This is a genomic window from Pseudomonas sp. R28(2017), from assembly GCF_002112505.1.
In the GTDB taxonomy this organism is placed as follows: Bacteria; Pseudomonadota; Gammaproteobacteria; order Pseudomonadales; family Pseudomonadaceae; genus Aquipseudomonas.
In genome coordinates this window covers 115017-169723 of sequence record NZ_NEHW01000001.1, presented here as the reverse complement: position 1 = coordinate 169723, position 54707 = coordinate 115017, and the positions used below count along the sequence as shown (strand labels likewise).

Annotated in this window: 60 protein-coding genes and 2 pseudogenes (2 of these 62 cut by a window edge); 47 read left to right on the top strand and 15 right to left on the bottom strand. The window is 61.3% G+C overall.

The annotated features are described in order from the left end of the window. The 13 genes from flhF to CAF78_RS00730 form a co-directional block, all read left to right on the top strand. A protein-coding gene (gene flhF / locus CAF78_RS00790) for a flagellar biosynthesis protein FlhF (RefSeq protein ID WP_085677789.1) crosses the window boundary here: on the top strand, positions 1–851 show its 3' portion. It extends 457 nt beyond the left edge of the window; 851 of the gene's 1308 nt are visible here — the last part of the coding sequence; its start codon lies beyond the left edge, outside the window; its stop codon occupies positions 849–851. Positions 852–944: 93 nt separating this feature from the next. Next, positions 945–1778 (top strand): flagellar synthesis regulator FleN, encoded by an 834-nt coding sequence (fleN, locus tag CAF78_RS00785; RefSeq protein WP_054884183.1) that lies wholly within the window; start codon positions 945–947, stop codon positions 1776–1778. Next, the gene (fliA, locus tag CAF78_RS00780; RefSeq protein ID WP_027921199.1) at positions 1775–2515 is read left to right on the top strand and encodes an RNA polymerase sigma factor FliA; all 741 of its coding nucleotides are present in this window, start codon (positions 1775–1777) and stop codon (positions 2513–2515) included. The genes fleN and fliA overlap by 4 nt, the downstream gene beginning before the upstream one ends. 119 nt (positions 2516–2634) lie before the next feature. Continuing rightward, positions 2635–3009, top strand: a complete 375-nt coding sequence (locus CAF78_RS00775) for a chemotaxis response regulator CheY (protein WP_103446503.1) — start codon at positions 2635–2637, stop codon at positions 3007–3009. 18 nt (positions 3010–3027) lie between these two features. Continuing rightward, complete coding sequence (locus CAF78_RS00770) at positions 3028–3816, top strand: protein phosphatase CheZ (RefSeq protein WP_085677790.1); 789 nt, start codon at positions 3028–3030, stop codon at positions 3814–3816. A 12-nt stretch (positions 3817–3828) separates the two neighbouring features. Further along, positions 3829–6054, top strand: coding sequence for a chemotaxis protein CheA (locus CAF78_RS00765; RefSeq protein ID WP_085677791.1), 2226 nt, complete (start codon positions 3829–3831; stop codon positions 6052–6054). Between the two features lie 47 nt (positions 6055–6101). After that, positions 6102–7232: a chemotaxis response regulator protein-glutamate methylesterase gene (locus CAF78_RS00760; RefSeq protein WP_085677792.1), complete on the top strand. Its 1131-nt coding sequence runs from the start codon at positions 6102–6104 to the stop codon at positions 7230–7232. After that, entirely contained in the window at positions 7232–7972 is a 741-nt protein-coding gene (locus tag CAF78_RS00755) for a flagellar motor protein (protein WP_085677793.1), read from the top strand. Before CAF78_RS00760 ends, CAF78_RS00755 begins: the two co-directional genes overlap by 1 nt. Positions 7973–7975: 3 nt before the next feature. Continuing rightward, a complete protein-coding gene (gene motD / locus CAF78_RS00750; RefSeq protein WP_085677794.1) occupies positions 7976–8833 on the top strand; it encodes a flagellar motor protein MotD in 858 nt (285 codons plus the stop codon). Positions 8834–8900: 67 nt separating this feature from the next. Further along, a complete protein-coding gene (locus CAF78_RS00745; protein WP_085677795.1) occupies positions 8901–9692 on the top strand; it encodes a ParA family protein in 792 nt (263 codons plus the stop codon). Beyond that, a complete protein-coding gene (locus CAF78_RS00740; protein ID WP_085677796.1) occupies positions 9689–10573 on the top strand; it encodes a CheW domain-containing protein in 885 nt (294 codons plus the stop codon). The genes CAF78_RS00745 and CAF78_RS00740 overlap by 4 nt, the downstream gene beginning before the upstream one ends. Before the next feature lie 43 nt (positions 10574–10616). Beyond that, positions 10617–11096 carry a chemotaxis protein CheW gene (locus tag CAF78_RS00735; protein ID WP_016393802.1) on the top strand — a complete coding sequence of 160 codons (480 nt, stop codon included), beginning with the start codon at positions 10617–10619 and terminating at the stop codon, positions 11094–11096. Between the two features lies 1 nt (position 11097). Continuing rightward, on the top strand, positions 11098–11493 hold the full coding sequence (locus CAF78_RS00730) for a DUF2802 domain-containing protein (RefSeq protein ID WP_085677797.1): 396 nt from the start codon (positions 11098–11100) through the stop codon (positions 11491–11493). Between the two features lie 36 nt (positions 11494–11529). On the opposite strand, the gene CAF78_RS00725 is transcribed toward CAF78_RS00730, so the two are convergent. The 3 genes from CAF78_RS00725 to CAF78_RS00715 all read right to left on the bottom strand — a co-directional run bounded on the left by CAF78_RS00725 (position 11530) and on the right by CAF78_RS00715 (position 16199). Beyond that, positions 11530–14238 carry a dermonecrotic toxin domain-containing protein gene (locus CAF78_RS00725; protein WP_085677798.1) on the bottom strand — a complete coding sequence of 903 codons (2709 nt, stop codon included), beginning with the start codon at positions 14236–14238 and terminating at the stop codon, positions 11530–11532. A 66-nt stretch (positions 14239–14304) separates the two neighbouring features. Continuing rightward, entirely contained in the window at positions 14305–14646 is a 342-nt protein-coding gene (locus tag CAF78_RS00720; protein WP_085677799.1) for an EscU/YscU/HrcU family type III secretion system export apparatus switch protein, read from the bottom strand. Beyond that, positions 14643–16199: a flagellar hook-length control protein FliK gene (locus CAF78_RS00715; protein WP_085677800.1), complete on the bottom strand. Its 1557-nt coding sequence runs from the start codon at positions 16197–16199 to the stop codon at positions 14643–14645. The genes CAF78_RS00720 and CAF78_RS00715 overlap by 4 nt, the downstream gene beginning before the upstream one ends. A 132-nt stretch (positions 16200–16331) precedes the next feature. On the opposite strand from CAF78_RS00715, the gene ccmA reads away from it, so the two are divergent. From ccmA to CAF78_RS00610, 23 genes and pseudogenes are all read left to right on the top strand, one after another. Then, a complete protein-coding gene (gene ccmA, locus CAF78_RS00710) occupies positions 16332–16964 on the top strand; it encodes a cytochrome c biogenesis heme-transporting ATPase CcmA (protein WP_085677801.1) in 633 nt (210 codons plus the stop codon). Continuing rightward, positions 16952–17629 carry a heme exporter protein CcmB gene (gene ccmB, locus CAF78_RS00705; RefSeq protein WP_371856918.1) on the top strand — a complete coding sequence of 226 codons (678 nt, stop codon included), beginning with the start codon at positions 16952–16954 and terminating at the stop codon, positions 17627–17629. The genes ccmA and ccmB overlap by 13 nt, the downstream gene beginning before the upstream one ends. 43 nt (positions 17630–17672) lie before the next feature. Then, positions 17673–18440, top strand: coding sequence for a heme ABC transporter permease (locus CAF78_RS00700; protein ID WP_060508368.1), 768 nt, complete (start codon positions 17673–17675; stop codon positions 18438–18440). Continuing rightward, positions 18437–18613 (top strand): heme exporter protein CcmD, encoded by a 177-nt coding sequence (gene ccmD / locus CAF78_RS00695; RefSeq protein WP_079229104.1) that lies wholly within the window; start codon positions 18437–18439, stop codon positions 18611–18613. The genes CAF78_RS00700 and ccmD overlap by 4 nt, the downstream gene beginning before the upstream one ends. Beyond that, the gene (gene ccmE / locus CAF78_RS00690; RefSeq protein ID WP_085677802.1) at positions 18610–19065 is read left to right on the top strand and encodes a cytochrome c maturation protein CcmE; all 456 of its coding nucleotides are present in this window, start codon (positions 18610–18612) and stop codon (positions 19063–19065) included. Before ccmD ends, ccmE begins: the two co-directional genes overlap by 4 nt. A gap of 11 nt (positions 19066–19076) precedes the next feature. Continuing rightward, on the top strand, positions 19077–21050 hold the full coding sequence (locus CAF78_RS00685; protein WP_177408487.1) for a heme lyase CcmF/NrfE family subunit: 1974 nt from the start codon (positions 19077–19079) through the stop codon (positions 21048–21050). Then, complete coding sequence (locus CAF78_RS00680; RefSeq protein ID WP_085677804.1) at positions 21047–21583, top strand: DsbE family thiol:disulfide interchange protein; 537 nt, start codon at positions 21047–21049, stop codon at positions 21581–21583. Before CAF78_RS00685 ends, CAF78_RS00680 begins: the two co-directional genes overlap by 4 nt. Continuing rightward, positions 21580–22056, top strand: a complete 477-nt coding sequence (locus tag CAF78_RS00675; RefSeq protein ID WP_085677805.1) for a cytochrome c-type biogenesis protein — start codon at positions 21580–21582, stop codon at positions 22054–22056. Before CAF78_RS00680 ends, CAF78_RS00675 begins: the two co-directional genes overlap by 4 nt. Continuing rightward, complete coding sequence (ccmI, locus tag CAF78_RS00670; RefSeq protein ID WP_085677806.1) at positions 22049–23239, top strand: c-type cytochrome biogenesis protein CcmI; 1191 nt, start codon at positions 22049–22051, stop codon at positions 23237–23239. Before CAF78_RS00675 ends, ccmI begins: the two co-directional genes overlap by 8 nt. A gap of 12 nt (positions 23240–23251) precedes the next feature. Continuing rightward, complete coding sequence (locus CAF78_RS00665; protein ID WP_085677807.1) at positions 23252–23671, top strand: hypothetical protein; 420 nt, start codon at positions 23252–23254, stop codon at positions 23669–23671. Positions 23672–23892: 221 nt separating this feature from the next. Then, complete coding sequence (locus CAF78_RS00655) at positions 23893–24831, top strand: 2-hydroxyacid dehydrogenase (protein WP_085677809.1); 939 nt, start codon at positions 23893–23895, stop codon at positions 24829–24831. A 45-nt stretch (positions 24832–24876) separates the two neighbouring features. Next, positions 24877–25665: a PhzF family phenazine biosynthesis protein gene (locus CAF78_RS00650; protein WP_085677810.1), complete on the top strand. Its 789-nt coding sequence runs from the start codon at positions 24877–24879 to the stop codon at positions 25663–25665. Positions 25666–25743: 78 nt separating this feature from the next. Continuing rightward, positions 25744–26151 (top strand): GFA family protein, encoded by a 408-nt coding sequence (locus CAF78_RS00645; protein ID WP_085677811.1) that lies wholly within the window; start codon positions 25744–25746, stop codon positions 26149–26151. Positions 26152–26248: 97 nt separating this feature from the next. Continuing rightward, the gene (locus tag CAF78_RS00640; protein WP_085677812.1) at positions 26249–27190 is read left to right on the top strand and encodes a DMT family transporter; all 942 of its coding nucleotides are present in this window, start codon (positions 26249–26251) and stop codon (positions 27188–27190) included. A gap of 39 nt (positions 27191–27229) precedes the next feature. Beyond that, positions 27230–27418: pseudogene (locus CAF78_RS00635) on the top strand (FKBP-type peptidyl-prolyl cis-trans isomerase); the annotation flags it as partial. A gap of 412 nt (positions 27419–27830) precedes the next feature. Continuing rightward, entirely contained in the window at positions 27831–28151 is a 321-nt protein-coding gene (locus CAF78_RS27560; RefSeq protein WP_143514994.1) for a hypothetical protein, read from the top strand. A gap of 58 nt (positions 28152–28209) precedes the next feature. Next, a complete protein-coding gene (locus CAF78_RS00630) occupies positions 28210–28437 on the top strand; it encodes a hypothetical protein (protein ID WP_085677813.1) in 228 nt (75 codons plus the stop codon). Between the two features lie 195 nt (positions 28438–28632). Beyond that, on the top strand, positions 28633–29160 hold the full coding sequence (locus tag CAF78_RS00625; RefSeq protein ID WP_085677814.1) for a hypothetical protein: 528 nt from the start codon (positions 28633–28635) through the stop codon (positions 29158–29160). Next, positions 29157–29417: a hypothetical protein gene (locus CAF78_RS27555; RefSeq protein WP_143515291.1), complete on the top strand. Its 261-nt coding sequence runs from the start codon at positions 29157–29159 to the stop codon at positions 29415–29417. The genes CAF78_RS00625 and CAF78_RS27555 overlap by 4 nt, the downstream gene beginning before the upstream one ends. Next, entirely contained in the window at positions 29401–29766 is a 366-nt protein-coding gene (locus tag CAF78_RS27550) for a hypothetical protein (RefSeq protein ID WP_143514993.1), read from the top strand. The genes CAF78_RS27555 and CAF78_RS27550 overlap by 17 nt, the downstream gene beginning before the upstream one ends. Further along, positions 29763–31967, top strand: a complete 2205-nt coding sequence (locus tag CAF78_RS00620) for a tape measure protein (RefSeq protein ID WP_085677816.1) — start codon at positions 29763–29765, stop codon at positions 31965–31967. Before CAF78_RS27550 ends, CAF78_RS00620 begins: the two co-directional genes overlap by 4 nt. A 44-nt stretch (positions 31968–32011) precedes the next feature. Beyond that, positions 32012–32224, top strand: a complete 213-nt coding sequence (locus CAF78_RS00615) for a hypothetical protein (protein ID WP_085691002.1) — start codon at positions 32012–32014, stop codon at positions 32222–32224. Between the two features lie 261 nt (positions 32225–32485). Continuing rightward, the gene (locus CAF78_RS00610) at positions 32486–33601 is read left to right on the top strand and encodes a hypothetical protein (RefSeq protein WP_085677817.1); all 1116 of its coding nucleotides are present in this window, start codon (positions 32486–32488) and stop codon (positions 33599–33601) included. A 179-nt stretch (positions 33602–33780) separates the two neighbouring features. On the opposite strand, the gene CAF78_RS00605 is transcribed toward CAF78_RS00610, so the two are convergent. Beyond that, a complete protein-coding gene (locus tag CAF78_RS00605; RefSeq protein ID WP_085677818.1) occupies positions 33781–34443 on the bottom strand; it encodes a hypothetical protein in 663 nt (220 codons plus the stop codon). Positions 34444–34759: 316 nt separating this feature from the next. Between CAF78_RS00605 and CAF78_RS00600 the strand changes: the two genes are divergently transcribed. Next, the gene (locus tag CAF78_RS00600; protein ID WP_085677819.1) at positions 34760–34966 is read left to right on the top strand and encodes a hypothetical protein; all 207 of its coding nucleotides are present in this window, start codon (positions 34760–34762) and stop codon (positions 34964–34966) included. Positions 34967–35099: 133 nt separating this feature from the next. Beyond that, positions 35100–35738, top strand: a complete 639-nt coding sequence (locus CAF78_RS00595; RefSeq protein ID WP_085677820.1) for a recombinase family protein — start codon at positions 35100–35102, stop codon at positions 35736–35738. A gap of 494 nt (positions 35739–36232) precedes the next feature. Here the strand turns inward: CAF78_RS00595 and CAF78_RS00585 are convergent, their stop codons facing one another. The 4 genes from CAF78_RS00585 to CAF78_RS00570 form a co-directional block, all read right to left on the bottom strand. Beyond that, positions 36233–36607 carry a hypothetical protein gene (locus tag CAF78_RS00585; RefSeq protein ID WP_085677822.1) on the bottom strand — a complete coding sequence of 125 codons (375 nt, stop codon included), beginning with the start codon at positions 36605–36607 and terminating at the stop codon, positions 36233–36235. 18 nt (positions 36608–36625) lie between these two features. Continuing rightward, a complete protein-coding gene (locus CAF78_RS00580) occupies positions 36626–37126 on the bottom strand; it encodes a hypothetical protein (protein WP_256573951.1) in 501 nt (166 codons plus the stop codon). Positions 37127–37137: 11 nt separating this feature from the next. Continuing rightward, a complete protein-coding gene (locus CAF78_RS00575) occupies positions 37138–37332 on the bottom strand; it encodes a hypothetical protein (protein ID WP_085677824.1) in 195 nt (64 codons plus the stop codon). Between the two features lie 653 nt (positions 37333–37985). Beyond that, positions 37986–39566 (bottom strand): recombinase family protein, encoded by a 1581-nt coding sequence (locus tag CAF78_RS00570; RefSeq protein WP_085677825.1) that lies wholly within the window; start codon positions 39564–39566, stop codon positions 37986–37988. A 64-nt stretch (positions 39567–39630) separates the two neighbouring features. On the opposite strand from CAF78_RS00570, the pseudogene CAF78_RS00565 reads away from it, so the two are divergent. The 5 genes and pseudogenes from CAF78_RS00565 to CAF78_RS00545 form a co-directional block, all read left to right on the top strand. Beyond that, positions 39631–39789: pseudogene (locus CAF78_RS00565) on the top strand (FKBP-type peptidyl-prolyl cis-trans isomerase); the annotation flags it as partial. Positions 39790–39906: 117 nt separating this feature from the next. Further along, entirely contained in the window at positions 39907–40095 is a 189-nt protein-coding gene (locus tag CAF78_RS00560; RefSeq protein ID WP_085677826.1) for a hypothetical protein, read from the top strand. 24 nt (positions 40096–40119) lie between these two features. Beyond that, positions 40120–40584 carry a hypothetical protein gene (locus CAF78_RS00555; RefSeq protein ID WP_085677827.1) on the top strand — a complete coding sequence of 155 codons (465 nt, stop codon included), beginning with the start codon at positions 40120–40122 and terminating at the stop codon, positions 40582–40584. A gap of 237 nt (positions 40585–40821) precedes the next feature. Then, positions 40822–41484 (top strand): histidine phosphatase family protein, encoded by a 663-nt coding sequence (locus CAF78_RS00550; RefSeq protein ID WP_085677828.1) that lies wholly within the window; start codon positions 40822–40824, stop codon positions 41482–41484. A 44-nt stretch (positions 41485–41528) separates the two neighbouring features. Further along, positions 41529–42722, top strand: a complete 1194-nt coding sequence (locus CAF78_RS00545; RefSeq protein ID WP_085677829.1) for a D-amino acid dehydrogenase — start codon at positions 41529–41531, stop codon at positions 42720–42722. Between the two features lie 119 nt (positions 42723–42841). On the opposite strand, the gene CAF78_RS00540 is transcribed toward CAF78_RS00545, so the two are convergent. The 3 genes from CAF78_RS00540 to CAF78_RS00530 form a co-directional block, all read right to left on the bottom strand. Beyond that, positions 42842–43570: an aspartate/glutamate racemase family protein gene (locus tag CAF78_RS00540; protein ID WP_085677830.1), complete on the bottom strand. Its 729-nt coding sequence runs from the start codon at positions 43568–43570 to the stop codon at positions 42842–42844. Between the two features lie 16 nt (positions 43571–43586). After that, positions 43587–45119 carry an NCS1 family nucleobase:cation symporter-1 gene (locus tag CAF78_RS00535; protein ID WP_085677831.1) on the bottom strand — a complete coding sequence of 511 codons (1533 nt, stop codon included), beginning with the start codon at positions 45117–45119 and terminating at the stop codon, positions 43587–43589. Positions 45120–45626: 507 nt separating this feature from the next. Continuing rightward, positions 45627–46064, bottom strand: coding sequence for an Lrp/AsnC family transcriptional regulator (locus CAF78_RS00530; protein ID WP_085677832.1), 438 nt, complete (start codon positions 46062–46064; stop codon positions 45627–45629). Positions 46065–46197: 133 nt separating this feature from the next. On the opposite strand from CAF78_RS00530, the gene CAF78_RS00525 reads away from it, so the two are divergent. Both CAF78_RS00525 and CAF78_RS00520 read left to right on the top strand, forming a co-directional pair. Continuing rightward, the gene (locus tag CAF78_RS00525; RefSeq protein WP_085677833.1) at positions 46198–47094 is read left to right on the top strand and encodes a DMT family transporter; all 897 of its coding nucleotides are present in this window, start codon (positions 46198–46200) and stop codon (positions 47092–47094) included. 33 nt (positions 47095–47127) lie between these two features. Continuing rightward, a complete protein-coding gene (locus CAF78_RS00520; protein ID WP_085677834.1) occupies positions 47128–48054 on the top strand; it encodes a class I SAM-dependent methyltransferase in 927 nt (308 codons plus the stop codon). A 103-nt stretch (positions 48055–48157) separates the two neighbouring features. On the opposite strand, the gene CAF78_RS00515 is transcribed toward CAF78_RS00520, so the two are convergent. Together CAF78_RS00515 and CAF78_RS00510 are read right to left on the bottom strand one after the other, a co-directional pair. Continuing rightward, positions 48158–50182 carry a mechanosensitive ion channel family protein gene (locus CAF78_RS00515; RefSeq protein ID WP_085677835.1) on the bottom strand — a complete coding sequence of 675 codons (2025 nt, stop codon included), beginning with the start codon at positions 50180–50182 and terminating at the stop codon, positions 48158–48160. A 168-nt stretch (positions 50183–50350) separates the two neighbouring features. Beyond that, positions 50351–51352 (bottom strand): sulfate ABC transporter substrate-binding protein, encoded by a 1002-nt coding sequence (locus CAF78_RS00510; RefSeq protein ID WP_085677836.1) that lies wholly within the window; start codon positions 51350–51352, stop codon positions 50351–50353. 188 nt (positions 51353–51540) lie between these two features. Between CAF78_RS00510 and CAF78_RS28930 the strand changes: the two genes are divergently transcribed. Then, entirely contained in the window at positions 51541–52254 is a 714-nt protein-coding gene (locus tag CAF78_RS28930; RefSeq protein ID WP_085677837.1) for an RHS repeat-associated core domain-containing protein, read from the top strand. Here the strand turns inward: CAF78_RS28930 and CAF78_RS00500 are convergent. Beyond that, on the bottom strand, positions 52216–53040 hold the full coding sequence (locus CAF78_RS00500; protein ID WP_085677838.1) for an ion transporter: 825 nt from the start codon (positions 53038–53040) through the stop codon (positions 52216–52218). The genes CAF78_RS28930 and CAF78_RS00500 overlap by 39 nt on opposite strands. A 144-nt stretch (positions 53041–53184) precedes the next feature. Here CAF78_RS00500 and CAF78_RS28925 point away from each other — a divergent pair, with 144 nt between their 5' ends. Further along, positions 53185–53889 (top strand): RHS repeat-associated core domain-containing protein, encoded by a 705-nt coding sequence (locus CAF78_RS28925; protein ID WP_085677839.1) that lies wholly within the window; start codon positions 53185–53187, stop codon positions 53887–53889. Between the two features lie 67 nt (positions 53890–53956). Here the strand turns inward: CAF78_RS28925 and CAF78_RS00490 are convergent, their stop codons facing one another. Beyond that, positions 53957–54707: the 3' portion of an urea transporter gene (locus CAF78_RS00490; RefSeq protein WP_085677882.1), read on the bottom strand. The gene runs 125 nt beyond the window's last position; only the last 751 of its 876 coding nucleotides appear in the window; its start codon lies off the right edge, out of view; the stop codon is at positions 53957–53959.

Below are 54707 nucleotides of genomic sequence, written 5' to 3'. Positions count from 1 at the left end.
TGCAGGGCAGCAAGCCGGCCCAGGCCAACCTTTGGCGCCGCCTGCAGCGCATCGGCCTGTCCGGCCCGATCGCCCGCGAGCTGCTCGACCTCACCTGCGAGATCGAGGAGCCGCGCCAGGCCTGGCGGATGCTGCTGGCGCACCTGGCGCGGATGATCGAAGTGCCGCAGGTCGAACCGATCGAAGAGGGTGGCGTGATCGCCATGGTCGGCCCGGCCGGCATGGGCAAGACCACCACCCTGGCCAAGCTGGCGGCGCGCTATGTGCTCAAGTACGGCCCGCAGAACCTGGCCCTGGTGAGCATGGACAGCTTCCGCATCGGCGCCCAGGAGCAGCTCAAGACGTTGGGTCGCATCCTCAACGTGCCTGTGACCTATGTCGACCCGGGGCAGTCGCTGGCTGCGGCGCTGGAGCCGTTGCTGCGCAAGCGCGTGGTGCTGATCGATACCGCCGGCCTGCAGGCCAGCGACCCGGCCCTGCGCATGCAACTGGAAACCCTGGCCGGGCGTGGCATTGCCGCGAAGAACTACCTGGTGCTGGCCACCACCAGCCAGAAGCAGGTGCTGACCGCCGCCTACCACAGCTACAAGCGCTGCGGCCTGGCCGGCTGCATCCTGACCAAACTCGATGAAACGGCGAGCCTCGGCGACGTGCTGAGCCTGGCCATCAGTCATGAACTGCCCGTGGCCTACCTCACCGATGGCCCGCGCATTCCTGACGACCTGCACCTGCCGCGCCCGCACCAGCTGGTGACCCGTGCGGTGAACGTGCAGTTGCAGGACGAGCCCAGCGAGGAGGCGATGGCCGACATGTTCGCTGATCTCTACCACAACCCGCGGCGCGCAGGTTGAGGATGAAGCGTATGCAAAGTACCTACATTCCGGGGCTGGCAGTGTCGCCCCGCGTGTGGCTTGGGTCCAAGCGAGACAAGGTAAACAACGAACATGGGTAGCATGCATCCCGTACAGGTGATCGCCGTCACCGGTGGCAAAGGTGGCGTCGGCAAGACTAACGTTTCAGTGAACCTGTCCCTGGCGCTGGCCGAACTCGGCCGCCGGGTGATGTTGCTGGACGCCGACCTTGGCCTGGCCAATGTCGACGTGTTGCTGGGCCTTACCCCGAAACGCACCCTGGCCGATGTCATCGAGGGCCGCTGCGAGCTGCGCGATGTGCTGTTGCAGGGCCCGGGCGGTGTGCGCATCGTGCCGGCTGCCTCTGGTACCCAGAGCATGGTGCACCTGGCCCCGGCCCAGCATGCCGGGCTGATCCAGGCCTTCAGTGAGATCGGCGACAACCTTGACGTGCTGGTCATCGACACCGCTGCGGGTATTGGTGACTCGGTAGTCAGCTTCGTGCGCGCGGCCCAGGAAGTGCTGCTGGTGGTGTGCGACGAGCCGACCTCGATCACCGACGCCTACGCGCTGATCAAGCTGCTCAACCGCGACTACGGCATGAACCGTTTCCGCGTGCTGGCCAACATGGCCCAGAGCCCGCAGGAAGGGCGCAACCTGTTCGCCAAGCTGACCAAGGTCACCGACCGCTTCCTTGACGTGGCCCTGCAATATGTCGGCGCCGTGCCCTACGACGAGAGCGTGCGCAAGGCCGTGCAGAAGCAGCGCGCGGTGTATGAGGCCTTCCCGCGCTCCAAGTGCGCCCTGGCCTTCAAGGCCATTGCGCAGAAGGTCGACAGCTGGCCGCTGCCTGCCAACCCGCGCGGCCATCTTGAGTTCTTCGTCGAGCGCCTGGTGCAACCCACCAGCGCAGGGCCCGTGCTATGAACGCGAGCGGCTTCAAGATGTACAGCAAGGCGTCGAAGGACGCCCAGTTCGAGCTGGTGGAACGCTACGCGCCGCTGGTCAAGCGCATCGCCTACCACCTGCTGGCACGCCTGCCCGCCAACGTCCAGGTCGAGGACCTGATCCAGGCCGGCATGATCGGGCTGCTGGAAGTGGCCAACAAGTACGACGCCAGCAAGGGCGCCAGCTTTGAAACCTACGCCGGCATCCGCATCCGCGGGGCGATGCTCGACGAGGTCCGCAAGGGCGATTGGGCACCGCGTTCGGTGCACCGCAATACGCGCATGGTCAGTGACGCGATGCGCGCCGTGGAAGCAAGAACCGGCCGCGACGCTAAAGATCATGAAGTTGCTGCCGAACTCCAGTTGAGTCTCGATGATTACTACGGGATCTTGAACGATACCTTGGGGAGCCGCCTGTTCAGTTTCGACGACCTGTTGCAGGACGGCGAGCACGAAGGGCTGCACGAGGACGGCGCCAGTGGCCAGATCGAGCCGTCGCGCGATCTGGAGGACGAGCGCTTCCAGGCTGCCCTGACCGATGCGATCGCCAACCTGCCGGAGCGTGAGCGGCTGGTGTTGGCGCTGTACTACGACGAAGAGCTGAACCTCAAGGAAATCGGTGAGGTACTGGGGGTCAGCGAATCGCGTGTCAGCCAGTTGCACAGCCAGTGTGCCGCGCGCCTGCGCAGCCGCCTGGGGGAATGGCGGGCCCGTTGAGCCCGAGGGTCGTTGCAGTCGTTTTCCACGTGTTTTCCCTGTTGCACCGAATTGAATGAATACGCGTGCTCGCAGCCGAGCGCGTTTGAGACTGCTTGGAGGTCTACTTGAACAAAGACATGAAAATCCTCATCGTTGACGACTTTTCGACGATGCGGCGGATCATCAAGAACCTGTTGCGTGACCTGGGCTTCACCAACACCGATGAAGCCGATGACGGCACCACCGCGCTGCCGATGCTCGAAAGCGGCCATTACGACTTCCTGGTGACCGACTGGAACATGCCTGGCATGTCCGGTATCGACCTGCTGCGCAAGGTGCGTGCCCACGATCGCCTGAAAACCATGCCGGTGCTGATGGTGACCGCCGAAGCCAAGCGCGACCAGATCATCGAAGCGGCCCAGGCCGGGGTCAACGGCTACGTGGTCAAGCCGTTCACCGCCCAGGTGCTCAAAGAAAAGATCGAGAAGATCTTCGAACGCGTCAACGGCTGAGTCACGTCAGGGGGCGCCATGGAATCAACACAGACGTCTTTGGGGGAGTTCGAGTCGACCCTGAAGAAACATGCCCAGGAGCTGGTCGAGAGCCTGGAGCGGGGGCGTTTCGGCGAGGCGGTGCAGCTGATCCATCAGCTCAACCAGACCCGCGACCGCGGCCTGTACCAGGAGGTCGGCAAGCTCACCCGTGAACTGCACAGCGCGATCGTCAGCTTCCAGATCGACCCGCGCATGCCGCAGGCCGAGGAAGTTTCGCAGATCACCGATGCCACCGAGCGCCTGTCCTACGTGGTCAAGCTCACCGAGGGTGCCGCCAACCGCACCATGGACCTGGTGGAGGAGAGCACCCCGGTGCTCAACGACCTGGCAAACGAGGCGCAAGGCCTGAGCGTCGACTGGCAGCGCTTCATGCGCCGCGAAGTCGCAGCGCCGGAGTTTCGCGAGCTGGTCAAGCGCGTCGACAGTTTCCTGACGCACAGCGCCGAGGGGAACCGCAAGGTTGCCGGCCACCTCAACGACATTCTGCTGGCCCAGGACTATCAGGACCTGACCGGCCAGGTGATCAAGCGCGTGACCGCGCTGGTGACCGAAGTGGAAAGCAATCTGCTCAAGCTCGTGCTGATGGCCAGTCAGGTCGACCGCTTTGCCGGCATCGAACATGACCACCAGCAGCTGCGCGCTGAAAAAGATCAAGAAAAACATCCGACTCGGGGTGAAGGTCCGCAGATTCATGCCGATAAGCGTGAAGACGTTGTGTCCGGTCAGGACGACGTCGACGATCTGCTGTCCAGCCTGGGTTTTTAAGGAGCACGTTTAATGAGCTTCGGCGCCGATGAAGAAATCCTTCAGGATTTCCTGGTAGAAGCCGGCGAAATTCTTGAGCAACTGTCCGAGCAACTGGTCGAGCTGGAAAGCCGGCCCGACGATGCCGACCTGCTCAATGCGATCTTTCGCGGTTTCCACACTGTAAAAGGGGGCGCCGGCTTCCTTCAGCTGAACGAGCTGGTGGAGTGCTGCCATATCGCCGAGAACGTGTTCGACATCCTGCGCAAAGGTGAGCGCCGGGTCGACGCGGAACTGATGGACGTGGTGCTCGAAGCACTGGACACGGTCAACAGCATGTTCGGCCAGGTGCGTGAGCGCAGTGAAGTGACCCCGGCCACCCCGGAGCTGCTGGCGGCCCTGTCGCGGCTGGCGGAACCTGCCAGCGCCGACGCCCCGGCGGTGGTGGTCGAAGCTGCGCCGCAGCCGGTGGCGGCAGAAGCGGACATCACCGACACCGAGTTCGAGCAGCTGCTCGACTCGCTCGACGCGGTCAAGGCCGAAGCGGCCGCCTTTGACGCGCAGATGCAGGGCGAGACCCTGAGCGGCTCGGGTGACGACATCACCGACGCCGAGTTCGAATCGCTGCTCGACCAGTTGCATGGCAAGGGCCAGTTCTCGCCCGAAGTGGCTGCCGCCGAAGCGGTGGTCGATGCCAGTGCGCCGATGAGCGACGAGATCACCGACGAAGAGTTCGAGTCGTTGCTGGACCAGTTGCACGGCAAGGGCACCTTCCAGGCCGATGCCTTGCCCGTTGCCGCCGCTGCCGTGCAAAGCGTTGCCGCGCCTGCCAGCAGCGACGAGATCACCGAGCACGAGTTCGAAGCGCTGCTCGACCAGTTGCACGGCAAGGGCAAGTTCACCGGTGAGGCCGCTACTGCCCAGGCGCCTGCTGCCGTGGCTGCGCCGGTTGCGCAGAAGGCTGAAAGCCAACCGCTCGCCAGGCCTGCTGCTGCCCCGGCCGCTGCTGCACCTGGCAACGTCACTGCAGCCAAGCCTGCCGCGCCAGCGCGCACCCCGGCCGCTGCGGCGGAAAAGCCTGCCAGCGAAGCGGAAACCACCGTGCGCGTCGACACCGCGCGCCTGGACGAGATCATGAACATGGTCGGCGAACTGGTGCTGGTGCGTAACCGCCTGGTACGCCTGGGCCTGAACAGCGGCGACGAGGCCATGTCCAAGGCCGTGTCCAACCTCGACGTGGTCACCGCCGACCTGCAGACCGCGGTGATGAAGACCCGCATGCAGCCGATCAAGAAGGTCTTCGGGCGCTTCCCGCGCCTGGTCCGCGACCTGGCTCGGCAGCTGAAGAAAGAGATCAACCTGGAGCTGGTCGGCGAAGAAACCGACCTCGACAAGAACCTCGTCGAAGCCCTGGCCGACCCGCTGGTGCACCTGGTGCGCAACGCCGTCGACCACGGTGTCGAGATGCCCGACGAGCGTGAAGCGTCCGGCAAGGCCCGAACCGGCCGCGTGGTGCTGTCGGCCGAGCAGGAAGGTGACCACATCCTGCTGTCGATCTCCGACGACGGCAAGGGCATGGACCCGAACATTCTGCGCGCCAAGGCCGTGGAAAAGGGCCTGATGGACAAGGACGCCGCCGATCGCCTGAGCGAATCGGACTGCTACAACCTGATCTTCGCCCCGGGCTTCTCGACCAAGACCGAGATTTCCGACGTGTCCGGCCGCGGCGTCGGCATGGACGTGGTGAAAACCAAGATTTCCCAGCTCAACGGCTCGATCAACATCTTCTCGGCCAAGGGCCAGGGTTCGAAGATCGTCATCAAGGTGCCGCTGACCCTGGCGATCATGCCGACCCTGATGGTGATGCTGGGCAACCAGGCGTTCGCCTTCCCGCTGGTCAACGTCAACGAGATCTTCCACCTCGACCTGTCGCGCACCAACGTGGTCGACGGCCAGGAAGTGGTGATCGTGCGCGACAAGGCGCTGCCGCTGTTCTACCTCAAGCGCTGGCTGGTTCAGGGCCAGGTGCACGAGGAGCAGCGCGAGGGCCATGTGGTGATCCTGTCGGTCGGTACCCAGCGTATCGGCTTCGTGGTCGACCAGCTGGTGGGCCAGGAAGAGGTGGTGATCAAGCCGCTGGGCAAGATGCTGCAAGGTACCCCGGGCATGTCCGGCGCCACCATCACCGGTGACGGCCGCATCGCGCTGATTCTCGACGTGCCGAGCATGCTCAAGCGTTACGCGGCACGGCGTATCTGATTTTCGGCGGCGCACCCTGGCCGGTTGCGCCGCCTAATGGAGTGTTTATGGCAGTCAAGGTCCTGGTGGTGGATGATTCCGGTTTCTTCCGCCGCCGCGTTTCGGAAATCCTTTCGGCGGACCCGACCATCCAGGTGGTCGGCACCGCGACCAACGGCAGGGAAGCGATCGACCAGGCGCTGGCGCTCAAACCCGACGTCATCACCATGGACTACGAAATGCCCATGATGGATGGCATCACCGCAGTGCGGCACATCATGCAGCGCTGCCCGACGCCGGTGTTGATGTTCTCCTCGCTGACCCACGAAGGTGCCCGTGTCACCCTCGACGCGCTGGATGCCGGTGCGGTGGATTACCTGCCGAAGAACTTCGAAGACATCTCGCGCAACCCGGAGAAGGTCAAGCAGCTGCTGTGCGAAAAGGTCCATACCATCTCGCGCAGCAACCGCCGTTTTGGCAGCTACGCCAGCCCCGCGCCGGTTACCGCACCTACGCCGGCCAGCAGCCATGCGCCCGCCAGCAGCCTGGCCAGCGCCGCGCCGATACGTGCTGCCGCGCCTGTTCGTGCACCGGCACCGGCGCCGGCCGCAACGCATTCCCCGGCACCCAAGCGCAAGCCTTACAAATTGGTGGCGATCGGCACCTCCACCGGTGGCCCGGTGGCCCTGCAGCGCGTGCTGACCCAGTTGCCGGCGAACTTCCCGGCGCCGATCGTGCTGATCCAGCACATGCCCGCAGCCTTCACCAAGGCCTTTGCCGAGCGCCTCGACAAGCTGTGCAAGATCAGCGTCAAGGAAGCCGAGGACGGCGACATGCTGCGCCCGGGCCTGGCGCTGCTGGCCCCTGGCGGCAAGCAGATGATGATCGACGGCCGTGGCACGGTGAAGATCCTGCCGGGCGACGAGCGCCTGAACTACAAGCCGTGCGTGGACATCACCTTTGGGTCGGCGGCCAAGTCCTACGGCGACAAGGTGCTGTCGGTGGTGCTCACCGGCATGGGCGCCGACGGCCGCGAAGGCGCACGCCTGCTCAAGCAGGGCGGCAGTACCGTGTGGGCCCAGGATGAGGCCAGCTGTGTGATCTACGGCATGCCCATGGCCATCGTCAAAGCCAACCTGGCCGACGCGGTGTACAGCCTGGATGAAATTGGCAAACACCTGGTCGAGGCTTGCGTCTGATGGATGTGCTCAGCCTGATTGGCCTGATCCTGGCGTTCGTCGCCATCGTTGGCGGCAACTTTCTCGAAGGTGGCCACGTCGGTGCCTTGCTCAATGGCCCGGCCGGCCTGATCGTGCTCGGTGGCACCCTGGCGGCGGCATTGCTGCAGTCGCCGCTGTCGTCGTTCAAGCGCGCGCTGCAGATTCTGCGCTGGATCTTCTTCCCGCCGCGGGTCGACCTGGCCGGCGGTATCGACCGGGTGGTCAACTGGAGCCTGGTGGCGCGCAAGGAAGGCCTGCTCGGCCTCGAAGGCGTGGCCGATGCCGAACCCGACCCGTACGCCCGCAAGGGCCTGCAGCTGCTGGTCGATGGCGCCGAGCCGGAATCGATCCGCGGCATCCTCGAAGTCGACTTCCTGACCCAGGAAAGCCGTGATATCCAGGCCGCCAAGGTGTTCGAGAGCATGGGCGGCTATGCCCCGACCATCGGTATCATCGGCGCGGTCATGGGCCTGATCCATGTCATGGGCAACCTGGCCGACCCGTCGCAACTGGGCAACGGCATCGCCGTGGCCTTCGTCGCCACCATCTACGGCGTGGCCAGTGCCAACCTGATCCTGCTGCCGATCGCCAACAAGCTCAAGGCCATCGTCATGCGCCAGTCGCGCTACCGCGAGATGCTGCTCGAAGGCCTGCTGTCGATTGCCGAGGGCGAGAACCCGCGCTCGATCGAGCTGAAGCTGCAAGGCTTCATGGAGTAAGCCATGCGCCGTCGCCGTCATACCGAGGAGCACGAGAACCACGAACGCTGGCTGGTGTCGTACGCCGACTTCATCACCTTGCTGTTCGCTTTCTTCGTGGTCATGTATTCGATCTCCTCGATCAACGAGGGCAAGTACAAGGTCATCTCGCAGGCGCTGCTCGGAGTGTTCAACGACCCCGAGCGGAGCATGAAACCGATCCCGATCGGTGATGAGCAGCCGCTCAGCGTGAAGCCGGCAGAACCTTTGATCAAGGACAGCGAGCAGACCGATGCGGGCCTGGCGCAGACCAATGTCGACCCGCTGAAGACCATCAGCGACGACGTGCGTGATGCCTTCGGCGACCTGATCAAGTCCGACCAGATGACCGTGCGCGGCAACGAGCTGTGGGTGGAGATCGAGCTCAACTCTTCCTTGCTGTTCGGCAGTGGCGATGCCATGCCCAGTGACAAGGCGTTCGCCATCATCGAGAAAGTCGGCAGCATCCTCAAACCGTTCGCCAACCCGGTGCACGTCGAGGGGTTCACCGACAACCTGCCGATCCGCACGGCGCAGTACCCGACCAACTGGGAACTGTCGGCAGCGCGGGCGGCGAGCATCGTGCGCCTGCTGGCAATGGAAGGGGTCAACCCGGCGCGCATGGCCTCGGTGGGTTACGGTGAGTACCAGCCGGTGGCCAGCAACGACACCGCCGAAGGGCGTGCGCGCAATCGCCGGGTGGTGCTGGTGATTTCCCGCAACCTCGAAGTGCGCCGCAGCCTGACCGGCTCGGGCAGTGCCAATGCCACCGCAGATGCAGCGCTGCGTCGTGCTGGCACACAAACTGCACCACCAGCCCCAGCCGCGACGACGGCGAAGTGAGCCGTCAATTCTCCGTCACCGCATGCCCTGTGGGAGCCGGCGACACCCATGAAACAAGAGTTGTCCTATGAGAGTCTGGGCAGTAGCCAATCAAAAAGGTGGTGTCGGTAAGACCACCACCACCATTGCCCTGGCCGGCCTGCTGGCCGAGGCGGGCAAGCGCGTGGTCGTCGTCGACCTCGACCCGCATGGCTCGATGACCAGCTATTTCGGGCACAACCCGGATGCCCTGGAGCACAGCTGCTACGACCTGTTCCTGCACAAGGGCAGCGTGCCCGAGGGCCTGCCGGGGCAATTGCTGCTGCCGACCAGCGATGAGCGTATCTCGTTGCTGCCGTCGAGCACGGCATTGGCGGTACTGGAGCGCCAGTCGCCAGGGCAGAGTGGCCTGGGCCTGGTGATCGCCAAGAGTCTGGCGCAGTTGTGGCAGGATTTTGATTTCGCGTTGATCGACAGCCCGCCGTTGCTGGGCGTGCTGATGGTCAATGCCTTGGCGGCCAGCCAGCAGCTGGTGATTCCGGTGCAGACCGAATTTCTGGCGGTGAAGGGCCTGGAACGGATGATCGGCACCTTGACCATGGTCAACCGCTCGCGCAAGCAGGCGTTGCCTTACCAGATCGTGCCGACCCTGTTCGACCGCCGTACCCAGGCTTCGCTGGGCACCCTCAAGGTGCTGCGCGATACCTATGAACACCAGGTGTGGCAGGGTTACATCCCGGTCGACACGCGCCTGCGCGATGCCAGCCGCAATGGCGTCACGCCGTCGCAGTTCGACGGCAAGAGCCGCGGCGTGATCGCCTACCGGGCACTGCTCAAGCACATGCTCACCTACAAGCCTGCTGCGCAGGTGACCCGATGAACCGGCCTGTCGGCACCAAGCCGCAACTGGCCCTGCAGTCATACCTCGATGGGTTGCTGCAGGAGGCCACCGAGGCCGAGGACATCCTTGACCTGCCAACGCCCAGTGAAGCGCCCGCAACCAGTGATGAATTCGCTGCTGCCGTGCGCGAAGAGCAGGCGCGAGACGCTGGCCAGCCAGCACCTGCGGCCAGGCCTTTTGCCGAACCGCAGGTAAAGGTGCTGCCCGCCGTGCTGCCGGTCGAGCCGCCGGTAGTCGCGGTGGTCGAGGCTGAGGTGGTGGCTGAGGCCAGCATCCCGGTATTGACCGAAGTGCCAGCACCGGAGCCGGTCGCACCCTTGGTGGAAGTGCACTTGCCAGCAGCAGGCATGGCTGACGCACCGGTCCCGCCGGCCAGTGTCGATGGCCGCCCGGCCTGGGCGGCCGAGCCGTTCGAGTGCCTGCTGTTCGACGTTGCCGGGCTGACCCTGGCCGTGCCGCTGGTGTGCCTGGGCTCGATCTACAGCCTGGAAGGCCAGGAACTGACGCCGCTGTTCGGCCAGCCGGACTGGTTCCTTGGCATCCTGACCTGCCAGGCGGGCAACCTGAAGGTGCTGGACACGGCGCGCTGGGTGATGCCCGACCGCTACCGCGATGATTTCCGCCAGGGCCTGAATTACGTGATTTCCGTGCAGGGCTACGAGTGGGGCCTGGCGGTACACCAGGTCAGCCGCTCGCTGCGCCTGGACCCTGCCGAGATCAAGTGGCGCAGCCAGCGTGGCCAGCGCCCATGGTTGGCCGGCACGGTTATCGAACACATGTGTGCACTGCTCGACGTCGCCGCACTGGCCGAGCTGATCGCCAGCGGCGCGGTCAAGCAGTTGCATGCCAAACAGAAATGACACCGAACACAACCGCCAACGGCGGATTTAGAGGGCTAGGGGAATGAAAAAGTCGTCTGCGCAAGGTTCTGAAGATCCGATCCTGCAGTGGGTAACCTTCCGTCTGGACAACGAGTCCTACGGCATCAACGTCATGCAAGTGCAGGAAGTGCTGCGCTACACCGAGATCGCACCGGTGCCGGGTGCGCCGAGCTACGTGCTGGGCATCATCAACCTGCGCGGCAACGTGGTGACGGTGATCGACACCCGCCAGCGCTTCGGCCTGATGCCGTCGGACGTGACCGACAACACCCGTATCGTCATCATCGAGGCCGACAAGCAAGTGGTCGGCATCCTGGTCGACAGCGTTGCCGAGGTGGTGTACCTGCGTCAGTCGGAAATCGAAACGGCGCCGAACGTGGGTAACGAAGAGTCGGCCAAGTTCATCCAGGGCGTGTGCAACAAGAACGGTGAACTGCTGATCCTGGTCGAGCTGGACAAGATGATGACCGAGGAAGAGTGGTCCGAGCTGGAGAACATCTGAGTTGATCTTCGAGGTGGCGGTAATCTTCCTGGCGCTGCTGTGGGCCGTGAGCCTGTGGTTCTTCCTCAACTACAGCAAGCGCCAGCGCGAACTGGCGGCGCAGCAGGCCGTGGGCGATGCCCTGCGCGACCAGCGCATCAAGGACCTGGCCAAGCGCCTGGACGACTACCAGAACGGTACCGTGCGCATGGGTGAGGCCCTGCATGAGCTGCGCGCCACCGTCGCGCCGCTGCCGGAGAGGCTCCAGCAGCTGGAACAGCGCGACCCCAACAGCGTCACCTTCACCCAGGCCGCCAAGCTGGTGGGCATGGGCGCCAGCGTATCGGAACTCACCGAAACCTGCGGCCTGACCCAGGCCGAGGCGGAGCTGATGAGCAAGCTGCACCGCGGCGGGTAACGCCGCCAATTGCACTGGCCCCGCCCGGCAGCAGGCTCAGGTGCTGCTCCAGGAGTGATAGCCGCCGACCTTGGCGAAGCGGTTGAAGGGCAATAGCGTGTGCATGGCCTCCTGGGCGCGGGGCAGGTCGACGAACTGATAGGCGTTGATCCGCGGCATGGCGTAGAGGTTGACGATCTGGCGCAAGGTGCCCAGTGCCGGCAGCTGGCGGTCGACCACGTCGCTGAGCAGGGCTGGGCCGGTGAGCTGGCTCAGGCGCCCGGCGTAGCGGTAGAAGTTCGCCGGGTCCTCGGCCAGGCTGGGCTTGCTGTCATAGAAGTCCCGGTTGGTCTGGTAACGCGCCAACATTTCGTCGGCAATCGCTTCCAGCGTGGGGTTGCCGGCGTGGCTGCCGATCATGCTGGTGTTGTACAGACAGTTCATTGCCAGCTTTTCATTGGACATCGGCGGCGCCAGCAGCAGGCCATCGGCTGGGGTGCGCAGCTCGACCTGGTCGATGGTTTCGCCATCGGCTAGCAGCGTGTCGTCGACATCCATGTACAAGCCGCCCTCGTGGTGCAGCATTGGATAACGCAGCACATCCGATGCCGAGGCGTAGTTGGTGGCGATGCCGCCGTTGCCCTCCAGGGCGGCGTCGTACTGTGCGTAGTACCTGCTCTGGCGAAAGGCCCGGAAAAACGCTTGCTCCTCCAGCGGCAGCACCTGCAGCCCCGCGGCATGTTCGGCCAGCAGGCGCAGGTTCTCGGCGTAGACGTGCGGGTCGGCCTTGGAGAGGAACAGGCGCATGGCATATTCGCTGTCCTTGAGCCGGGCCGCATTGCTGCCCAGGTTGGTCAGCAGTTCACTGCTGATGACCTTGTCACCTACCCAAAGGCAGGAGATCTTTCTGGGTATCGGGAAACTGCTGGGGGCTTGGGTCGGGATATTCACCGGCAGCGGCAGGTCGACGCCCAGCGCGCGCAGGCTGCGCGTGCGCATGGCCGGGGTGACGGTGCGGGAGGCGGGGGCGGGGATCAGGTCCTTGCTGGCGGGTGTTGCCAGGTAGCCGAGCGGCTCGACCTCGTTGAGGTCGTCTTCGCTGATGAACACATCCCGCTGGACGTCGTAGACCATGCGCACGTTGTAGCCACCGATACTCGCATCGAGGTTGTCCAGGTCACCGTCGTAGCGCGGTGTGCGGATCACCCCGGCGGCGACGGCCTGGTCGCATTCCGGTAGCGGTTCGACGGGCTCGGGGAAGTGAAAGTAGCTGACACCTTCGGGTTCCGGAAACCGGGGTGCCGTGACCGGGCTCAAGGGGTAGCCGATCTGCTCGTTGAGCCGTTTCGGCAGGACGAAGCCATCGCGTTTGAACGCGAACAGTGCCTTGGCCCTGGTGACGCCAGTGAGGGCCAGCGGCGCCGCGTTGAACAGGCCCCAGGTAATGTTGCCGACCCCCGCCTGCTGCTGCGCCAGCGACCTGCCATTGATCACCTGGTCCAGCCCCAGCCCCAGTTGCACGATACCGCCCGCCGCCAGCAGGGGGGCCAGGCCCGGCACCACCAGGCACAGCGGCGCCAGCAGGTTCAGCGTCGTGCTCAGGTAGCCCAGCCAGCGAGCCTTGCTGACCTGGCTGTCGCGGGTGATCAGGAAGTCGGCATCGTCGTAGCTGCGCTGGCGCTGTCGTTCGGCCAGTGCCTGGAACAGGTCACCGTCGATTCGAGGGTTGTATTTGCCAGGGCGGTAATTGACAAAGGTGCGTGGCGGCCAGGTGCCGTCGTCGTTGAAATAGCCATGTTCGGGTGGCAAGCGGTGGCTGTTCGGGTAATCGGCCAGGCCCTCGAGCGCGGTATCCAGGCCACTGAAGTCGAGGCCTTGCGGGCGGTCGGCGAGGCGAAAGTGCAATTTCAGGGCCTGGCGCCTGGCCGGGTCCTTGCACTGCAGGCCAATCCAGTCCTTGAGCAGCATTTCGCTGGCGAACTCCAGCAGGGGTGAACTGTTGCCAGGCAGGTACAGCAAGGTCAGGTCGCTGCTGGGGTCGTTCAGGTACAGCAGGTCGGTCGCCGCATAGCCATAGATGTTCAGCGTGCTGAGCCGCAGCTTGTCGGCACCGGGCATCAGCCCGGCGGCTTGCCACGCCAGCTTCCTGGCGGGCTCGCTGAGGCTGCCTTCGCTGACCTGCTTGTTGCAGGCCGCGATGAAGTTGAGCCTGCTGGCCAGGCAATGGCCCTGCAGGTGCTGGTTCCAGTAGCGATCCAGTTGGGCTTTGAAGGGGGTGTGGAAGTCCAGGTCGTGGATGAAGCGCTGGAAGGCTTCGGCTGCTACCGGCAGGTGGGTGGAGGCGTCATAGCGTTGCGGCGTGGTCCGGCGGAACAGCCCGTTGAACACCGCGTAGGGGGCGCCATAGGGGTTGAAGGGCGGTGCCGGCAGGGTTTCGACCAGCCGCAGCGGGCCTTCGGGCAGGTGCCCGGCCCAAGGGGCGTTAAATAGGTCGCCGAGCAGGTCGTTGGCGGATTCCCCCTGCCAGTTGCTCAGTACCGCCTGGGGCAGGCTCATGCTTTGCGTGACCACCAGCAGATTGCCGCCGGAGCTCTCGGGGCGGTAATGCAGCGTGACGACGTCGATCTGCTGCGGGTCGACATCATGGCCCTGTTGCAGGAGCCATTGCCGGATAGCCTGGCTCGCCGCGTGGTCGGGGCGGGGGACGTGGCTGAGGTGGGTGCGGACGTACTGTATGCCTGCAGCATTGATGTGGCGCGTGGACATGGGGTTCACCTTGCTGTGAGGAAGCGGCAAGGCTGAACGGTCAGTGCTGACAGTGGCGGTAGATAATTAGCGCTGCCCAGGCTGAGGCAACAACGGCGGCTGTGGCGTGATATCCCGCGGTGCAGCGGGTTCGTCGTTGAAGCCGACGGGCACCTTGCCCCGCAACTGCCAGGCAAAGGCAATGATTTCGGCAATTGTCAGGTACAGCGCCGGCGGGATCTGCTCGCCCAGCTCCAGGCGTGCCAGCAGGCGTACCAGTTCGGCGTTCTCGTAGATCGGCACCTCATGTTCACGGGCCAGGGCCAGAATCGCCTCGGCCAGTTCGTCATCACCTTTGGCGGTCAAGGTCGGGGCTTGCTGGCCGTCGTAGTTGAGCGCGATCGCCTGGCGGGGTTGCTTGTCGGTCATGCGGTTTCATCCACCCAGCGTTGTTCCACCCGCGTGCGCGGGCCCTGTGGCGGGATGCCGGGGTGGCATTCCAGGTCGCCGACCTCCAGGCCACGGGCCAGCAGGCGTTCGCGCAGTTCGCCGAGCTGGCTGTCGATCAGCCGCGCGGTCGGTTCATGTTCGGCCCACAACTGGCCGGACAAGCGGCCCTGGACCAGTTGCGCCTGAACCTGCAGCGGGCCCAGCGGGGCGAGGTCGAAGGCCAGCTCGATGCGCCACAGCGCTTGCTGCGGGTCTTGCTGCTCGTGCTGGCGCTCGGCCTGCTGTTCCGGGGTTTCCTCGCGCTGCAGCTTCACTTGCAGGGGGATGAATTCCTGGCCGTGGCGCACCGGGATCTCGGCCTGCCAGGTGGTCTGCAGGTTGCCGTTGTCCAGCGTGCCGGACTGCTGCAGGCTGCTCAGGGCATGACTCTGCAGGCGCGAGATGGCGGCGGCGGCCAGGCGCAGCAACTGCTGCAGGTCACCTTCGTTTTCCATCGCCTGCAACAACCGCGAGGGCAGCGGAAATGCGCCTGGCGGCGATCGGGGGGTGACCCGGTCGAGCATGCCCAGCGCGCCGCGCGCCAGGGCTGGCAATGCCTGGGCCAGGCTGGTGGAAGCGATCACCGGGCTGGCCGGAGCACTGAGTGTGGCCTGGGCCACCAGCCTGACCAGCTGTGCCTTGAGGTCGGTGGCCACGTTGGCACCCAGCCCGCCCAGCAGCTTCGCTTCGAGAAAGGCACCGCTGTTGTTCAGCGCCTGGGCCACGGCCTTGCCGTCGCTCAGCTGGCGGGCGTCTGGCAGGCTGGCCAGCAGCGTGCTGGCGATACTGCGCAACTCGCCCTCGCTGGCAGGGCTGCTGGCAATTTGCTGCAGGGCGCTGAGCAGGCCGGGCAGGGAGGCCTGGCGGCCTTGCTGGGTGAGCAATTGCTGGGCGATGTTCAGCTGTTCCTGGCGACCGCTCAGGGGCACGAAGCGCAGCGACTGGTCGCCTTGCACCAGGGCGCTGAGCAGGCTGCCGATCGGCAGCGGGCGCGGGCTGTCGATGGTCAGCGTGGCGCCGGCCTGGGCGGTATTGAGCAGGCTGACCAACGAGCGGAAGCTGGCCGCTGCGCCTGCCGCCTGGGGCAGCGCCTGATTGGTCAGCACCTTGCCCTGCAGCAGGGTACCGACCGGCACCTTGCTGGTGTCGAGCTGGGTGAGGGTGGCGACGTTGCTGGCGCTGGCCTGTTGCAGCATCACGGCCAGGCGGTTGCTCTCAGGCTGGCTGACGGTGAGCTGGCTGCCCGGTGGAATCGGCTGGTTGGCACTGGCCTGGACCTGGGTCTGGCTGCCATTGGCCTGGATCACCTGCAGCACCAACTGGAAGGTACTGCCGCTCTGGCGCAGCGTCAGCACTTCGGCCTGGGCGGTTTCACCTGGCTTGAGCAGGCCGGGTTGGGCCTGGGTCAGGTTGAGCAGCTCACCGGTCAGCTGGGCCTTGATCGCCTGCGGATTGATCGCGGTTTGTGCACCGAGACTATTGATTTCAGTCATGATTGTATACAACCTGTGGAGCCCGCCCTCTTGGCAGCGTGGCAGCACATGTAATAATGCCTGCCGCCTGTCACTGCCAGTATAACGGCAGCCAGGTGGGCGACTTGAGAAGCATATAGATAAGGCGAATCCGTGACCCTTCACCTCCAAGCCGTGGGCCTGGCCTGCGAGCGCGACTGGCGCCTGTTGTTCGAGCACCTCGATTTCGAGCTGCGCCCCGGCGACATGCTGCAGATCAGTGGCCCCAACGGCAGCGGCAAGACCAGCCTGCTGCGCCTGTTGGCCGGGCTGATGCAGCCGACTGCCGGGCAGATCCTGCTGGCTGGCCAGCCGCTGAACGAGCAGCGCCATGCCTTGGCCAGCATCCTGCTATGGATCGGCCACGCCGCTGGCATCAAGGACCTGCTCACCGCCGAGGAGAACCTCACCTGGCTCTGCGCCCTGCACCAGCCGGCTAGCGCCGAAGCGATCTGGGCGGCGCTGGCGGCGGTCGGCCTGCGCGGTTTCGAAGACATCCCTTGTCATACGCTGTCCGCCGGCCAGCAGCGCCGGGTGGCCCTGGCCCGGCTGCACCTGGCAAGCCCGCCGCTGTGGATCCTCGACGAACCCTTCACTGCCCTCGACAAGCAGGGGGTGGCCCAGCTCGAAGCGCACCTGGCCGCCCACTGCGAACAGGGCGGCACGGTGGTGCTGACCACGCACCACAGCCTCGAACGCAAGCCGTCCGGGTACCGCGAACTGAACCTGGGGCAATGGGCGGCATGAGCGTATTCATCCTGTTGCTGCGCCGCGAAGCGCGCCTGTTGTTCCGTCGCCCAGCCGAGCTGGCCAACCCGCTGGTGTTCTTCGCCATCGTCGTGGCGCTGTTCCCGCTGGCGGTTGGCCCGGAAAGCCAATTGTTGCAAACCTTGTCGCCTGGGCTGGTCTGGGTCGCGGCCTTGCTTGCCGTGCTGTTGTCACTGGATGGGCTGTTCCGCAGCGATTTCGAGGACGGCTCGCTGGAGCAGTGGGTGCTGTCACCGCACCCGCTGGCCATGCTGGTGCTGGCCAAGGTGCTGGCGCACTGGATCTTTTCCGGGCTGGCGCTGGTATTGTTGGCGCCATTGCTGGCGCTGATGCTGGGGTTGCCGAGCCACTGCCTGCCGGTGCTGCTCGGTTCGCTGCTGCTGGGCACGCCGATATTGAGCTTGCTGGGGGCGGTCGGTGCTGCGCTGACGGTCGGCCTCAAGCGCGGTGGTTTGTTACTGGCGTTGCTGATTCTGCCGTTGTATATCCCTGTATTGATCCTGGGCAGTGGTGCGTTGCAGGCGGCGTTGCAGAATATGCCCGCCACCGGCCATCTGCTCTGGCTCGCCAGCCTGACGGCCCTGGCGGTCACCCTGGCACCCTTTGCGATAGCGGCCGGCCTGAAGATCAGCGTCGGCGAATAACGAGTCCCGGGCTCTCAAGCCCGGCTAATACCGGATGTACCTGATGAAAATGAGCTGGACGTGGTTCCACAAACTGGGTTCGCCGAAATGGTTCTATGCCATCAGCGGCCGCATGCTGCCATGGCTGGCCATCTCTGCCGTACTGCTGCTGGTCACCGGCGTGGTCTGGGGCCTGGCGTTCGCCCCCGAGGACTATCAGCAGGGCAACAGCTTCCGCATCATCTATATCCACGTGCCGGCGGCGATGCTGGCGCAGTCCTGCTACGTGCTGCTGGCCGTGGCCGGCGCGGTGGGGCTGGTGTGGAAGATGAAACTGGCCGATGTCGCCCTGCAATGCGCAGCGCCGATCGGCGCCTGGATGACTGCCGTGGCACTGGTCACCGGGGCCATCTGGGGCAAGCCGACCTGGGGCAGCTGGTGGGTCTGGGACGCACGGCTGACGTCGATGCTGATCCTGCTGTTCCTGTACTTCGGCATCATTGCCCTGGGCCAGGCCATCAGCAACCGTGACAGCGCGGCCAAGGCCTGCGCAGTGCTGGCCATCGTCGGCGTGATCAACATCCCGATCATCAAGTACTCGGTAGAATGGTGGAACACCTTGCACCAGGGCGCCACTTTCACCCTCACCGAAAAACCGGCGATGCCGGCCGAAATGTGGCTGCCGCTGCTGTGCACGGCGTTGGGCTTCTACTGCTTCTTCGGTGCCGTGCTGCTGCTGCGCATGCGCCTTGAGGTGCTCAAGCGCGAGGCACGCGCCAGTTGGGTCAAGGATGAAGTGTTGAACAGCCTGGGGCGGAGGGCTGCACGATGAGTTTCGCTTCCTTCGGCGATTTTCTCGCCATGGGCCATCACGCCCTGTATGTCTGGTCGGCCTATGGCATCTGCCTGGCGGTGCTGGCGCTGAATGTCGCCGCACCAGTGCTGGCCCGCCGTCGCTACCTGCAAGATGAGGCGCGCCGTTTGCGCCGGGAGAACAACCAGTGAATCCGCAGCGCAAGAAACGCCTGTTCCTGATCCTCGGCCTGCTGGCCGGGGTTGCGGTTGCCGTCGGCTTTGCCTTGAGCGCCCTGCAGCAGAACATCAACCTGTTCTACACCCCGACCCAGATCGCCAACGGCGAGGCGCCGCTGGACACGCGCATCCGTGCCGGCGGCATGGTCGAAAAGGGCTCGGTGCAGCGGTCCTCCGATTCGCTCGACGTGCGCTTCGTGGTCACCGACTTCAACAAGTCCGTGCCGATCACCTACCGCGGCATCCTGCCGGACCTGTTCCGCGAAGGGCAGGGCATCGTTGCCCTCGGCAAGCTCAACGGCGATGGCGTGGTGGTGGCCGATGAGGTGCTGGCCAAGCACGACGAGAAGTACATGCCACCTGAGGTCACCAAGGCCCTGAAGGAAAGCGGCCAGGCGGCCAGCGGCGCGGAGGCCAAGCCATGAACGCGGCGCTGGTGATCCCCGAACTCGGCCAGCTGGCGATGATCCTGGCGATCTGCTTCGCCGCCGTGCAGGCCACGGTTCCGCTGCTCGGTGCCTGGCGCGGTGACAGCCTGTGGATGAGCCTGGCGCGCCCGGCCGCCTGGGGCCAGTTCACCTTCCTGGTCTTCGCCTTTGCCTGCCTGACCCACGCGTTCATGACCGACAACTTCTCGGTCGCCTACGTGGCCAGCAACTCCAACAGCGCCTTGCCGTGGTACTACAAGTTCAGTGCGGTCTGGGGCGCCCACGAAGGCTCGCTGCTGCTCTGGGCGCTGATCCTCGGTGGCTGGACCTTCGCCGTGTCGATCTTCTCGCGGCAGCTGCCGCAGGTGATGCTGGCCCGTGTGCTGGCGGTGATGGGCATGATCAGCGTTGGCTTCCTGAGCTTCCTGATCATCACCTCCAACCCGTTCCAGCGCCTGTTGCCGCAGGTGCCGACCGACGGCCGTGACCTCAACCCGCTGTTGCAGGACTTTGGCCTGATCGTCCACCCGCCGATGCTGTACATGGGCTATGTGGGCTTCTCGGTGGCTTTCGCCTTCGCCATCGCCGCACTGCTCGGCGGGCGCCTGGACGCAGCCTGGGCGCGTTGGTCGCGGCCCTGGACCATCGTCGCCTGGGCCTTCCTCGGCGTCGGCATCACCCTCGGCTCGTGGTGGGCCTACTACGAACTGGGCTGGGGTGGCTGGTGGTTCTGGGACCCGGTGGAAAACGCCTCGTTCATGCCCTGGCTGGTGGGCACGGCGCTGATCCACTCGCTGGCGGTGACGGAGAAACGCGGTGTGTTCAAGAGCTGGACCGTACTGCTGGCGATCGCGGCGTTCTCGCTGAGCCTGCTGGGCACCTTCCTGGTCCGCTCGGGCGTGCTGACCTCGGTGCACGCGTTCGCGGCCGACCCGGCGCGCGGCGTGTTCATCCTGATCTTCCTGTTGTTCGTGGTCGGCGGCTCGCTGACCCTGTTTGCCCTGCGCGCCCCAGTGGTCAAGAGCCAGGTCGGCTTTGCCCTGTGGTCGCGTGAAACCCTGCTGCTGGCCAACAACCTGGTGCTGGTGGTGGCGGCCTCGATGATCCTGCTCGGCACGCTCTACCCGCTGGTGCTCGATGCCCTGACCGGGGCCAAGCTGTCGGTTGGCCCGCCTTACTTCGACGCCCTGTTCCTGCCGTTGATGGCGCTGCTGATGGGGGTGCTGAGCCTGGGTGTGGTGGTGCGCTGGAAAGACACCCCGGCCAAGTGGCTGGTCAGCATGATGACCCCGGTACTGATCGGCAGTGCGGTGCTGGCGCCGGTAGCCGGCTTCATGGTCGACGACTTCGACTGGCCGGTGCTGAGCGCCTTCGCCCTGGCGGCCTGGGTGGTGCTCGGTGGCCTGCGAGACATCGTCGACAAGACCCGCCACAAAGGCCTGGCCAGGGGCGTGCGTGGCTTGACCCGCAGCTACTGGGGCATGCAACTGGCGCATCTGGGCCTGGCGGTGTGTGCCCTGGGCGTGGTGCTGTCGAGCAACAACAGCGCCGAGCGCGACCTGCGCATGGCGCCGGGCGAAAGCGTCGAGCTGGGCGGTTACCACTTCCTGTTCGAGGGCGCCAAGCACTTCGAAGGGCCGAACTTCATTTCCGACAAGGGCACTATCGTGGTCACCCGCGACGGCCGTGAAGTGACCACCCTGCACCCGGAAAAGCGCCTGTACACCGTGCAGCAGTCGATGATGACCGAAGCCGGCATCGACGCCGGTTTCACCCGTGACCTGTACGTTGCCCTGGGCGAGCCGCTGGAGAACGGCGCCTGGGCAGTGCGCGTGCATATCAAGCCTTATGTCCGCTGGATCTGGCTGGGCGGTCTGCTGACCGGCCTGGGTGGGTTGCTGGCGGCCTTCGACCGGCGCTATCGCGTCAAGGTCAAGACCCGGGTGCGTGAGGCCCTGGGCGTGTCTGGAGCTGCTGCATGAAGCGTTGGATCATGGTCGTGCCACTGGCGGTGTTTCTGCTGATGGCGGTTTTCCTCTACAAGGGGCTGTTTCTCAAGCCCGACGAGCTGCCGTCGGCGATGATCGGCAAGCCGTTCCCGACGTTCGCCCTGGCCTCGACCCAGGGTGACCGCAACCTGACCCAGGCCGACCTGCAGGGGCGGCCGGCACTGGTCAACGTGTGGGCCACCTGGTGCCCTTCGTGCAAGGTCGAGCACCCGTACCTGAACCAGTTGGCCCAGCAGGGCGTGGTGATCCACGGCATCAACTACAAGGACGACAACGCTGCCGCGCAGAAGTGGCTGGCCGAGTTCCACAACCCGTACCAGCTGGATATCCGTGACGAGCAGGGCAGCCTGGGGCTGGACCTGGGCGTGTATGGCGCGCCGGAAACCTTCCTCATCGACGCCAAGGGCATCATCCGCTACAAGCACGTCGGCATCGTCGATGCCACGGTGTGGCGCGAGCAACTGGCGCCGCTGTACCAGGGCCTGGTCGACGAGGCCAAGCCATGAAGCGCTGGCTGGCAGCTGCCGTGCTGGGCATGAGCCTGGCCGGTGTGGCCAAGGCGGCCATCGATACCTACCAGTTCCGCGACGACGCCGAGCGCGAGCGTTACCAGCAGCTGACCAAGGAACTGCGCTGCCCCAAGTGCCAGAACCAGGACATCGCCGATTCCAACGCACCGATCGCCGCCGACCTGCGCCGCGAGATCTTCCGCATGCTTGGCGAAGGCAAGAGCAACCAGCAGATCGTCGACTTCATGGTCGACCGCTATGGCGACTTCGTGCGCTACAAGCCGGCGCTCAGTGGCCGCACCTGGTTGCTGTGGTTCGGCCCTGGCATCCTGCTTGCCGGTGGCTTCGTGGTGCTGGCGGTGATCGTCCGCCGTCGCCGTGGCCCGGCGGCCCAGGCTGCACCGCAACTGTCCGTCGAAGAACGCGAGCGTCTCGCCAAACTGCTGGAAAAAGAACAGACCCATGACTGAATTCTGGCTTAGCGCGGGCCTGTTGCTGCTCGCCGCCCTCGGCTTTCTGCTGATCCCGATCCTGCGTGGCCGTCGCCAGCAGCAGGAAGAAGACCGCACCGCCCTGAACGTCGCCCTGTACCAGGAGCGCGTTGCCGAACTCGCCGCCCAACAGGCGGCAGGCGTGCTCGACGAAGCGCAATTGGCCAAGGGCCGTGACGAAGCCGCCCGCGAATTGTTGGCCGACACCGAAGGTGCCGAACCTGCGCGCCAGGGCCACCTGGGCAAGGCCCTGCCATTGCTGGCAGCCGTGCTGGTGCCGGCACTGGCACTGGGGCTGTACCTGCACTTCGGTGCGGCGGACAAGGTCGAGCTGACCCAGGAGTTCGCCGCCGCGCCGAAGACCATGGACGAAATGACCACGCGCCTCGAGCGCGCCGTAGAGGCCCAGCCGGACTCGGCCGAAGGCCTGTACTTCCTGGGCCGGGCCTACATGGCCCAGCAACGTCCGGCCGATGCCGCGCGTGCCTACGAGCGCGCCGTGGCACTGGCCGGTCGCCAGCCCGAGCTGCTTGGCCAGTGGGCCCAGGCGCTGTACTTCGCGGCGGACAAGCAGTGGAGCGCGCAGGTGCAGGCACTGACGGACGAGGCACTCAAGGCCGACCCGAACGAGGTCACCAGCCTTGGCCTGCGAGGCATCGCCGCCTTCGAGGGCGAGCGCTACCAGGAAGCCATCGACTACTGGAACCGCCTGCTGGCGCAACTGCCCGAAGGCGATGCCTCGCGGGCGGCATTGCAAGGCGGCATCGACCGTGCGGCGGAGCGCCTGGGCAGCACCGGCGCCCAACCGCAGACCACGGCGGCAGCCCGGCTGAAGGTGCGGGTGGAGCTGGCAGCGGCGCTCAAGGACAAGGTCAAGCCTGACGACACCGTGTTCATCTTCGCCCGTGCCAGCAACGGCCCGCCCATGCCGCTGGCGGCCAAGCGGGTGACCGTGGCGCAGTTGCCGCTGGAAGTGGAATTGTCCGACGCTGACGCTATGCTGCCGCAGATGAAACTGTCCCGGTTCGCCGAAGTCCAACTGGTTGCACGCGTATCGCGCGCCGGCCAGCCGACTCGCGGTGAATGGATCGGTCAGGGCGCGCCCCTGGCCAATACCACCCAGGCTACCCAGCACCTGACCATCGACAGCCCAGACCAGTAAGAGAGCAACGCCATGCATAGCGCCGTCCGCCTGACCCTGATTACCCTGGCCCTGGGTTTGTCTGCGTGTACCTCGCATCAGCCGTATGAGCAGCCGTCGCCGCCGGTCGAGACCGTGCCACCACACCAGGGGCCTGCGGTGAAGCCGTTGCCGGGCGGCCAGCCATCGACGCAGCCGAGCAAGCCTTCGGCGATTCCCAAGCCGATGCCGCGCACCTCCGCCAGCTTCGCACCACCACCGGGTGGCGCCAGCCACTGGGATCCGAAGCTTGGGGTGTATGTGCTGGAGAACAAGACCAATGTCTTTTACCGGCAGCGTACCTACTACCGCTATGAGAATGGCTGGAGCTGGTCGCTGAACCCGGATGGGCCGTGGCAGGAGACCGACAGCAGCGGTGTGCCTGGAGGGCTGGGGCGCGCCTACGGGCAGTAATTGTAGGAGCGGCCTTATGTCGCGAGAGGGCCGCGAAGCGGCCCCAGGATTTCAGCGACAGTGCAGCAATTGCTGGGGCTGCTTTGCAGCCTTTTCGCGACACGAGGCCGCTCCTACACTTACCTGATAACCCATACAGTACAGTTTCTCCCTTATTTTTCGATTGACTGTACTGACTGGTGACTCCGCATAATGCCCCTTCGAATTGACTCGGAGGTGGCATGAGCAAGACAGTCCTGGTACTGGTAGAAACCGTCGACGATTATCTGCCATTACTCGAACAGGCCGGCTACCGCCTGATTCGTGCTCCATCCCCGCAATTGCGCGCCGAGGCCATCCAGCGCCATGCCGGCGAGATCGACGCCGTGCTGACCCGTGGCCCGCTGGGCCTGACCGCCGCTGAAATCTCCGCCTTACCCAAACTGCAGATCATCTGCGTGATCGGTGCCGGCTACGAGCAGGTCGACCTGGCCGCTGCCGCCGCCCGTGGCATCACCGTCACCAACGGCGCTGGCGCCAATGCCGCGGCGGTTGCCGACCACACCCTGGCCATGCTGCTGGCGCTGCTGCGCGACATTCCCCGTGCCGATGCCAGCACGCGCCGTGGCGAGTGGAACCGGGTGATCAGCCCCTCGGTCAGTGGCAAGCGCCTGGGCCTGCTGGGCCTCGGCGCGGTCGGCCAGGCCATCGCCAAACGCGCCAGCCTGGGCTTCGACATGAACATCAGCTACCACAGCCGCACCCCGCGAACGGACGTGCCGTACACCTGGTACGACAGCCCGTTGCACCTGGCCGATGCCGTCGACATCCTGGTCGTTGCCACCCCCGGTGGCGCCAATACCCGCCATCTGGTCGATGCCCAGGTGCTCGAGGTGCTGGGCGCGGAGGGGTACCTGGTGAATATCGCCCGGGCCAGCGTGGTCGACACCCAGGCCCTGGTATCAGCCCTTGAACAAGGCCGGCTGGCCGGCGCCGCGCTCGATGTGTTCGATGACGAACCCGCCGTGCCAGATGCCCTCAAGGCCCTCGCCAATACGGTGCTCACGCCTCATGTGGCCGGCCAGTCGCCCGAGGCCGCACGGGATACCGTGACCCTGGTGCTGCGCAACCTGCAGGCCTTCTTTGCCGGCGAACCGGTGCTCACGCCGGTCCGTGCGTAACCCTTTCAGTACCCCCGGCATTGCCCGGATCACAAGGAGCGTTTGATGCAACTCGAAATCTTCCAGGTCGATGCCTTTTCCGCCGAACCCTTTGGTGGCAACCCGGCGGCGGTGATCCCGCTGCAAAGCTGGCTGCCGGACGATGTGCTGCAACGGATCGCCGAAGAGAACAACCTGTCGGAAACCGCCTACTTCGTGCGCAACGGCGAAAGCTTCGACCTGCGCTGGTTTACCCCCACCGTCGAAGTCGACCTGTGCGGCCATGCCACCCTGGCATCGGCGTACGTGCTGTTCGAACAGCTGGGCGAGCAAGCCGAAGTGCTGCGCTTCAATACCCGCAGTGGCGAGTTGCGGGTCAGCCGTGGCGCGGACGGCCTGCTGGCCATGGACTTTCCGGCCAAGCAGCCGCAAGCCGTGGACGTGCCGGCCGGGTTGCTGGAGGCGCTCGGCCTGAGCGCGGCCACGGCGGTCTACCGCTCCGACGACTACGTGGTGGTGGTCGATGATGCAGTGCTGCTCGACCCGCTCAAGCCCGATTTCGTGGCCTTGTCGGCATTCGACGTGCGGGGCATCGCGGTCACTGCCGCTGGCCGTGGCTTCGACTTCGTCACCCGTTGGTTTGGCCCGCGGGTCGGCGTCAACGAAGACCCGGTTACCGGCTCTGCGCATACCTCGCTGGCGCCGGTGTGGGCCGAGCGGCTGGGCAAGTCGTCGCTGAGCTGCGAGCAGGGCGGGGCGCGCAAGGGCCAGTTGCACTGTGAAGTGCCTGGCAATGGCCGGGTGATCATCAGCGGGCGTGCGGCGCTGTACCTGCGCGGTAGCGTGTTCATCTGATCGGACGGATGGTGCTGCGGGCTCTGTGGTGTGGGGCCCGATCTATACTTGCTGGCCCAACCTGCAAGGAGCCCCATCATGAGCCTGGAAAAAAGCGGTAGCTGCCTCTGCGGTGAAACCCGCCTGCGTGCCACTGTCGACAATACCCGCATCAGTGCCTGCCACTGCAGCATGTGCCGCAAATGGACTGGCGGCCCGCTGCTGGTCGTGGACTGCAGCCAAGCGCCGCTCTTCGAGGGGCGGGCGCCGGAGGTCTACGACTCGTCCGAGTGGGCCCAGCGTGGGTTTTGCAGCCGTTGTGGCACCCACCTTTACTACCGGCTCAAGGACAAGGACCACTATGCGGTCCCCGTGGGCCTGCTGGACGGCGACGAGGCCTGGGACTTCGACCTGCAGATCTTCGTCGAGCAGAAACCCGCCTGGTACTGCTTTGCCAACCAGACCCAGGAACTGACCGGCGAGCAGGCGTTCGAGCAATTCAGCTGAGCCGTTCCCCACGGCAATCGCCCCAGACGCAAAGATCCTTTGCCGCCAGCCGCGCACGGCGGTAGCCTGCGCGCATCCAAGAACAGGAGCGGAATGCGTGAAGCGCGGTGTGATGTATGCCGGTGGGGCCGGTGCATTGTGGGGCATGGTACTGATGGTTCCGGCGCTGTTGCCCGAATTCAACCCGATGCTGCTGAGCAGCGTGCGCTATGCGCTGGTCGGCATGATCTCGCTGCTGCTGGCTGTGCCGATGGCCCGGCAGCTGCGCCAGCTGACCCTGGCGGACGGCTGGATGCTGCTGCGCCTGGCGGTGGTCGGCAACCTGCTGTACTTCATCTGCCTGGTGGCGGCGATCCAGCGCCTGGGCGTGGCACCTGCCTCGCTGATCGTCGGCGTACTGCCGCTGACCATCACCCTGTACGGCCGCAACGACAGCGGCGCGGTGCCGATCCGGCGGCTGATCGGCCCGCTGGCGCTGATCCTGGCCGGGATGCTGTGCATCAACCTGCAGACCTTCGCTTTTGCCCCGGGGGATATCGGCGACAAGCTCATGGGGCTGTTCTATGCCCTGGCCGCGCTGGCCTGCTGGACCTGGTATGCGGTGCAGAACAGCCGTTACCTCAAGCAGAGCGGGCATTTCGACAGCCACCAGTGGTCGGTGCTGATCGGCGTGCTGACCGGCCTGAGCAGCCTGGTGATGGTTGCCGCCCTGGCGCTGTGGCAGCCGCAGCAGCTGCAGGTCGAGGCACCGATGGCGCGTTGGTGGTTGTTCTGGGCCGCTTGCCTGGGCTGCGCAGTGCTGGGTTCGTGGTTGGCCACGGCACTGTGGAACGCTGCGTCCAAACGCCTGCCATTGACCCTGAGCGGTCAGCTGATCGTGTTCGAGACCCTGTTCGCGCTGTTGTATGCCTTCTTCTGGCGGCAGGCCGCGCCGAGTCTGCTGGAAGCGGCGGCGATCCTGCTGGTGATCGGTGGGGTGCTGTGGTCGATGCGCCAGCATGGAACACCACGCGAACTTGCCAAACCGGTGCATTCCTGAGACAAGGGCGGCCTTGAATTACAGCGTTGGAGCATGCCCATGAGCAGCGAACTGCAGATCACTGACCTCGTCGAAGGCGACGGCAAGGCCGCCGTCAAAGGCGCCCTGATCACCACCCAATACACCGGCTGGCTGGCCGACGGCAGCGAGTTCGACTCGTCGTGGTCACGCGGCAAACCCTTCCAGTGCGTGATTGGCACTGGCCGTGTCATCAAAGGCTGGGAGCAAGTGTTTTCTAAGTAACCCATATTCGGAATTAATGGAGTATCTTCGATAGCTAAAATATATTTGCATTATTACTGCATATGTGATTGACAATTCTGGGATGTGTGTTAGACTACTCATGTAGATCAGAGAACATCTTTCTCCTGTCACGACAGAGCCACTGTTTCCATATGGATCACCACCGGGTTGATCGGCTCGCAACACGGTAGAGCGTTTTAGGTTGCGCTCCTGTCGCCCCGTCTCGGCATATCAGGCCACATCTCCTGAAAGACACCTATCACGCGATTTGAACAGACATCCTCCGTAAGTGGTGCCCGAAGGCACGAGACCTCAATCTTGTGCCTTTTTTCTTGGCTGTCGTTCCGTTCCACCCCACCCCAACCCAATACTTAAACTCACAACCATAGGAGATCGTATGGCCGTAGTGCTACGTCTGTGCAAACACTGCGAGACACCATTCCCCAGCAAGACGCAGCGAGCGTTGTATTGCTCGCCTACATGTAACAAAGAATACCACCGCAACAAGAAGCGCCAGCTTGCAGAGCTTGAGGTGGTTAATGTCACGCCCACAGAGGAAACAACAATGAAAGAAAATCAGAAGCAGCAGGACACAATCGAGAGGCTTAGAGCGTTCATCGCCAAACATTGTCACTGCATGACGCCACTTGAAGTGAGTGAAGAATTGAACGTGCCGTTATTCGCGGTAAAGAGATTCTGGCCTAACCCTAGTCGTTAACCAATACACATCACATAAGCCATAAAGGAGAGAAATACCACATGCTAAGGAACTATCTATGTCGAACTACATTGTTATCAACGAGAGCGCTTCGCTCATCATCAGCGTAATCGCTTCCAGCACCAAGCCAACCAACTCCGTTACACACCGTTTCATCCCTGTGTCAGACGCCATCTTAACCAAGTATTACCGACTAGCAGACAAGAATCGTAACGGTACGCTTGTAGGTGCAGGTGAGCTTGCAGCTATTAGTCCTGCATTCTTGGAAATGCTAGCAGATCGCTGATGCGGATTTACTGGGCTGTAGAGCTACAGAATCCCATCCTTAATGCTACCTACGGCACCCCCAAAGTAGCACCCCTGGAGGCCGCGAATTACGCGGGCTCAATAAGCCAATTTCAACAAGTCTCGGGCTACTTTCAGTCTGCGGCACCACTACGCCCGTAATCGGGCAGCATAACAACTACAGAGGAATATAAATATGCAACAACTTATGAAGAAGGTAACAAGGAAAGATATCGAGGCGTGCAAGGCCGAGGCTGAGCGTCTCTATATGGGGCGATTGACTGGTTATGTAGACGATATATCTGTCATGCCGGTTAATGGTGTATATCCGCGCTTTTACGCTGCCGGAGCTATTGAGGAATTCATTGCCACAACAGCAGATGGTTTGATTGATCTTGTTTTGGAGAAAGCTTCGCAAGGGTGGAGTAAGAGCGATGTGATGACGCAGGCTTTTACGCCGGCCAATCTTCCTATGCAGTTTGCAGTGTATCTGCTGAAGCCAGAGGCAGTGCGTGCGGAAGAATTGAAAGAGGTGCATAAGCAGGCTGAGGCGAAGCTACATGCTGCTGTAGTTGCTGAGAACGAAGCCATTATCCAGCGTACATTCGAACAGCGTGTTGCAACCGAACGTCGTAAACGAGAAGAAGCAGCTAAGGCAGCCCAAGAGGCTGAAGAGGCTGAATTGATGGCTGAAGTACGTGCTGAGTTGATGGGAGGTAAATGATGGATCGTACATATGAGATTCTCAAGGCCAAATACGCTCCGCATTTAGTAAGTGATGTTCCAGTGCAAGTGACTCAAGTGCAAGCTTCTCCAGTGAGTATGGAAGAGTTCGCATTGCAAGTACGGAAGTCTTACCTTGAGGCTGCTGGTTTGAATCCAGCGGATAGGCACGCTTGGGCGGACAACATCGTTGCCGGTATGGTGCTCTTGCAGATGGAGCAGGCATTGGGGGTAAAGATGCATGACTTACTTAAATGAAAACATTAGCCGTTTGATGGGGGAGGGCAGTTATTATGCTGCTTTTATCCTCAAGGCTGATGCTATTGATATCAGGCTGCTGTGTAAGTCATACCGCCACAAGTGCCGTGCATTCACTGGGGGCACAGATTACAAGCTTGTTTGGGTGCGAGTAAATGATGGGCTGCTGCTGATGGTGGGCGGTGCTCCAGTATTCAGTGCTCTTCTGCAAAGTTTCTTGAATGCAGGCAGCTTCGCAGAGAGTCAATTGTATTTAGGGCCAAACCGTGGGTTGTTTGAGAAGAGAGTAGGGGTAGCACTTCGTGGCTACTCAAAGATTAGTGGACGTAGTTACGGAGGTAGTAGATGAATCAGGAAGTGATTGCCAAGCTCACGGGTCTGCTTGATTTCAAGGTGGATGTGTCGGGGCTGCAACGGTTCAACTCGCACTTGAATCAGGTTGAGCAGCGAATGAAAGACATGTCAAAGCAGGCAGACCAGCTTGCCAAGAAGATGGGGTTAACTCCCAAGGCGACTACAGCGAGAACTGATGCCAAGGTTAATCATCACCTGAATCGTGAGCTAAGGCTGGAAGTGGCTGTGCAGAAGGCGAAGCGTGCGACATTCGCCGCTGAGCTGGCACAGCAGAAACTTCAATTTGCAGGTTCCAAACAGGAGGTAGCGATTGCCACGGCTCTCATCAGGCAGAAGCAACAGGAGGCAGTGACGGCGGCGAAGGCCCATAAAGCCAACATGGAGCGATTGAGGGTGCAAGGGCAAGAGATCAAGAACAACGCCTCTGTGGCTGCTGCCAAGACCCAGCAAACACGTCTGGAGTCGATCTTAGCCCAGCAGCAAGCCCGTACTCAGATCATGCAGCAGAAGCACCTACAGTCGCTGTCCGTCACCAAGCGGGTTGAGCTTGCACTAATCGAAGCTCGTGAGCGTGGAATCAGGCAAGCACAGCGATTCACTGAACAGCAGCAGGCTTCCAAGAGTCGTGAGCGTCGCCAGGAAGAGGCTCACCAGCAGCGTACAGAGCGATTCGCATGGGCACAGCAACGGCAGCAGCATTGGGAAGCCACTCGTGCTAGCCGTGCCAGTGGATCGGGTATGGATCTCAGTTCGTTCTCCATTGCCTTGGGTGCTGCTGGTGCAGCTTTGTATGCCCTGACTCAAGCAGCCAGCTATTTCAACGAGCGTGTGAAGCAACGGCAGGAAGGGGCGAATACAGCAGAGCAGTTCAACACGAGTTTAGAGACAGCAGGCGGTAAGAATCCAGCTAACCAGAAGCGTGCACGTGATGCTTTCGTAGACCTGTCCAACAAGTACGGGCAGGAGCTATCGGTTGAAAACGCCAAGGTGTTCGCCAATTTCGTACAAGGTCAGATTGCCATTGGTAAGACGCTCGATCAGGCTATTAAGGTGTATGAAGACCAGAGTGCAGTGTTCCGTGCTGCTGCCCTGGACAAGGAACAGGCCAAACGTGCTGCCTACCAGCTTGGGCAGATCAGATCGAAGGGCAAGCCTGAGGGATCTGATGTAAACGATCTGTTCGATGCTATCGGCGGGCCAGTGGCAAGCTCAATTCGTGCAGCAGCGGCAGAGCGGTTGAAGTTCAAGGGTAAGCCTGAAGAGCAGGCCGCATGGTTTAAGGCTCAAGTCACCAAAGGCAACATCCTCGCCAAGGACTTCGATCAGGGTATGGCGAATTACCTCACTGCTAACCAAGACGTATTGGCGAAGCAGATGAAGTCGATTGATGCCGACCAGATCAGAGCTACCAACCAGCAATATATGAGTGCCAACAGGCTCAACTCCAGCCAGGAATTGAAAGACGTTATCCACGAGCGGATTGAGGCGGAGCGGCAACTGAATCAGGCGTTGCAGCCATTACAGATCACGCTCACACAGTTCGATATCGGGCTGACCAAACTGGCAACCAGCATGCTGAACTTTGCCGCTGGCAATAATCTCGATGGTTCCAAGAAGAGCGATCAACAGCAGGCGCAAGACCGTATGACTACGGCTGATCTGCCTGTGAATTTGGGCATGGTGGGTAGCCATGATTACTCCGGTGTAGAAGGCAGCACACAGCATCAGGGCGGGCCAGTCGGCAAATTCTGGAACTGGTTCTTGGGTGTCCCTGATTACAAGCAGGGCGAAGCAAACAAGCTCAAGGTGCCAGCTGACTCTCCGGTGAATCCGGTGCCGCCTGCACTCGACACATCGAAGCTCGACACAAGCCAACTATCGAAGCGACTAGAAGAGCTTATGACCTCGCCAATGCTCCAGGGGCTTGTGAGGGCAGGGGTGGAGTCTGCAAATCGCACACCGTATGCAACAGCTGTGGCGAAGGGTGATGAGGGTACGAGAGAGCGTGAGCCTGTGGTGAACAACGTTAACAACTCCACCACAAACAATGTCACGAACTCGCCAGTCCTCAATGTAACTGTAAACGCTTCGTCTAGTGATCCAGATCAGCTTGCCCGCATCGTAGGTAAGGAAGTGGATCAGAAGCTAGGTAAGGCATTCCAACAAACGAATGCAGATCTAAGCGAAGCTCACTAAATTCGGCCAGTGTAATGCTGGCCTTTCCATTAATAAGGATAACCATGATTAAAGATATCAAGGCGATTGCTATCGCCTGCACTATCTCGATTTGTTCTGCACTCTGGTTTGCATCTGCTGCTGAGAATGATGCCAGATTGGCTGCGGCTCATCTCGTTCTGGAACATCGCAATGATGTACAAGTGCAGTTCTCACATGAGCGAGAGGCAATGAAGGGGTACATCAGCAAGGCAATGGATCGCAATCGAATGCAATGATCCTGCAACTATCTCTGATAGTGGTGCAATTGCCGTCTAAGCCGCGTCCCGTAAGGGATGCAGCCATTTTTAGCGTTACAACTTCAGTGCGAGAGCACTGCACTAAACAGGAGATGCTTATGAAACTCTGCACCTGCCGCAATTGCGGTCATGTCACTTACAAGAAGCGAGCCAACCCGTTCTGCTCCAGTCAGTGCCGTATCGAATACAACGCCAATCAAGGTGAAACCCAATCCACAGCCATCCTGACAGGAGCTATTAATGACCAAAGCAACACAAGCAACAAAGACTAAGGCAGTACGCAAGACACGCCGCTGTAAGAACCCTGACTGCAAGAAACCATTCAGCACATCCAATGCCAAGAAGCTGTACTGCAACTCTACCTGTGCCACCAGGGTGCAGAACAAGAAACGCCCTCGCGTTGATCGTCTGGATAAGGCTCGGCGTACTCCATTCTTCTTTTACCTCGCCAGAGAGTGTAAGCGTGCTGGCACGTTGGAGATCCTCACTGGACACACAGCGGCAACGCTGACTCATCTATACAATGTATGGAAGTACGCGTTTCGTGCGAACCAGTACGGGTCAGTGCGTGACTTTGAGATTTCCCATATCGCCCCTGTTGAGAATGGTGGTTTGCTCCATGCTGAGAATCTGTGTTTAGCCCCTAAGAGCATGAACAAGGCGCACGGTACATCTCACTTCGGATACGGCAAGAAGATCAGCCGAACAGGCATTGCATCTGCCTACGCCGTTAAAGCGTCTGAGGCAGAAGGGTCAGTGCTTGATCGGGTGATCTCCTACATTGGTGAGCAGGTGGTTGAAGAGTTTGTACGTATCGCCAAGCTACAGCCATCACAGCGGTTCAAACATATGGATTGGCTAAACGATCATCTCGACCCATTCAATCCTGAGCACCGTAAACACATTGACGCATTGGACGGGATGAGTACAAAGGCATTGTCCGATCTGAAGAATGAACTACAGCATCTCCTGCCTGGATCATTCGCTGTGAAGCGCTACGTGTTCCAGTCATTCGATGTGCTGCGCCACGAGCTTGAACGCTTCGTGCAATACCGTCCTGATCTGTCCGTGATAGTCGAGCGGATGCAGGAGGTTGATGCTCTAATGCCGCTGCGAGCTAAGTGGAGTGTTCAGTCTGAAGAAGAGCAAGCTCTGTTCGATTTGTTGCATGGCAAAGAGTTTGATGTAGTGTCGGGCATCCTTGACGATATGATTAGTCGTAACACTCCTGCTGTAGAGGCTGAGTGCGATGATGATGGTCTAGAGCGGGTGCTTGCATATGCACCGCTTAAGATCCCATTCCATGCGATTGCTTCAGAGTCAGGTACTGCCTACACCTTGGCTGCACCCTACTAACATCAGCCCCGCCAGTGATGGCGGGGCTTTCTCATGCTTGGAAGAAACGAACACGCCTACTGCAACTATCTCTGATAGGGGTGCCGCAGAGTGTTGAATCGCTACAGCCCTTTGAATACGTGGCCTCCAGCCGCATTGCTACCCTGAAAAGCGTTACAAGCTAATTGGGCAGCAATTGTCTATTGCTCTTTCTTGACTCGGCACCACTGGTGAAGCCATTCATGGCAATCATGGAAGAATTTATTGTATTGGGCAACAAATTCTGACATCCGCACAACGTAGGGCTTGGGGGTGTTTTTTAGATCTGCCCGTTCGAGATTCAATGCTAGGATTAGTGGCTCTTCTTTACCGATTCGTGCAATATCGGATTGAATGAATGAGTGTTTGAATGTATTGGAAAGATCGTTGAGTAGTTTGATTAGTTCTATGTTTCTCTTGAATATGTCTTTTGGGCCATCGTAAGAATGTTTGAGGACAAGTCCCAGCATATCTATTTCGATTCGCTTGGGGTAATCTCCTGTCTCTTCGAGTTTCTGTAAACACCAGATAAGTGCTACGAATTCATCCGCAACTCTACGCATGCCTGAGACGGCATACTCTGTTGAGAAACGGTGTGTGTTGAAAACGCCTTCCATGCTGTCCTCAATGCTGCCTGTGACTGCCGCTTGCCAGTTGTTATAACTGGTGATGATCTGACGATTCACCTCATTCAGTCGTGAAAACATATCCATCCATTTAAGCTGGAAGTTTCCGAATGGGGTTTCTGCTGGTAGCGGCAGCATCATCGTAACGTGGAATGGCTCGTCTGGGTTTTTACCGATTTCAAGCAGGGTGATGGTCATTGTGCGTTCCTTCGTCAAAACCATGATAATACCTCGATTAACCCTGGTTTATCCTACGTGTACATTCAGTTGCTGTTGGTAGATTTAAGGTGTAACCCGTCTGTAGTCAGCATTCTGCGTGGGCTGTAGGGTTGGGCGGCTAAGTCCGATGCGTTATTCTCATTTAGATTTGAGTTTTCGCACGCAGATTTCAGAATCCACGTCGAATTGCTCGGTTTCTGCCGGACAGCATCGATTCGCCCACCCTCGTCATTGGTTGGCACCGTGTCCTAACATCTGCGACGATCCGACCCATCGAAATCGCTTAGGAGAGCTGATGAAAGACCAGATCACGGCGGATGCCCTGGAGCTGTTGCACCTCAACCAAACTGCCTTACGTGCAGCGGTGGAAGAGGTGAGCTTGTGGATCAAGCAGAGGGGGTCAACAAACGTGCATGAGAACGTGTTGAGTGCACTGGCCACCCTCGATGCAAACGCTGAGGGAATCGCCAAAGGCATCGAGGCGCTTCGATCTGATGAATGATCGCTATCAGAGAAGTAGACTCCTTTAGTAGTGCGAGAGGTGACATCTGTTAACTATCAAATATCTATTGCGGATAGCTAAGTGATCGATTTATCATTAGTCTATAGAAGCAGACTACAAAGGATAGTTAGCCATGAACGCCCACAGCCCCAAAGCTCATCTGTATCTCCGTGCATCCACTAAGGATCAGGACGCTCTGCGTGCCAAGTCGCTGCTTGAAGCGTTCGCTGCTGAGAAGGGATTGTCAGTTGTTGCCACCTACAGCGAGAACATCAGCGGCACCAAGCTCAACCGCCCTGAACTGATGCGTCTGCTCGATACTGCTGAGAAGGGTGAGGTGCTGCTGGTTGAGTCGGTGGATCGCCTCAGCAGGCTGTCGCAGACTGATTGGGAAACGCTCAAGGCCACGATCAAGGGCAAGGGGCTACGTCTGGTCATTGCTGACCTGCCCACCAGTCATATGATGGTTGAAGACAGAGGGATCACCGGCCAGATCATGGAAGTGATTAACAACATGCTTCTAGATCTGATGGCGACAATGGCAAGGCTCGATCAGGAGAAGCGTGTTGAACGGATCAAGCAGGGCTTGGAGAACAAGCGTGCAGCTGATCCTGAGTGGAAGCCTGCGGGTAAGGGCAAGAACACTGCAATGTGGGAGAAGGTGACTGCAATCATGGCTAAGCACCCAACCATGTCAGCTGATGATGTAGCTAAGCTCGCTGAGTGCGGTGTGGCCACTGTCTACAGGATCAAACGTGAGATGAAGTCGTAAGCGATTTATCAGTGCCTACAGCCCGCCTCTGTGCGGGCTTCGTCGTGCCTGGACGGTCTCTCAACTTATTTTTAGATTCCTGGCGTTCCCACTGACCGGGTGAGGGGGCCGCTAAGCACTTTTGGCGGCAGGCTGGTTTCAGAGTCGACCTTTACTATCTGCATCAGTAATCAGTGATTGCAGAAGGTTGCGGGCTAACCACTCTACCGGTGTGTTGCTGATTTGGGTCGAAGCTTCTCCGTAGAGCGCTGTCCGCACCTTCACCATGCCGTCACCAACGGAGTAGGTAGCGGTGTAGACGATGCCTTTGTAGGTTATGTAGGTCGTGTACATCGTCAACATCGCCCTTAGGTATCAGTGGCTTGAATTGCTAACCCACTCGCTCGGGTAGAACTGTCTGATTCTAGTGCAGATAGCTCAGGGTTATTTTCCGGGCTGGCAAACAGATTGGCCCCCACCCCAAGCAACCCATTTCCGGCGGCGGGGCGGGTATCTCAGTCTAGGGAGCTGTGTTTCAGGAAGTGTTCGATCTGGTCCGACGTCAGGCCGTGATCTGATGGGATGTATTGCCAACAAAAGGGCGAGACTGCCTTATTGCCTTCGTCCTTTGTCATCGAGTCCAGGGCTAGCCTGAGGTTATCTGCAAGCTTCTCGCCGTCAGGAAGTGAAGTCAGTTGCTTGGCGAGGTCTTGTTGTGCCGCCATTCCGGCTTGAAGTCCAAGATGCCCCTTCGTGCGGTTGTAGAAGTGGTTCATGCAGAAGAGGGCAATGCTCGCTTTCTCGTAGGCCGGGTCAGGTGCTTCAGTGTAGTAGGCGGCGAGTGTTGATGAAGAGGCGAGAAGCGCTAACAAGGCGGACGTACGGAGCATTGAGATTGTCTTCCTTGGTTAATTAACTGGTATCCATCCGTCGTTCTGGTAGGTCGCCCAAACCTTTGTAGCGAGGTAGCAGATGGTGCCGGCAGCCAGGAGATAGTTGCGGGCGAGGTAGTACGTTGAGGCCCTTTTACTCTCTCTGACCCGTTCGAGCATGTAGGCTCGCAATGCGTCATTTTCCTGTTGTAGAGCAATGGCATTCAGACGTATTGAATCCACGACAGCCTCTAGCCGCTTAAATCCGCAGAGTGCACTGGTTGCGAACACAAGCAGTGTGCAGAGTAGGAAGGTCTCTTTGTTGACTCCCAGTTGAGCGTAGGGGTTTGTTTGGGCTAGGTAAGCGCAGATAGCTAGTGTGGCACCGAGGATGAAGTGGTCTAGCTTGCTTGCTTCATTCTTGTGGAGGCTGACCAGCAGCTCCACGCGTTCGCCTGCTCGATTCATTTCAGCTCGCTTCGTCGGTGTGCGTAAACGGTGAGGGTGGCTACGGCTCACGTTGCCGTAGCCGATCACAGGGCTATCCTCTATTCAGCCGGATTGGGCTTATGGTTCTCGTGTCGTTCCAGGAGTTCAGCCGACCACATCTTCGCACCGTTCCAGCTCTTTAGGCGGTTGTCGCAGACGAAGCATTCGATGCTGTCCTTGTCTCTCACCGGGATCTTGATCGCTTGGAAGCTGTAGATTGAGCCGCACACATCACAAGTCACTTTCTCTGCCATGGGATACCTCGTGGTAGTCAATGTCAGTGGGGTGGCCACACCCAGAGAGGTGTGGCCTGTTGGCTTAGAACTCGAAGGTGAGTTGATGCGGAGCACTCCGGTAGTGCTGGCAGACATGTTCCCAGCGGCCTAAGCGGAAGCGTGGATAGGCGTGAACGTACACGGTTTTATTGCGAGGTGCCGACGAGCGGCGAGGATGGCGTCTACGCATGGTAGTCATTGCTCTCTGTAGGAATTGCAGTAGGTGCAATCCTCTGGGCGTGACGACGAGTACACAGAATGTGTATTGACGTGACGGTCACGCTATTGGCTTAATGACCACCTGCCCAGATTCATGCGTTCTAGAAATGCGCGTATCGGGGAGGGCGAGCAGGGCACGTGAAGTTTGGCGACAGACCGTGCTCAGCTCGCTAGCTTACCTCTACAACCCCCATGATCTGGGGGTTTTGCGTTTCTGGGTCACACGATAATGCGGTCTTAGGGCCTTTGCAAGGCGATCGCCTGTGGATAACTTGTGCGTACTTTGTGAGTGAATAGTGGGTATTCGCTGTAGCCCTAGTGCCCAGCGGTTTGCACTATTTTTCTCTACGTCGTTGCTCCGAGGCAGAATTTTTCGGGGGCACCCCTTATCACAAGATTGGCCCCCTTCAGGGTTACTTGTGTTGGTCCTGAAGAGCCTTGTAGTCCTCTTCCAGCCACACCGATTCAGCAGGGCTATCGTCGCCCCCATACCATTCATCATGCTCATCCGAGAACACGTTGTAAGAGAGCTTGTGCACTAGCTGCATCTTGTCTCCTCGCATGACCTTGTACATGCCACTCTTACGATCAACGCCGCCGTATCGGTAGATGGCGCTTTCTGAGCCTGACGTGGTTATGCGGCCATCGTCGTTCACGACGATCTCATACCCAACACTACGCAGCATTGCAGCAAGGCGCTGGGGATCATCTCTCTTGAAGTCCTCTATTTTCGCGGCTTGGCTCCAGTGCATAGTGAAGGTTGAATCCTCCGTTTTACGGAGAATCGTCAGCTCGCTTTCGAGCGCCTCGCGGCTAGCCTTCATCGCTTCAAGTCGTGTCACAAGCTCCGGTAACCCTCCCAGCTTGACGACTACGTCTGCAACCTCATCCACTTTTTTATTGAGATCGAGAAGCTCAGCTTCTTTAGTGACGATCTCTTTAGCGTTGACGCTCATCTGCTGCTGGGTGAGTGCATCCCAAGCAGCTTGGGTAGAGGTCCAGCGGTAGATGGCCTCGATCACTGGCTTAGGCACGATGTGCGAGTTATCGCAGCCCTTGAGGTTCTGACGGATGCGGCAACGCATGGAGTGGGGCTTTCCGTCCTTGTTCTGGATGATGTAGTTCTTGCCGCACGACCCGCATTTCACCAATCCTACAAGGAAGTGTTTAGCGGTCTTCACCGGGCGTTGCGTCTTCACCTTCTCTGCATGGATTTGTGCCTTGTAGAACAGAGCTGGTTCGATGATGGCGGGGTAAACGTTGTTGCCATTCCAACGCCCTATGGCTGCTTCGTTTCTCAGCCAGCCTTCCACAGAAGGGCCGCTGCACTTGGCAAGCCGCTCAACACCAGATTCACGCATCCTCTTGGCGATGGTGGATTTGCCCATTCCCGAGACATACAGCTCGAATGCTTCTTTGATCCAGGGCGCTACATCCTCACGTACAGAGCCGTCACTGTTGAGCCATACCGGGGTCATGCGTTTCGGGGTGACGCCTTCCAGTGCCTGTTTCCGCCGCTTGTCATAAGAGGCAGTCACACGTCTCGAAAGCGTCTCTGAGTATTGGTGTGCAGCCTGGATCTTGGCCGCTAACAAGAAGAGTTGGGGACCGCCGACCGACTGTTTCGTATACTCGGTGTTGTCGTCGAGCGTGATGATCGCCACGCCAGCATTCAGGATCGGGGCGATCACTTTGGTAATCATGTCGAGTGGTTGTAGGCGCCCAGCACGGTCTAATGCCTCGACCAGAACCACATCCCCAGCCTTGATTGCCCCTTGCTCGATTGCGAATAGCAGCTCTCCGAAGCCGCCACCATTCTCTAGGTGTTCTTCGTGGAAACCACTTTTACCTAAATCTCGGAAGGTGAGAGCGCTCAGCATGTATTCAGTATGCGAAGTCAGCCACTCAGCGATCATCTTCTCCTGGCGTTCTACACTGGTGCCGCCTTGCTGTCGGTGGCTGGAGAAGCGGACGTATGATATGGCTTGTTTCATTTGCTGGCCCTCTGGATCTGTGTGCGGGATGGTAACAGAATCTAAGGGTTACATATGAAATTGTTGGGACCAGGGGCTGATGGGCATGCGCGTGGGCGGCAAACGCAAGCTGCAGGTGCCGGCGCACCTGGGGTATGGCGAACGTAGCGTGGGGGCGATTCCGCCCAATTCGGACCTCACCTTCGAGATCGAACTGCTGGAAGTGCTGACGCGGGATGAGTGAGTAGTCCACGTCCTACAGTGCGTAGAAAAGGACTACACGATCCATTGGCTTGTATCTGATTGTGGTGTTTTCGGCAGACGGTTACCCTTGCAGCTCTCAACGAGTCAAGAGGGTGGCATGCCCATGAAATCGCATTTTTCCTCCAAGGTTATCCGCGAGGCGAACGCCCTGCTGGTGGCATCGGGTGGCCGAATGGAAATTTCTTTGCCACGGGAACTTGCAGGCGTCGTGACCAGTAGCCGGAAAACCCGTTCGGAGCTGAATGCCGCGTTCGAAAGTGCGTACATGCGTCTACGCAGGGAGTAACAGCCTCATGGCCGATCGGTCCTCGTGGAGAATGACCAGGATACCCTGGGGATCATTGCCTACTCGCTGTACAAGCGACAGAAAATCGAGTTCATCCAGTCGTTCAAAGTCAAGCATGACACAGAGCCAAAGGACACGGACCTGGCTCCGTTTCACGATGTCAGTAATAGCCCTACACAGTTGGAGAGCTATCGCAATCAGGCGAGCCAGCTCCTTCAGGGTTTTCTGGACGCATCGATTGCCACCCAGGCTGCTGAACTCGATCGCTATTATTCCGAAAAGGCCAGCAACGAAATCAGAAATGCCAAGCCTGGATTTTGGCTGGGCGTCGCTCAGAGTCTCGTCGGCTCGGTTCTTTTCGTTTTCTTGCTCGGATTTCTCGTGTTCTTTACCTGGAGTCTGAACCAGGGGCCTAAACAGGTGATCGAGCAGGTCTTCGATGTGCGCATCACCGATTCTCACTCGATAGATGCGGTGGGCCTCCCCTGATTGCAGGCCATGCGTATTACGCCTGTGCCTCGACACAATTCGGCAACACACCTGCACTAACGTAATCCTTGCCTAGGGAACGGCATCCACACTCAGGGAGGAACCAAACGGGTCGAGGGCACTCTGAGTCCTGCTCGTTGCCAAGGATGGCAATCACCAACACGGATGCCCTTCGGCACAGGCCGCAGGGCAATGTGGCGAGTATCCAGATACTTTTTGCCACAAGAGCCCGCCCACATGAAGTTGCCCTCTTTCATTCGACGTCGCCGCCACCTGGTGCTCAGCCTGGCCCTCGTCGCTGCGGCTGTGCCGCTGGCACTGGAAGTGGTCGAAAGCCGCGCTCAACCGGTCGACGGTACCCAGACGCTGGTGTTTCTGCGCCATGCCGAAAAGCCCGGTGAAGGCCTGGGGCAGCTGAACTGCCAGGGGCTCAACCGCGCACTGGACCTGGCCACCTTGTTGCCGGAGCGGTTCGGCAAGGCGGATTACGTATTCGCGGCCAACCCTTCGCGGCACGTCGAGGAAGGCAGCCAGGACCAGAGCTACAGCTACATCCGCCCGCTGATGACCATCACTCCCAGCGCCATTCGCCTGGGTTTGCCAGTCAACATCGACTTCGCGGCCAACGACACTGACGAACTCGCCGATGAGCTGGTCAGCGAGAAATACCGCAATGCCACGGTCTATACCGCCTGGGGCCATGGTTACCTGCCCGAACTGATCAACGCCGTGGCCGGCAAGGCGTTGGGCGACAAGCGGGTGATCACCGAAGACTGGAACGGCGACGATTTCGATACGCTCTACGTCCTCACGCTGACCTGGCATGACGGTAAGGCCAGCCTGCTCAGCCGCAATGTTCGCCAGGGCCTCAACGGCGGCGCCCATAGCTGCCCCACCTGATCCGCTGTTACTGTCTTGGCAGGGATGCCAGACAGGGATGAGCAATGACGCAGCAGGTGACAGTTATTGGTGGTGGCGTAGTCGGCCTGGCGACGGCCTATGCGCTGGTGCGCGAAGGCCAGTCGGTGGTGCTGGTCGAGGCGCGAGACCAGTTGGCCTCGGCGACCAGCTTCGCCAATGGCGGGCAGCTTTCCTATCGATACGTAGCGCCGCTGGCCGATGCCGGTGTGCCGTGGCAGGCGCTCGGCTGGCTATTGCGCGGCGACTCGCCACTGCGCCTGCGCTTGCGCCTGGACCCTGCGCAATGGCGCTGGTTGCTGGCGTTCGTGCTGGCGTGCCGCAGCAGCGTCAATCGGCGTAACGCCGTACAGTTGCTGGCGTTGGCCTTGCACAGCCAGGCGACCCTGAAACGCTGGCGTGAGGACGATGGCCTGAGCGATTTTGCCTGGCGGCAGAACGGCAAGCTGGTTGCATTTCGCAGTGAGCGGGCGTTCGCCCATGGCCGTGAGCATTTGCTTGATCCGGAAAATCAACGGGTGCTCGGTGCAAGCGAAGTCAGATCGCTGGAACCGGCACTGGCGGATGTGCCTTTTATCGGTGCAGTGCTGACGCCGGAAGAAGAAGTCGCCGATTGCCATCGGTTTTGCGAGCGGCTGGCAGAGCGCTTGCGCGCCTCCGGGCAATGCCGGTTCTTGCTGGGCACCCCGGTCACGCGGCTGATTTCCCGTGATGATCAGGTGGTGGCGCTGCAACTGGGGCGTGAGCAACTGGACGTCGAGCGCCTGGTGCTGTGCGCCGGCCATCGAAGTGCCGGGCTGGCACTGCCGGGGCTGCGGCTGCCGGTCTACCCGCTGAAGGGGTACAGCCTGACGGCACCGATCGCCATGGCGCATCGGGCGCCGGAGGTCAGCATCACCGATTACGAACGCAAGATCGTGTACGCACGGCTTGACCAGCAGCTGCGGGTGGCGGCGATGGTGGATATCGTTGGCTACGACGACGCGGTGGATGCGCGCAGGCTCGAGAGCATGCGGCTGCAGGCACTTGAGACCCTGCCGCAGGCTGCGGATTACGCAGCGGCGGTGGAGTGGGCGGGGATGCGGCCGGCGACGCCGACCGGGGTGCCCATCGTGGGGGCTTCAGCCTATCGCAACCTGTGGCTCAATCTGGGGCATGGGGCCTTGGGGTTTACCTTGGCTTGTGGCAGCGGCGAGCGGCTGGCTCGGATGCTGTGTTGAATGTTCCGGCCTCTTCGCGGGCACGCCCGCTCCCACAGGTACCGAATAGCTCTCAAGCCCAGTGTGATACCTGTGGGAGCGGGCATGCCCGCGAAGAGGCCGGAACAGGCGAAGCAGTATCAGCGCCCGAACTTCATCGGCCAGCCCACCACCTTCTTCGCCCGCGGTGTGGCATAGGTGCGCACCTTGGAGGTGCTGAGCCCCATCCGCACCAGCGACTCGGCGATGGTCACCGCCGCGCTCACGCCATCGACCACCGGCACGCCGGTACGCTGGCGGATCTGCTCATCCAGCCCGGCCATGCCGCCACAGCCCAGGCAGATCACTTCGGCCTTGTCGTCACGCACGGCACGCTCGGCCTGCTCGACGATGGCCTCAACGGCGCGTAACGGGTCTTCTTCCAGCTCCAGCACCGCCAGGCCACTGGCCCGCACCGAGGCGCAACGGTCATACAGCCCGGACAACCTCAGGCGGTCTTCGATCAGCGGCACGGTGCGGTCGAGGGTGGTCACCACCGAGTAGGCGTGGCCCAGGTACATCGCCGTGCTGGCGGCGGCATCGGTGATGTCCACCACCGGCACGTTCAGTAACTCCTGCAGGCCTTCGCGGCCATGCTCGCCGTAGCCGGCCTGGATCACGGCATCGTAGGGGCCGTCGTAGGCCAGCACCCGGTCCATCACGGCGATGGCAGCCAGATAGCTCTCGAAATTGCCCTCCACCGACTCGGCGCCGAACCACGGGGTCAGGCCGATGATTTGCGTGCCGGGCGCGGCGACGCTGCGCGCCTGCTCGGCAATGGCTTCGGTGATGGCTTCGGTGGTGTTGACGTTGGCGATCAGAATACGCATGGGCAGTCCTCCTTGATCAATGGTTGCTGTGGGCGACGGCGATGCACTCGCCGCTGACATCGTGGTATTGGCGGTTGCGCGGGGCGATCAGCAGGTACACCGCGGCGGCGATGCCGGCGCCGATCAGCCAGGAAAACGGCGCGATGCCATGGAAGTTCGGCACCAGGGCCAGGATGATGGCCAGCAGTGCCGCCGGCACGAAGGCGGCCACGGCGCGCAGGTTGATGCCTTTACTGTAGTGGTAGGCGCCCGTGGGGTGCTCGGTGTACAGCTCCGGCACGTTGATGCGGCCTTTGCGCAGCAACCAGTAGTCGGCCATGATCACGCCGTACAGCGGGCCGAGCAGGGCGCCCAGGCCGGACAGGAAGTACACGATCACCAGTGGGCTGTTGTAGAGGTTCCAGGGCAGGATCAGCACCGCCAGGGTGGCGCTGATCAACCCCGCGCGGCGGAAGTTGAGGTGGCGTGGCGCCAGGTTGCTGAGCACGAAGGCCGGGGCCACGAAGTTGGCCATGATGTTCACCGCCACGGTGACGATCAGGAAGGCCAGGCAGCCGAGCACCAGGAACGCTGTGCTGGGGATGCTGGCGACGATCTGGGTCGGGCTGTCGATGATCTGGCCATTGATCTGGAACTGCGCGCCGCACAGCACCACGGTGATCATCGCGAACACCAGGATGTTCACCGGCAGGCCCCAGAAGTTGCCGACGCGGATGGTCTTGCGGCACGGCGAGGAGCGGGCGAAGTCGCAGAAGTTCAGCACCAGGGTGCCGTAGATGGCCAGCCACAGGGCACCACCGGCGAAGATGTTGCGCCACATCTCGTAGCCCGTCAGCGGCTCGGCCACCGACCAGGCAATGCGCGCACCGGCCTGGAAGTACATGAACACCGCCAGGCTGGCCACCGTCAGCAGGATCACCGGGCCGGCGAAGGCCTCGTAGCGGCGTACCATCTCCATGCCGTAGGCCAGGATCACCAGCTGCACCAGCCAGATCGCCACGAAGCACACCCAACCCAGGCTCGACAGGCCAAGGATGCTGTCGTGGTCATAGGCGGCGACTTGCGGCCACACGGCAGTGAGCAGCACGCGCAGCACCACCGAGGCCAGGTAGGTCTGGATGCCGAACCAGGCGATGGCGATCACCGCGCGGATCAGCGCCGGGATCTGTGCACCGTGGATGCCGAAGGCAATGCGGCTGATGACCGGGAAGGGTACCCCGGTCTTCTGCCCCATGTAGCCGGAGAGGTTCATGAAGAAGTACACCAGTGCCGCGCCGATCGCCAGCGACAGCAAGATCTGCCAACCGCCCAGGCCAAGGGCGAACAAGCCCATGGCGAAAGAGTAGTTGGCGATGTTGTGCACATCGTTGGTCCACAGCGCAAAGATGCTGTAGCGGCCCCAGCGGCGGCCTTCGATACGGGTGGGCGCGAGGTCGCGGTTATGCAAGCGTGGGCTAAGGCCGAGAGGCGGCATATCGCCTGCGAGGGTGGAAGATGGGCTGGTGCTGGCGACGGTTAGTTCAGGGGCAAGGTCGAGGCTGGTACTCATTCCGGCAGGCTCCTGATGCACGTGGACTGCGATGAGCGGGCATGCGCACGGGCTCGCCATCTCGTCGGTGCAGCTTGGCATCACTGGGTTCTGGGCGCGGCGGCCGGGGTTGGGCCGGCGTCGCGAGTTCTTGTGTATTTATGTTTTGTTGAATTTGTATACAAAACACGAACACACAAAAGCGAGTTCCATGCCAGGAGAAAAGGATTTTCAGATGGCCATTATTTTGAATTTAAGCCGTTGATAATTAAGTTGATGAATTGAAGGAGATATAAGTTGACCAAATGAACAGGTTTAATTTTTAACCTGGCAACTTAGTTGATCGTTTGGTCAGAATTAGTTGACCGCAATGTGTAACGTATTGGGGCGTTAACGAGATAAGTGCACACAAAAATGGCACTTATGGTTACATTTTTGTGTACAAAAATTAGTCAGTTTTTTCCATGGCCGGCCTCTTCGCGGGCAAGCCCGCTCCCACAGGGTGCTGTGTGATTACGTAGAAGAGACTCAATCCATTGGCGGCAATCGCCGCCTCACTGGGCTCTTCTTGATGATCGCGGTGTTGGTTTCGGCCAGCACATTGATCCGGTCGAGCAGGGTGTCAAGCTGCTCCATCGAGCGCACATGCAGCCGGGCGATGAAGCAGTCCTCGCCGGTCACCTTGTCACACTCGGTGAACTCCGGGATGGCAATGATCTGCCGCTCCACTTCCTGCAACTGCCCCGGCAACGGGCGAATGCGCACGATCGCCTGCAGCTGGTAGCCGAAGCTGCGCGGGTCGATATCCACCGTGTAGCCGCGCAGCACGCCGCGTTCTTCCAGGCGGCGCAGGCGCTCGCTGACGCTGGGGGCAGAAAGCCCGCTGATCTGCGCCAGTGCCTTGAGCGAGCGGCGTGAGTCTTCCATCAAGGCGTTGATCAACAGTTGGTCGATGGCGTCGGTCATGTGCACCTCATCAGGCAATCCAGGGGAAATGCCTTGATAGTAAAGGTGAACTGGCTGATATGCCTTGGTTATCCGCTGGAAGGTGCACCCCGACCCTCCGCATACTAGGGCCATCATCCAAGGGAGGTGTGAGATGGACAGTTCATTGCGCCGTGGCTCGCTGGAAATGGTTGCCGCCATGCTGATTTCCGGGACCATCGGCTGGTTCGTGCTGGTGTCGGGGCAACCCGTGCTGGAGGTAGTGTTCTGGCGCTGCGTGTTCGGTACCGGCACCTTGCTGGTGATCTGCGCGACGTTCGGCTTCCTCAAGCCTGGCGTGATAACCCGCACGGCATTCCTGCTGGCCATCGCCAGCGGGGTGGCCATCGTCGGCAACTGGGTGTTGCTGTTCGCCTCCTACTCGAGGGCGTCGATCGCCATCGGCACGGCGGTGTACAACGTCCAGCCGTTCATGCTGGTGGGGTTGGCAGCGCTGTTCCTGGGCGAGAAGATCACCGCCGCCAAGGTCACCTGGCTGAGCGTGGCGTTCCTGGGCATGCTGGCGATCGTCAGCGCACACGGCGCGGGGCAGGCCAGTGGTGACAACTACCTGCAGGGCATCGCCCTGGCGCTGGGTGCGGCGTTGCTCTATGCGATTGCCGCATTGATCATCAAGCGCCTGAAAGGCACACCACCTCACCTGATCGCGCTGATCCAGGTCGCCACCGGGGTGCTGCTGCTGGCGCCGTGGGTGAAACTCGGCGGGTTGCCGGGCGAGCCGGCGGCCTTGGCCAGCCTGGTGACCCTGGGCATGGTCCACACCGGGTTGATGTATGTGCTGCTGTACAGCGCCATCCAGCGCCTGCCCACGGCGTTGACCGGTGCGCTGTCGTTTATCTACCCGATTGCCGCGATCCTGGTCGACTGGGTGGCCTTCGGGCACCGCCTGGCACCGTTGCAGTGGCTGGGGGTGGCGTTGATTCTGCTGGCGGCAGCGGGTATGCAGCAGGGCTGGTGGTTCCGTTCTGCACAAGTGCCGGCCAAGGGGTAGAATGGCGGCCTTTTCATTTGCTTGCGACCCGCCATGACTTCGCCGATCCACACCCTCGAACAGCACTTGCTCGCTGCCCTTGACCCTGCCCCCGCCGAAACCCGCCGCCTGTTCCACGGCCGCGGCCGTTGCTGGGAAGGCCTGGAGCAGGTCACGGTGGACTGGCTGCAGGGTGTGCTGTCGGTGGCGCTGTTCCGCGAACCGGCCGAGGGCCAGCTGGCCGAACTGGAAGCCATGCTGCGCAACCTGGCCGAGCGCCCGCAATGGGCCGGCCAGGCGATCCTCATCCAGCACCGTTACCTGCCCGACAGCCCGGGCCAGTGGCTGTTGGGCGAACCCTGCCAGCAGCGCGAGGTGGTCGAGGACGGCCTGACCTACCTGCTCGACCTGGGGGTGCGGCAGAACAACGGCCTGTTCCTCGACATGCGCTACGGCCGGCGCTGGGTGCGTGAACAGGCGGCGGGCAAGCGGGTGCTCAACCTGTTTGCCTACACCTGCGGCTTCTCGGTGGCGGCGATTGCCGGCGGCGCCGAGCAGGTGGTGAACCTGGACATGGCCAAGTCGGCGCTGTCGCGCGGGCGCGACAACCATCGCCTGAACGGTCACGATGCGTCGCGGGTCGCCTACCTGGGGCATGAGCTGTTCAAGTCGTGGGGCAAGGTGCGCAAGTACGGGCCGTACGACCTGATCATCATCGACCCGCCGACCTTCCAGCGCGGCAGCTTCGTGCTGACCCAGGATTACGCCAAGATCCTGCGGCGCCTGCCGGAATTGCTCAGTGAGGGCGGGACGGTGCTGGCCTGTGTCAACGACCCGGGGATCGGGCCGGAGTTTCTGATCGAAGGGATGGCCGAGCAGGCGCCTGGGCTGGCATTTGTCGAGCGGCTGGAGAACCCGCCGGAGTTTCCCGATGTAGACCCGGCGGGGGGCTTGAAGGCTCTGGTATTCCGCCAAGTGTGATGTTGCCTGTGCCGGCCTCTTCGCGGGCAAGCCCGCTCCCACAGAAAATTGCGCTGTCCTTGTGGGAGCGGGCGTGCCCGCGAAGAGGCCGGTACAGGCGACATCAGGCTGAAATCCCGCGCAGTGGCATGGGATAAACCTGGGCAAAGCTCACATTCTCGGTCTGGTCCACGCGTTTCTTCAGCCGCTCGTTGAACGCCCGGCTCACCGCGTACTGCCCGCCGGAGATAGTGCGGAACTGCGCCGTCAGCACAAATCCGTTCAAGTCCATCCGGTCGACCCCGAACACCTGCAGCGGGCCCTGCAGGTTGATGCGCAGCAGCGGGTCTTGGCTGATCGAATGCCCCACCTCATGGATCAGCCCCAGCGACTCGTCGACGTCACTGTCATAGGTGAACTGCACGGAAAAGAACGCATAGGCGAACTGCCGCGACTGGTTGGTGACCGCCTTGATCTGGCCGAACGGCACCGAGTGCACGAAGCCCTTGCCATCGCGCAGGCGCAGGGTGCGGATGGTCAGGCTTTCGACAGTGCCGGCATGGCCGGAGTCGAGCACCACCCAGTCGCCGATCGAGATGGTGTCCTCGATCAGGATGAACAGCCCGGTGATCACGTCCTGCACCAGTTGCTGCGAGCCGAAGCCGATGGCCAGGCCAATCACCCCGGCACCGGCCAGCAGCGGCGCGACATTGATGCCCAGGTTGGCCATGGTGGTGATGGTGCAGATGACGATCAGGATGACTTTCACCGCATTGCGCAACATCGGCAGGATGGTCCGCACCCGGGTGCTCGGCTGGCGCGAGGCACGGCGCCCGACGGCGGGCTTGAGCGCCTCCTGGATGGCGGTATCGAGCACCACCCAGAGCAGCCAGGTGACCAGCAGGATCAGGCCGATGCTCGACAGCGAATTGCTGATCGCCTGGCCCAGGCTGTTGCTCAGGGCGAAGTCGATCACCGAGAAGCCCCAGATGCGCCCCAGCAGTTCGATGAAGGCCACCGCCATGGCAATGCGCAGCAGCGCATGGGCCAGGCTGCGCAGCAGTTCCTTGTAGGGGCGCACGCGCTGCGCCGCATCGGCTTCGTGGGGTGCCAGCACATGTTGCAGCAGGGTGCTGAGGAACACCGTGGCCACCAGCAGTACCGTGGTCAGCAGGGCTTTCTGCAGGGCCTTCTGGCTTTCTTCGCCAGCGCCGAGCAAATGGATTGCCGAGACCAGGATCATCAGCAGGATGGGCAGGTACCACACTGTCGAGAAGATGCGCAGAGTCTCCTGCACGGCACGGTGCTGCACGCGGTCCTTGTAGTCACGGTTGCGAATCAGGTGGGCGACCGGGCGGCGCAGGCGGATGACCAGGCTGGCAAAGATGAAGGTGGCGGTCAGGCCAGTGATCACGGCGACACTGGCGGTGATGTTGCCGCCCAGCTGCCGGGCGATCTGCGGGCTGGTCAGGGCATCGCTCCAGGCGGCGAGAAAACCGATCAGGAACAGCGGCCGCGGCGCCAGGCGCTTGATCGCCGCCACCGCCGCGCGCTTGTGGCCGGCATCGAACAGGGTGATCAGGCAGAGGATGATCGAGGTCGAGAACAGGCCGCTGCTGGTCGCGTAGGCCAGGCTCAGGCCCAAGGCGCGGGCGATCGACGGGTCGAGGAAGCGGCTGACGTACAGCGTCAGTGGCAGGCTGGCGAGGGCCGGCAGTGTGTATGGCAGCAGGTAGCCGAGCAGGCTGCTGGCGCGCATGCGTGCGCTTAACCATGGGGTGCTGGCCAGGCGTTTGGCGAGCCAGCGGCCGAAGCGTGTGAGCAGGGCGAAGCTGGCGGCCCAGGTCAGCGTCAGCAGGATGAAGTTGCTGGCCAGTTGCAGCGAATCGTTGGCCGAGTGGCGGTCGACCAGGCGTTCCACTTCCTGGGCGGCGCGGTCGGTGCGCAGGCGCCAGGCATCGACCAGGTGTGCGTCGAGGTCGAGTTGCTGGGCGGCGCTGTCCAGGCCGTCGGCCAGGGCGCCGAGCAGGCCGCCTTGCAGTACCGGTTCCGGTTCGGCAGGTTGTGCTTCGGCGGGGGCTGGGTCTGCCGCCAGCAGGTGGGTGCTCAGCAGGCAGCCGAGCAGCAGGGTGGAGAGGTAGCGCAGCACTGGAGTACTCCTTGGGCCGGGGTGAGCGGGGCAGGGTTACTCAAGGAACTGATTGTGATCGCGGTGGGAAAGTTCGAACCAGTGCGTCGTCAGTACTGGCCCTTCGCGGCTGAAGCCGCTCCTGTAGGAGCGGATTTATCCGCGAGAGGCCGGTCCTGCTTACATCAATTACTGCTGGTTGGTATAGATCTGGTCGAACACACCACCATCGTTGAAGTGGGTCTTCTGCACAGTACGCCAGTCACCAAAGGTCTTCTCCACCGACAGGAAGTCGACTTTCGGGAAGCGGTCGGTGTACTTGGCCAGCACCGTCGCATCACGCGGACGCAGGTAGTTCTGCGCAGCGATTTCCTGTGCCGCTGGCGACCACAGGTACTTCAGGTATTCCTCGGCCACGGCCTGGGTGCCTTTCTTGTTCACCACCTTATCGACCACGCTCACCGGCGGCTCAGCCTCGGCCGACACGCTCGGGTAGACCACTTCGAACTGGTCGCGGCCGAACTCGCGGGCGATCATCTCGGCTTCGTTCTCGAAGGTCACCAGCACGTCGCCGATCTGGTTGGTCATGAAAGTGGTGGTGGCGGCGCGGCCGCCTGTATCGAGCACCGGCGCCTGCTTGAACAGCTTGCCGACGAATTCGCGGGCCTTGGTTTCATCGCCACCCTGCTTGAGCACATAGCCCCAGGCCGACAGGTAGGTGTAGCGGCCGTTACCCGAAGTCTTGGGGTTGGGCACGATCACCTGCACGCCGTCCTTGAGCAGGTCGGGCCAGTCTTTCAGCGCCTTGGGGTTGCCCTTGCGCACGATGAACACGGTGGCCGAGGTGAACGGCGCGCTGTTGTTCGGCAGGCGGGTCACCCAGTTGTCCGGTACCAGCTTGCCGTTGTCGGCCAGGGCATTGATGTCGGTGGCCATGTTCATGGTGATGACATCGGCCGGCAGGCCATCGATCACCGCACGCGCCTGCTTGCTCGAGCCGCCGAAGGACATCTGCACATTGACCTTCTCGTTGTGCTCGGCTTCCCAGTGCTTCTGGAAGGCCGGGTTGTAGTCCTTGTAGAAGTCGCGCATCACGTCGTAGGAAACGTTCAGCAGGGTCGGGGCAGCCTGGGCGAGGTTGCCGAGGGCCAGGCCGGCGGCGAGCAGCGAGGCGGTGAAGAGCTTTTTCACGTTGCGTCCTTGTTATCGAAGGGAGTGGGCAGAATGCTTGCGACTATAGCGTTTGGTACTTTTGCATTTAAAGATCAAATGGCTCTTTGCTTATGCGCATAGCGCTATGACGCCTGGCAGTTCTGCCAGTTGATTAGCTGCCGTAACCGTAGTGAAGTGAAGGAAGACCTTCAAGAGGGAGTGGGGCGATGGTGGAACGTAGGACGATATCTTCAGCCTTGCTGATGGCTCAAGCCAACAGCGAGAAACGGATACGTGCCTACTGCGCATATGGCTACAGGGCGCCGGAGAAAGGCGTTTTGACGGGCTTCAACGGCGAGTGCTGGGAGTCCGTCAGTCACGGTTACTTGCTCGGTAACGGTTACAGATTGTACAGCCCGATCCTTCGTAGATTTCTCTCTGTGGATTCTTACAGTCCTTTTGGAGAGGGCGGATTGAATACCTATACCTACTGTGCCGGAGATCCAGTCAATCGTATTGACCCCTCCGGACATAAATTCTCTGTGACAGGGGGGCTCAAAGCTGTCGGGCTTATTAAACGTACGGGGCGGACGTTACGCTCAGAGGTCAGTGTGCTCAGCTATGGTGAGCAAAAAAGTCAACCGGAAATCAAGTCTTATCGAGTGCTCAATGTGGATCCTGAAGGCCTGAGAAATCAGATTGCTGACGTTGATAAAGCGCTCCGCTCAGAGCAAATTCAGTCAGTCTTTCTTGAGTACGTGGCTGCAGAAACCATGGGTGAGTTGGGGGACCTGATGATGCAGCACCTTGGCCCAGATGCAAGGGACATCTTCATAGATACGCAGCAGCGGATCCTTGATCAAAGCCTTGCGAGAATTCGCCTAGGTCAGCCGCCTCGTCAGTCAGTTTCTTTTATTGAAGAGCGCACTGCCACATCTTGAACAGAAAGCCGCCCCTTGCTCGTGGGTTTTCTTACTGCAACTGGGGCAAGCGTGCTGCAGCTGTTCTCCTCGCATGGCGTTGGCCAATTCGGCAGTGAAAATGCCGGTCGGCACTGCAATGATCGAATAACCGGTAATCATCACCAGCGACGATAGCACCTGTCCCAGCGGCGTCTTCGGCACGATGTCGCCGAAGCCCACAGTGGTCAGCGTGACGATCGCCCAGTAGATCCCTTTGGGGATACTGGTAAACCCATGCTCCGGCCCTTCGATCACGTACATCAAGGTGCCGAACACGGTGACCAGGGTCGAGACGGTGACCAGGAACACGATGATCTTCTGCTTGCTGCCGCGCAGCGCCTCCATCAGGTAATGGGCCTGCTTGAGGTAGGGGCTGAGCTTGAGTACGCGGAAGATCCGCAACATCCGGATCACCCGGATGATCAGCAGGTATTGGGCATCGCTGTAGTACAGGGCGATGATGCCGGGCACGATCGCCAGCAGGTCGACCAGGCCGTAGAAGCTGAAGGCATAGCGCAGCGGCTTGGGCGAGCAGTACAGACGGGTCAGGTATTCGGCCAGGAAGATCGCGGTGAAGCCCCACTCGATGGCAGCCAGCAGGCCGGCGTAGCCCTGGTGTACATCGTCGATGCTGTCGAGGATCACCGTGACCAGGCTGGCCAGGATGATCAGCAGGAGAATCTTGTCGAAGCGCCGGCCGGCTATGGTGTCGGTCTGGAAGACCATGATGTAGAGGCGCTCGCGCAGATTGGATGGGACAGGCATCGAGAGTAATTTTCTAAGTGCTAAGGGGGGTCAGACTAGAGGGAGGGTAGGTACGGCACAAGGGAAAAATGACCTGGCAAAAGTGACAGTTTTCTTCTGGCCGTAATTGATCGATGATCATGCAGTCATTGTCGAGGAGGCTATATGAAAAACAAGGGCAGGTGTGCCCATGCCTATACGCCTTGTGGGTATGTTGCGGCCAGTAATAATGAAAGCGCTATAAGGTTCACTGGTCAATGGTTCGAGCCTTTGGCAGGTGGGTACATGCTTGGCAATGGATATCGCCTGTACAGCCCTTCGCTAATGCGCTTCCTAAGCCAGGATTTTCTTAGTCCGTTCGACAGTGGGGGGCTGAATGCATACGCATACTGCAATGGTGATCCTGTGAACAAAGTCGATCCATCAGGGCATTCGGGACGACTGATTGGCCGAATGCGCCGAAACACATCCAGTCCGGCACCCCCACCTTTGATCAGTGCCCGTATCGAGAGCGGTCGGCGAGCACCTGAGAATATTTACTCAGCGACGCCCAGCATTACTGTAGAGGTTCTCATGAGTAGACATAAAATCGACAGGCCCGCTGCCAGTTTGGTTCTTGAAGGCGTCCCGCTCGAAATCGTCCAGCGTTCGATCTCCAATAAGATCCCCTTGAGTACTAACTTCATCGAGCATGCAAAATTGCCTAAGGACTTTCTAATTGCAGGCGTGGATGAGCTTCTCTCCACAGGCAGCAGCATTCAGGTGGCTGGCTATGGTGATTCATTGTATTACTTCACGTTATCTGACAATGGTTTGAACATCAGAAACCAGGCACAGTGGGCTGCACGCAACCTCAACCCAGAGCGGTAAAGTGTTAGCCCGGAAGTGGCAGTGTTTCTACCCGTGCTGTTCGGGGTCAGCGTTGAGGAAAGCGCTTTTACAGGTGCAAATGGGTGGTGCCACGCTTTTGATTGATTGTGAAAATGTAGTTGCCGACGTGCATCAGCCAACAGGCGGCGACGAAGGGAGCGGTCAGGCCGGCTACCGGCAGTAACTTGAACAACGGTTGCAGCAGCATAGCCAGGGCAATCGCCAGCAAGGTCACCCAAGGCTTCTCACCCTGGCGGCTGAAGGCAAGCGCCGCCAGCGCGGCATTGAAGCCGAACAAGCCCAGCCATGCAGCTTGCGCCTGGTCGGCGAGCAGTGCCACGCCACCGCCAATGGCCGAGCCAAGCACGGCCCACATCGCCGCATAGGGGTTGGCAATGAACATCCCGACGATGATCAGCAACCCGGCCAGCGGCTGGTCGAGCAGGAAGATCTGCCCCACGCCACGCGCCAGGGCATACGCCGGTTCTGCCTCGACGAAGCCGCTCGGCGCGGGGCTGGCGAACAGCAAGGCAACCCAGCCGAGCAGCACGAACGGTGCGGTATAGGCAACCAGCAGCTTGCCGCCGCGCTTGCGCCATTGGTGGGTGATGATGCTCGACAGGCCGCCGGCCGCGATGATCAGCGGTGGCATGATCGCCGACCAGGGCAGCACGGCGCTGATCAGGATGCCGATCAGCACGCCGTTGTAGCAGTACAGCCCGGCCTGGCGGTCTGCGCGGTCGTAGCCGCGGCGCTGGGCGGTGAGCAGGCCGGCGAGGGCGCCGAGCAGGGCACCGCCGACCAGGTTCGGGGCGGTC

Excerpts from the sequence above, each read along its gene's own strand:
- CAF78_RS00575 (WP_085677824.1), bottom strand. The coding sequence starts at position 37,332 with ATGGCAGAGAAAGTGACTTGTGATGTGTGCGGCTCAATCTACAGCTTC.
- CAF78_RS00740 (WP_085677796.1), top strand. The coding sequence starts at position 9,689 with ATGAACCGGCCTGTCGGCACCAAGCCGCAACTGGCCCTGCAGTCATAC.
- CAF78_RS00610 (WP_085677817.1), top strand. The coding sequence starts at position 32,486 with ATGACCAAAGCAACACAAGCAACAAAGACTAAGGCAGTACGCAAGACA.
- CAF78_RS00605 (WP_085677818.1), bottom strand. The coding sequence starts at position 34,443 with ATGACCATCACCCTGCTTGAAATCGGTAAAAACCCAGACGAGCCATTC.
- CAF78_RS00720 (WP_085677799.1), bottom strand. The coding sequence starts at position 14,646 with ATGACCGACAAGCAACCCCGCCAGGCGATCGCGCTCAACTACGACGGC.
- CAF78_RS00765 (WP_085677791.1), top strand. The coding sequence starts at position 3,829 with ATGAGCTTCGGCGCCGATGAAGAAATCCTTCAGGATTTCCTGGTAGAA.
- fliA (WP_027921199.1), top strand. The coding sequence starts at position 1,775 with ATGAACGCGAGCGGCTTCAAGATGTACAGCAAGGCGTCGAAGGACGCC.
- CAF78_RS00525 (WP_085677833.1), top strand. The coding sequence starts at position 46,198 with ATGGACAGTTCATTGCGCCGTGGCTCGCTGGAAATGGTTGCCGCCATG.
- CAF78_RS00520 (WP_085677834.1), top strand. The coding sequence starts at position 47,128 with ATGACTTCGCCGATCCACACCCTCGAACAGCACTTGCTCGCTGCCCTT.
- CAF78_RS00560 (WP_085677826.1), top strand. The coding sequence starts at position 39,907 with ATGCCCATGAAATCGCATTTTTCCTCCAAGGTTATCCGCGAGGCGAAC.
- CAF78_RS00570 (WP_085677825.1), bottom strand. The coding sequence starts at position 39,566 with ATGAAACAAGCCATATCATACGTCCGCTTCTCCAGCCACCGACAGCAA.
- CAF78_RS00615 (WP_085691002.1), top strand. The coding sequence starts at position 32,012 with ATGATTAAAGATATCAAGGCGATTGCTATCGCCTGCACTATCTCGATT.
- CAF78_RS00675 (WP_085677805.1), top strand. The coding sequence starts at position 21,580 with ATGAAGCGCTGGCTGGCAGCTGCCGTGCTGGGCATGAGCCTGGCCGGT.
- CAF78_RS00735 (WP_016393802.1), top strand. The coding sequence starts at position 10,617 with ATGAAAAAGTCGTCTGCGCAAGGTTCTGAAGATCCGATCCTGCAGTGG.
- CAF78_RS00585 (WP_085677822.1), bottom strand. The coding sequence starts at position 36,607 with ATGCTCCGTACGTCCGCCTTGTTAGCGCTTCTCGCCTCTTCATCAACA.
- CAF78_RS00680 (WP_085677804.1), top strand. The coding sequence starts at position 21,047 with ATGAAGCGTTGGATCATGGTCGTGCCACTGGCGGTGTTTCTGCTGATG.
- CAF78_RS00770 (WP_085677790.1), top strand. The coding sequence starts at position 3,028 with ATGGAATCAACACAGACGTCTTTGGGGGAGTTCGAGTCGACCCTGAAG.
- CAF78_RS00645 (WP_085677811.1), top strand. The coding sequence starts at position 25,744 with ATGAGCCTGGAAAAAAGCGGTAGCTGCCTCTGCGGTGAAACCCGCCTG.
- CAF78_RS28925 (WP_085677839.1), top strand. The coding sequence starts at position 53,185 with ATGAAAAACAAGGGCAGGTGTGCCCATGCCTATACGCCTTGTGGGTAT.
- CAF78_RS00625 (WP_085677814.1), top strand. The coding sequence starts at position 28,633 with ATGCAACAACTTATGAAGAAGGTAACAAGGAAAGATATCGAGGCGTGC.
- CAF78_RS27550 (WP_143514993.1), top strand. The coding sequence starts at position 29,401 with ATGACTTACTTAAATGAAAACATTAGCCGTTTGATGGGGGAGGGCAGT.
- CAF78_RS00715 (WP_085677800.1), bottom strand. The coding sequence starts at position 16,199 with ATGACTGAAATCAATAGTCTCGGTGCACAAACCGCGATCAATCCGCAG.
- CAF78_RS00535 (WP_085677831.1), bottom strand. The coding sequence starts at position 45,119 with ATGAGTACCAGCCTCGACCTTGCCCCTGAACTAACCGTCGCCAGCACC.
- fleN (WP_054884183.1), top strand. The coding sequence starts at position 945 with ATGGGTAGCATGCATCCCGTACAGGTGATCGCCGTCACCGGTGGCAAA.
- CAF78_RS00745 (WP_085677795.1), top strand. The coding sequence starts at position 8,901 with ATGAGAGTCTGGGCAGTAGCCAATCAAAAAGGTGGTGTCGGTAAGACC.
- CAF78_RS00655 (WP_085677809.1), top strand. The coding sequence starts at position 23,893 with ATGAGCAAGACAGTCCTGGTACTGGTAGAAACCGTCGACGATTATCTG.
- CAF78_RS00500 (WP_085677838.1), bottom strand. The coding sequence starts at position 53,040 with ATGCCTGTCCCATCCAATCTGCGCGAGCGCCTCTACATCATGGTCTTC.
- ccmI (WP_085677806.1), top strand. The coding sequence starts at position 22,049 with ATGACTGAATTCTGGCTTAGCGCGGGCCTGTTGCTGCTCGCCGCCCTC.
- CAF78_RS00540 (WP_085677830.1), bottom strand. The coding sequence starts at position 43,570 with ATGCGTATTCTGATCGCCAACGTCAACACCACCGAAGCCATCACCGAA.
- motD (WP_085677794.1), top strand. The coding sequence starts at position 7,976 with ATGCGCCGTCGCCGTCATACCGAGGAGCACGAGAACCACGAACGCTGG.
- CAF78_RS00775 (WP_103446503.1), top strand. The coding sequence starts at position 2,635 with ATGAAAATCCTCATCGTTGACGACTTTTCGACGATGCGGCGGATCATC.
- CAF78_RS00595 (WP_085677820.1), top strand. The coding sequence starts at position 35,100 with ATGAACGCCCACAGCCCCAAAGCTCATCTGTATCTCCGTGCATCCACT.
- CAF78_RS00630 (WP_085677813.1), top strand. The coding sequence starts at position 28,210 with ATGTCGAACTACATTGTTATCAACGAGAGCGCTTCGCTCATCATCAGC.
- CAF78_RS00545 (WP_085677829.1), top strand. The coding sequence starts at position 41,529 with ATGACGCAGCAGGTGACAGTTATTGGTGGTGGCGTAGTCGGCCTGGCG.
- CAF78_RS00600 (WP_085677819.1), top strand. The coding sequence starts at position 34,760 with ATGAAAGACCAGATCACGGCGGATGCCCTGGAGCTGTTGCACCTCAAC.
- CAF78_RS00760 (WP_085677792.1), top strand. The coding sequence starts at position 6,102 with ATGGCAGTCAAGGTCCTGGTGGTGGATGATTCCGGTTTCTTCCGCCGC.
- CAF78_RS00700 (WP_060508368.1), top strand. The coding sequence starts at position 17,673 with ATGAAAATGAGCTGGACGTGGTTCCACAAACTGGGTTCGCCGAAATGG.
- CAF78_RS00530 (WP_085677832.1), bottom strand. The coding sequence starts at position 46,064 with ATGACCGACGCCATCGACCAACTGTTGATCAACGCCTTGATGGAAGAC.
- CAF78_RS27555 (WP_143515291.1), top strand. The coding sequence starts at position 29,157 with ATGATGGATCGTACATATGAGATTCTCAAGGCCAAATACGCTCCGCAT.
- CAF78_RS27560 (WP_143514994.1), top strand. The coding sequence starts at position 27,831 with ATGGCCGTAGTGCTACGTCTGTGCAAACACTGCGAGACACCATTCCCC.
- ccmB (WP_371856918.1), top strand. The coding sequence starts at position 16,952 with ATGGGCGGCATGAGCGTATTCATCCTGTTGCTGCGCCGCGAAGCGCGC.
- CAF78_RS28930 (WP_085677837.1), top strand. The coding sequence starts at position 51,541 with ATGGTGGAACGTAGGACGATATCTTCAGCCTTGCTGATGGCTCAAGCC.
- CAF78_RS00620 (WP_085677816.1), top strand. The coding sequence starts at position 29,763 with ATGAATCAGGAAGTGATTGCCAAGCTCACGGGTCTGCTTGATTTCAAG.
- CAF78_RS00665 (WP_085677807.1), top strand. The coding sequence starts at position 23,252 with ATGCATAGCGCCGTCCGCCTGACCCTGATTACCCTGGCCCTGGGTTTG.
- ccmD (WP_079229104.1), top strand. The coding sequence starts at position 18,437 with ATGAGTTTCGCTTCCTTCGGCGATTTTCTCGCCATGGGCCATCACGCC.
- CAF78_RS00725 (WP_085677798.1), bottom strand. The coding sequence starts at position 14,238 with ATGTCCACGCGCCACATCAATGCTGCAGGCATACAGTACGTCCGCACC.
- CAF78_RS00755 (WP_085677793.1), top strand. The coding sequence starts at position 7,232 with ATGGATGTGCTCAGCCTGATTGGCCTGATCCTGGCGTTCGTCGCCATC.
- CAF78_RS00650 (WP_085677810.1), top strand. The coding sequence starts at position 24,877 with ATGCAACTCGAAATCTTCCAGGTCGATGCCTTTTCCGCCGAACCCTTT.
- CAF78_RS00550 (WP_085677828.1), top strand. The coding sequence starts at position 40,822 with ATGAAGTTGCCCTCTTTCATTCGACGTCGCCGCCACCTGGTGCTCAGC.